This is a genomic window from Methylobacterium sp. 142-1Y, assembly GCF_057747795.1.
Genome location: NZ_JBYLEN010000002.1, coordinates 678,487 through 736,157 on the forward strand (window position 1 = coordinate 678,487; position 57,671 = coordinate 736,157).

The 57,671-nt window shown below is 69.7% G+C and carries 40 protein-coding genes (2 of these 40 only partly in view); 16 read left to right on the forward strand and 24 right to left on the reverse strand.

The genetic code is table 11. The features are described 5' to 3' along the window. The 4 genes from AC3AOF_RS33095 to AC3AOF_RS33110 form a co-directional block, all read left to right on the forward strand. On the forward strand, positions 1-914 hold the 3' portion of the coding sequence (locus AC3AOF_RS33095; RefSeq protein ID WP_488349243.1) for an amidohydrolase family protein. Its footprint begins 19 nt before the window's first position; the window shows 914 of its 933 coding nt (coding positions 20-933); its start codon lies off the left edge, out of view; the stop codon is at positions 912-914. Between the two features lie 61 nt (positions 915-975). Then, positions 976-2,280, forward strand: a complete 1,305-nt coding sequence (locus AC3AOF_RS33100) for an MFS transporter (protein ID WP_236993160.1) — start codon at positions 976-978, stop codon at positions 2,278-2,280. A gap of 75 nt (positions 2,281-2,355) precedes the next feature. Beyond that, positions 2,356-3,630 carry an MFS transporter gene (locus tag AC3AOF_RS33105; RefSeq protein ID WP_488349244.1) on the forward strand — a complete coding sequence of 425 codons (1,275 nt, stop codon included), beginning with the start codon at positions 2,356-2,358 and terminating at the stop codon, positions 3,628-3,630. Positions 3,631-3,641: 11 nt separating this feature from the next. Then, complete coding sequence (locus tag AC3AOF_RS33110) at positions 3,642-4,589, forward strand: amidohydrolase family protein (RefSeq protein WP_488349245.1); 948 nt, start codon at positions 3,642-3,644, stop codon at positions 4,587-4,589. Between the two features lie 50 nt (positions 4,590-4,639). Here the strand turns inward: AC3AOF_RS33110 and AC3AOF_RS33115 are convergent, their stop codons facing one another. From AC3AOF_RS33115 to AC3AOF_RS33140, 6 genes are all read right to left on the reverse strand, one after another. Beyond that, a complete protein-coding gene (locus AC3AOF_RS33115; protein WP_488349246.1) occupies positions 4,640-5,695 on the reverse strand; it encodes an HAD family hydrolase in 1,056 nt (351 codons plus the stop codon). Between the two features lie 235 nt (positions 5,696-5,930). After that, a complete protein-coding gene (betA, locus tag AC3AOF_RS33120) occupies positions 5,931-7,625 on the reverse strand; it encodes a choline dehydrogenase (RefSeq protein WP_488349247.1) in 1,695 nt (564 codons plus the stop codon). 52 nt (positions 7,626-7,677) lie between these two features. Beyond that, positions 7,678-9,162, reverse strand: coding sequence for a betaine-aldehyde dehydrogenase (gene betB / locus AC3AOF_RS33125; RefSeq protein WP_488349248.1), 1,485 nt, complete (start codon positions 9,160-9,162; stop codon positions 7,678-7,680). 36 nt (positions 9,163-9,198) lie between these two features. Continuing rightward, entirely contained in the window at positions 9,199-10,437 is a 1,239-nt protein-coding gene (choV, locus tag AC3AOF_RS33130; RefSeq protein WP_236993155.1) for a choline ABC transporter ATP-binding protein, read from the reverse strand. A 10-nt stretch (positions 10,438-10,447) separates the two neighbouring features. Then, on the reverse strand, positions 10,448-11,305 hold the full coding sequence (gene choW / locus AC3AOF_RS33135) for a choline ABC transporter permease subunit (RefSeq protein ID WP_236993154.1): 858 nt from the start codon (positions 11,303-11,305) through the stop codon (positions 10,448-10,450). A gap of 70 nt (positions 11,306-11,375) precedes the next feature. Next, a complete protein-coding gene (locus AC3AOF_RS33140; protein ID WP_442919390.1) occupies positions 11,376-12,326 on the reverse strand; it encodes a choline ABC transporter substrate-binding protein in 951 nt (316 codons plus the stop codon). 313 nt (positions 12,327-12,639) lie between these two features. On the opposite strand from AC3AOF_RS33140, the gene betI reads away from it, so the two are divergent. Continuing rightward, positions 12,640-14,670 carry a transcriptional regulator BetI gene (gene betI, locus AC3AOF_RS33145; RefSeq protein WP_488349249.1) on the forward strand — a complete coding sequence of 677 codons (2,031 nt, stop codon included), beginning with the start codon at positions 12,640-12,642 and terminating at the stop codon, positions 14,668-14,670. A 46-nt stretch (positions 14,671-14,716) separates the two neighbouring features. Here betI and AC3AOF_RS33150 read toward each other — a convergent pair whose 3' ends face one another. The 13 genes from AC3AOF_RS33150 to AC3AOF_RS33210 all read right to left on the reverse strand — a co-directional run bounded on the left by AC3AOF_RS33150 (position 14,717) and on the right by AC3AOF_RS33210 (position 28,049). Further along, positions 14,717-15,676 carry a TorF family putative porin gene (locus AC3AOF_RS33150; protein WP_236993152.1) on the reverse strand — a complete coding sequence of 320 codons (960 nt, stop codon included), beginning with the start codon at positions 15,674-15,676 and terminating at the stop codon, positions 14,717-14,719. A 1,064-nt stretch (positions 15,677-16,740) separates the two neighbouring features. Further along, entirely contained in the window at positions 16,741-17,496 is a 756-nt protein-coding gene (locus AC3AOF_RS33155; RefSeq protein WP_488349250.1) for a Phenylacetic acid catabolic protein, read from the reverse strand. Positions 17,497-17,515: 19 nt separating this feature from the next. Further along, positions 17,516-18,592 (reverse strand): 1,2-phenylacetyl-CoA epoxidase subunit PaaE, encoded by a 1,077-nt coding sequence (paaE, locus tag AC3AOF_RS33160; protein ID WP_236993149.1) that lies wholly within the window; start codon positions 18,590-18,592, stop codon positions 17,516-17,518. Positions 18,593-18,712: 120 nt separating this feature from the next. Then, positions 18,713-19,237 (reverse strand): 1,2-phenylacetyl-CoA epoxidase subunit PaaD, encoded by a 525-nt coding sequence (gene paaD, locus AC3AOF_RS33165; protein ID WP_236993148.1) that lies wholly within the window; start codon positions 19,235-19,237, stop codon positions 18,713-18,715. Positions 19,238-19,243: 6 nt separating this feature from the next. Further along, positions 19,244-20,098, reverse strand: a complete 855-nt coding sequence (gene paaC, locus AC3AOF_RS33170) for a 1,2-phenylacetyl-CoA epoxidase subunit PaaC (RefSeq protein ID WP_488349251.1) — start codon at positions 20,096-20,098, stop codon at positions 19,244-19,246. Further along, positions 20,098-20,382, reverse strand: a complete 285-nt coding sequence (gene paaB / locus AC3AOF_RS33175) for a 1,2-phenylacetyl-CoA epoxidase subunit PaaB (RefSeq protein WP_236993146.1) — start codon at positions 20,380-20,382, stop codon at positions 20,098-20,100. The genes paaC and paaB overlap by 1 nt, the downstream gene beginning before the upstream one ends. A gap of 61 nt (positions 20,383-20,443) precedes the next feature. Then, complete coding sequence (paaA, locus tag AC3AOF_RS33180) at positions 20,444-21,445, reverse strand: 1,2-phenylacetyl-CoA epoxidase subunit PaaA (RefSeq protein ID WP_488349252.1); 1,002 nt, start codon at positions 21,443-21,445, stop codon at positions 20,444-20,446. Between the two features lie 201 nt (positions 21,446-21,646). After that, positions 21,647-22,576 (reverse strand): PaaX family transcriptional regulator C-terminal domain-containing protein, encoded by a 930-nt coding sequence (locus AC3AOF_RS33185; protein ID WP_488349253.1) that lies wholly within the window; start codon positions 22,574-22,576, stop codon positions 21,647-21,649. A gap of 395 nt (positions 22,577-22,971) precedes the next feature. Next, positions 22,972-24,348 carry an amidohydrolase family protein gene (locus AC3AOF_RS33190; protein WP_488349254.1) on the reverse strand — a complete coding sequence of 459 codons (1,377 nt, stop codon included), beginning with the start codon at positions 24,346-24,348 and terminating at the stop codon, positions 22,972-22,974. Next, positions 24,345-25,223 (reverse strand): polysaccharide deacetylase family protein, encoded by an 879-nt coding sequence (locus AC3AOF_RS33195; protein ID WP_488349255.1) that lies wholly within the window; start codon positions 25,221-25,223, stop codon positions 24,345-24,347. Before AC3AOF_RS33195 ends, AC3AOF_RS33190 begins: the two co-directional genes overlap by 4 nt. Positions 25,224-25,562: 339 nt before the next feature. Then, positions 25,563-26,390, reverse strand: coding sequence for an ABC transporter substrate-binding protein (locus AC3AOF_RS33200; RefSeq protein ID WP_488349256.1), 828 nt, complete (start codon positions 26,388-26,390; stop codon positions 25,563-25,565). A 34-nt stretch (positions 26,391-26,424) separates the two neighbouring features. Then, entirely contained in the window at positions 26,425-27,195 is a 771-nt protein-coding gene (locus AC3AOF_RS33205) for an amino acid ABC transporter ATP-binding protein (protein WP_488349257.1), read from the reverse strand. Next, positions 27,192-28,049 (reverse strand): amino acid ABC transporter permease, encoded by an 858-nt coding sequence (locus tag AC3AOF_RS33210; protein WP_488349258.1) that lies wholly within the window; start codon positions 28,047-28,049, stop codon positions 27,192-27,194. The genes AC3AOF_RS33205 and AC3AOF_RS33210 overlap by 4 nt, the downstream gene beginning before the upstream one ends. A gap of 300 nt (positions 28,050-28,349) precedes the next feature. Between AC3AOF_RS33210 and AC3AOF_RS33215 the strand changes: the two genes are divergently transcribed. The 6 genes from AC3AOF_RS33215 to AC3AOF_RS33240 all read left to right on the forward strand — a co-directional run bounded on the left by AC3AOF_RS33215 (position 28,350) and on the right by AC3AOF_RS33240 (position 37,438). Further along, positions 28,350-29,240 (forward strand): LysR family transcriptional regulator, encoded by an 891-nt coding sequence (locus AC3AOF_RS33215; protein WP_236993139.1) that lies wholly within the window; start codon positions 28,350-28,352, stop codon positions 29,238-29,240. Between the two features lie 258 nt (positions 29,241-29,498). Then, a complete protein-coding gene (locus AC3AOF_RS33220; RefSeq protein WP_488349259.1) occupies positions 29,499-30,869 on the forward strand; it encodes a hypothetical protein in 1,371 nt (456 codons plus the stop codon). A 12-nt stretch (positions 30,870-30,881) separates the two neighbouring features. Beyond that, on the forward strand, positions 30,882-32,210 hold the full coding sequence (locus tag AC3AOF_RS33225; RefSeq protein ID WP_488349260.1) for a hypothetical protein: 1,329 nt from the start codon (positions 30,882-30,884) through the stop codon (positions 32,208-32,210). Between the two features lie 41 nt (positions 32,211-32,251). Beyond that, positions 32,252-34,333 (forward strand): hypothetical protein, encoded by a 2,082-nt coding sequence (locus AC3AOF_RS33230; protein WP_488349261.1) that lies wholly within the window; start codon positions 32,252-32,254, stop codon positions 34,331-34,333. Positions 34,334-34,427: 94 nt separating this feature from the next. Beyond that, complete coding sequence (locus AC3AOF_RS33235) at positions 34,428-36,563, forward strand: peptidoglycan-binding protein (protein ID WP_488349262.1); 2,136 nt, start codon at positions 34,428-34,430, stop codon at positions 36,561-36,563. A gap of 56 nt (positions 36,564-36,619) precedes the next feature. After that, on the forward strand, positions 36,620-37,438 hold the full coding sequence (locus tag AC3AOF_RS33240; RefSeq protein ID WP_488349263.1) for an amidohydrolase family protein: 819 nt from the start codon (positions 36,620-36,622) through the stop codon (positions 37,436-37,438). Here AC3AOF_RS33240 and AC3AOF_RS33245 read toward each other — a convergent pair. Then, on the reverse strand, positions 37,382-38,752 hold the full coding sequence (locus tag AC3AOF_RS33245; protein WP_488349264.1) for a sigma 54-interacting transcriptional regulator: 1,371 nt from the start codon (positions 38,750-38,752) through the stop codon (positions 37,382-37,384). The two genes, AC3AOF_RS33240 and AC3AOF_RS33245, sit on opposite strands and share 57 nt — an antisense overlap. Before the next feature lie 87 nt (positions 38,753-38,839). On the opposite strand from AC3AOF_RS33245, the gene AC3AOF_RS33250 reads away from it, so the two are divergent. From AC3AOF_RS33250 to AC3AOF_RS33260, 3 genes are all read left to right on the forward strand, one after another. Then, positions 38,840-39,244, forward strand: a complete 405-nt coding sequence (locus AC3AOF_RS33250) for a hypothetical protein (RefSeq protein ID WP_488349265.1) — start codon at positions 38,840-38,842, stop codon at positions 39,242-39,244. Between the two features lie 498 nt (positions 39,245-39,742). Further along, positions 39,743-40,852 carry a hypothetical protein gene (locus AC3AOF_RS33255; protein WP_488349266.1) on the forward strand — a complete coding sequence of 370 codons (1,110 nt, stop codon included), beginning with the start codon at positions 39,743-39,745 and terminating at the stop codon, positions 40,850-40,852. Between the two features lie 16 nt (positions 40,853-40,868). Next, positions 40,869-41,501, forward strand: coding sequence for a hypothetical protein (locus tag AC3AOF_RS33260; protein WP_488349267.1), 633 nt, complete (start codon positions 40,869-40,871; stop codon positions 41,499-41,501). 32 nt (positions 41,502-41,533) lie between these two features. On the opposite strand, the gene AC3AOF_RS33265 is transcribed toward AC3AOF_RS33260, so the two are convergent. From AC3AOF_RS33265 to AC3AOF_RS33280, 4 genes are all read right to left on the reverse strand, one after another. Continuing rightward, positions 41,534-42,670 (reverse strand): NAD(P)/FAD-dependent oxidoreductase, encoded by a 1,137-nt coding sequence (locus AC3AOF_RS33265; RefSeq protein WP_488349268.1) that lies wholly within the window; start codon positions 42,668-42,670, stop codon positions 41,534-41,536. Continuing rightward, positions 42,655-44,694 carry a LodA/GoxA family CTQ-dependent oxidase gene (locus AC3AOF_RS33270; RefSeq protein WP_488349269.1) on the reverse strand — a complete coding sequence of 680 codons (2,040 nt, stop codon included), beginning with the start codon at positions 44,692-44,694 and terminating at the stop codon, positions 42,655-42,657. Before AC3AOF_RS33270 ends, AC3AOF_RS33265 begins: the two co-directional genes overlap by 16 nt. 546 nt (positions 44,695-45,240) lie before the next feature. Beyond that, the gene (locus AC3AOF_RS33275; protein ID WP_488349270.1) at positions 45,241-51,327 is read right to left on the reverse strand and encodes an SIR2 family protein; all 6,087 of its coding nucleotides are present in this window, start codon (positions 51,325-51,327) and stop codon (positions 45,241-45,243) included. 205 nt (positions 51,328-51,532) lie between these two features. Beyond that, entirely contained in the window at positions 51,533-54,244 is a 2,712-nt protein-coding gene (locus AC3AOF_RS33280) for a RyR domain-containing protein (RefSeq protein ID WP_488349271.1), read from the reverse strand. Positions 54,245-54,923: 679 nt separating this feature from the next. On the opposite strand from AC3AOF_RS33280, the gene AC3AOF_RS33285 reads away from it, so the two are divergent. Further along, on the forward strand, positions 54,924-55,859 hold the full coding sequence (locus tag AC3AOF_RS33285) for a hypothetical protein (protein ID WP_236993121.1): 936 nt from the start codon (positions 54,924-54,926) through the stop codon (positions 55,857-55,859). Next, positions 55,856-57,671, forward strand: partial view of a hypothetical protein gene (locus AC3AOF_RS33290; RefSeq protein ID WP_488349272.1) — the 5' portion only. The gene runs 53 nt beyond the window's last position; 1,816 of the gene's 1,869 nt are visible here — the first part of the coding sequence; the start codon lies at positions 55,856-55,858; its stop codon lies beyond the right edge, outside the window. The genes AC3AOF_RS33285 and AC3AOF_RS33290 overlap by 4 nt, the downstream gene beginning before the upstream one ends.

Here is a 57,671-nt window from a genome sequence, read left to right on the forward strand (position 1 = left end):
TCCTGAACGAGATCCTGCCCGAGGGAATCGTCGACGCCCATCACCACCTCTGGGCCTTGCAGGACGGCCATTATCCCTGGCTCCAGGAGGGCTATGCCGGCGCGGCGTTCTTCCTCGGCCCCTACGAAGCCTTGCGCCGCGACTACGCGGTCGCCGACCTGCGGCGGGATTGCCGGCCGCTCCGCCTCGCCGCCACCGTCCATGTCGAGGCGGAGCGCGCCCGCGACGAGCAGGTGGCGGAGACCCGCTTTCTCGACGCCGTGCGGGCCCACGACGGCCTGCCGGGCGTCACGGTCGGCCACGTCTCGTTCCTCCAGCACGACCTCGATGCGGTGCTGGCCGCGCACCGCGAGAGCCCCGCTTTCCGGGGCGTCCGCTCGAAGCCGGTCACCGCCGCGGCACCCGGCCTGTCGGTCGCCGGCGAGGCGGGCTCGCTCCAGGACGAGGCCTGGCGCGCGGGCCTCGCGCGCCTTCCCGCGCACGGCCTGTCCTGGGATCTGCGGGTGCCGTTCTGGCACCTGACGGAGGCCGCCGCGGTCGTAGCCGGGCTGCCGGGCCTGTCGGTCGTGCTCAACCATTGCGGCCTGCCGCTCGACCGCTCCGAGGCCGGGCTGTCCGCCTGGCGCCGGGGCATGGAGGCCCTGGCGGCCTTGCCGCAGGTCAGCGTCAAGCTCTCCGAGTTCGGCCTGCGCGGCGGGCGCTTCGACGAGGCCAGCACCGTGCGGGTGGTCGCCGAGACGGTCGCGCTCTTCGGCGACGACCGCGTGATGTTCGCCAGCAACCTGCCGGTCAGCGGCCTCTCGGCCGACGTGCCCAGGATCGTCACGGCGGTGATGCGCGGCCTCGGCACCCGCGATCCGGAGCGGCTGCGCAAGGTGTTCTCGGAGACCGCCCGGCGCGTCTACCGGATGTGATCGACACGCGACGACCAACAACAACCCCGCAACGCCAGACAATTCGTGGGAGGAAACCGTCATGTCCACCATCGCCATGCCGGCCGCGAGCGCCGGCCTCTCGATCCGGGATTCGGCCTACAGGAAGGCGACGGCGCGCATCGTGCCCCTGCTGATCCTGGCCTTCCTCGCGGCCTATCTCGACCGGGTCAATGTCGGCTTCGCCAAGCTCCAGATGGCCTCCGACCTGCAATTCAGCGACGCGGTCTACGGCGCCGGCGCCGGCATCTTCTTTCTCGGCTACTTCCTGTTCGAGTTGCCGAGCAACCTGATCCTGCACCGGGTCGGCGCCCGCACCTGGCTCGCCCGGATCATGGTGACGTGGGGCCTGATCTCGGCCGCCACGATGCTGGTGCAGACCGCCTGGCAGTTCTACGCCGTGCGCTTCGCCCTCGGTCTCGCCGAGGCCGGCTTCATGCCCGGCGTGATCTATTACCTGAGCGCCTGGTTCCCGGCCGAGCGCCGCGGCCGGGTGGTGGGCCTGTTCTTCATCGGGCTCGGCGTCGCCGGGCTGATCGGCGGCCCGGTCTCGGGCCTGATCCTCGGACGGATGTCGGGTGTGCTCGGCTATGCCGGCTGGCAGTGGCTGTTCCTGCTCGAATCGCTGCCGAGCGTCGTCATCGGCATCGCCCTGCTGCTGCTGCTCGAGGACCGGGTCGAGCAGGCGCGCTGGCTCGACGCGCCGGAGAAGGCGGCGATCGCCGAGGACCTCGCCGCGGAGCGGGCGGCCAAGCCCGCGCTGACCCTGCGTGCCGCGTTGACCAACCGCTACCTGATCCTGATGACCGGGATCTTCTTCATCTGCAACCTGTGCCTCTACGGCCTGAACTTCTGGCTGCCGACGCTCATCACCAATATGGGCGTCAAGGACCCGGCGATGGTCGGATTGGTCTCGGCCCTGCCGAGCCTGTGCGCCATCGCCTCGATGGTGCTGGTCAGCCGCAGCTCCGACCGGTTCCGCGAGCGCCGCTGGCACCTCGCCGGGCTCTACCTGACGGGCGCGGTCGGCCTCGGGCTCTCGGTGCTGTGGCAGAGCCAGCCGGTCCTCGGCGTGTTCGCGCTCTGCATCGCCACCGCGGGCATCCTCGCCATCCCGCCGCTGTTCTGGAACCTGCCGACCGCCATGCTCTCGGGCGTCGCCGCGGCGGGCGGGCTCGCGGTGCTGAACTCGTTTGCCAACCTCTCGGGCTTCTTCGGCCCGGCCATCGTCGGCTGGACCTCGCAGGCGACCGGCAAGACCGAGCTCTCGATCCTGTTCCTCGCCGCGACCCTGGTGCTGGCCGCGGGCCTGATCTTCCTGATCCCGGCCCGGCTGGTGAACCGCTGAGCAGGGCGCCGCCGCAACCATCACCGCCCAAGGGGCTGGGAGAGCCCCGGGGCGGACCAATGGAGGAGACACCCCATGGACGCCACCATCGCCGGATCCGGCGCCGTCGCGAGCGCCGCCGCCACGCGGGTGCGCTGGCGCATCTTCGCGGTCGTGTTCGCGCTCGTCGTCATCAACCTGATCGACCGCACCGCCCTGTCGATCGCGATGCCGACCATCGCCCGCGAGTTCGACCTCTCGCCGACGATGCAGGGCGTGATCCTTTCGGCCTTCTTCTGGACCTACGCGCTGCTCCAGGTGCCGGGCGGCTGGCTCATCGACCGCTACGGCCCGCGCCGCCTGATGGCGGGCGCCACCCTCGCCTGGGGGCTGTTCCAGTCGCTGGCCGCCTTCGCGACCGGCGGGCTGTCGCTCCTCCTGACCCGGCTCGGCCTCGGCGCGGCGGAAGCGCCGCTGTTTCCCGCCGGCGCCAAGCTCAACGCGATCTGGCTGTCGCCGCAGGAGCGGGGCCGGGGCGCGGTGCTGATGGATTCGGGCTCGCCCCTCGGGGCCGCCTTCGGCGGCGTCATCATCTCGTTCCTGATCCTCGCCCTCGATTCCTGGCGCCTCGCCTTCCTGGCCGCCGGCCTCGGCACCATCGCCCTCGGGGCGCTGGCCTGGCGCATCCTGCGCGACGATCCCACGATGCATCCGCAGGTCAACGCCGCCGAACTCGCCGCCATCCGGGCCGTGCCGGAGGGCGGGCGCGCCTCGGAAGCTCCGTCCCGGATCACCGCCCGCTCGCTCGCCGGCCTGATGCTCGGCCGGATGGCCTGGGCGATGATCAATTTCGGCCTGCTCACCTGGGGCCCGAGCTACCTCGCCCAGGCCCGCGGCTTCGACCTCAAGCAGATGGGCGCGGCGACCTTCGTGATCTTCCTCGCCGGCATGTCGGGCTCGCTGTTTGCCGGCTTCACCGCCGACGCCCTGTTCGCCCGCGGCTGGTCGCGGGCTGCCGTCTACCGGGGCATGCTGGGCGTCTCCGGCCTCGCCGTCTTCGCGACCTTCGTCGCCCTGCCGCAGGTGGCCGATCCGGTCGGCGCGGTGGCGCTCCTCTCGGTGACGCTCTTCTTTCTCTACTGGGGCAGCCTCTACTGGAGCCTGCCGCCGCTGCTCGCGCCCAGGGACAAGGTCGGCCTCGTCGGCGGGATCATGAACTTCGCGGGCTCGGCCAGCGGCATCGCGGTGCCGATCCTCACCGGGCTGATCCTGCAGGCCACCGGCGCCTACCTGGCGGTGCTAATGTTCTTTGCCGCCTGCGCCCTCGTCTACGTCGCCGGCACGATGCTGATCGCTTACCCGAAAGCCTGAACGAGGCGCCGATGTCCCGCTACGACGGCCCGATCCTCGACGCGCACCAGCATTTCTGGGAGCCCGACCGCAACCCCCATCCCTGGCTGAAGCCCGGCGTGCGAATCCCGTTCCGCTACGGCGACTACGAGGCGATCAAGCGGCGCTACCTGCCGGACGAGTACCGCCGCGACGCCGGCCCGCACGACATCGTCGCCAGCGTCTATGTCGAGACCGAGTGGGACCCGGGCGACCCGCTCGGCGAGACCGCCTATGCCGCGGGGCTGTCCGCCGAATGGGGCCTCCCCAATGCGATCGTCGCGCAGGCCTGGCTCGACCGCGCCGACGTCGCCACGGTGCTGGCGGGACAGGCCGCCTGCCCGCTGGTGCGCAGCGTGCGCCACAAGCCGGGCGGCCCGGCCGCGCCCGACGAGGTCGGGACGTGCCGGACCCTGATGTCGGACGAGATCTGGCGCGCCGGCTACGCGCTCCTGTGCGGTCACGGCCTGTGCTTCGACCTGCAGACGCCGTGGTGGAACCTCGACGAGGCCGTCGAACTCGCCCGCGACTTCCCCGACACCACGATCATTCTCAACCATGCCGGCCTGCCGTCGCGCCGCGATCCCGATAGCCTCGGGCTCTGGCGCGATGCGATGGCCCGCTTCGCCGCCCGCCCGAACGTCGCCGTCAAGGCCTCGGGCCTCGGCCAGCCGGGCCGGGCCTGGACGCCGGAGCTGAACGGGCCGGTGGTGCGGACCCTGATCGATCTGTTCGGGGCGGACCGGGTGATGTTCGGCTCGAACTTCCCGGTCGACAGCCTGTGCGCGGATCTCGCCCCGATGATCGACGGCGTCAAGGCGATCGTCGCGGCCCTGCCCACGGCGGAGCAGGAAGCCTTCTTCCTTGGCACGGCGGGGCGGATCTACGGCGTCGTGCCGGAGGCTCGAGTCCCGTCGTCGCCGGCGCCCGTCCGGGCTTGAGCCGGCCCGGTCGAACGCGTCCCCCGCCCCTTCCGGAAGGCGTATCGACCCTACTGAATATCGTCCGGCTTGACCACGATCCAGTTCTTGTCCGCCGTTCCCGGCAGGCCGTTCTTGGCCTGATCCGCCGCCGCGGCCTTCTGCATCCCGTCGATCTCGGTGCGGTACTTGGCTTTCCGGTCGACCCAGACGCGCAGGCCGCCCTTCGTGGTATCGACACCGTGAAGCAGCATGTAGCCGTCGCTTTTCGGCGTGTCGCCCGCGACCAGGACGGCCTTCTTCCACGGCGCGATGTAGGTCAGGATCGCCGCGTACTTACCGGCGAACCAGGTCGCCGGCGTCCAGAGATACGGCGTGATCTCGAGCGGCATGTTGGCCTTCGGGTCGTAATGCCCCTCGGCGATCTGCTTGCGCGCCGTCGTCAGGGCGCCGGTGGCGCGGTCCTTGAGGAGCGTCGTGACGCCGATCACGTTCTGCGGCTTGACGTTGTAGCCGTAGCGCGGATCGGAGGCGACCATGCGCACCAGTTCCTCGTGCGCCGCGGTCATGACGTAGACCTCGATGCCGTTCTCCATCAGCTTGGCATACAGCTCCTGCATGCCGCGGAAGAGCTGGGGAGTCTTGACCTCGGTCTTCTTCAGGGTGTCGCCGTCATAATAGGTCGTCGGGATCGGCTTGGCCGAGCTCATCATCTCGTCGAGGTGGACCTTGAGCTGCGCCAGGGTGAACCCAGAGAATGACTGGGCGATCCAGGGGTAGCAGACCAGGTCGTCGATCTCGCACAGCCGGTTGTAGTAGCTGTACAGGCTCTCCTTCTGCCCGTCCTTGTCCTTGAACGGGACCAGCTTGAGCGAGGGATCGAGGTTTTCGCGCGTCAGCACGCCCTTCATCTCAAGGTACGGTAGAAGGGCCTCGGTCAGGTCGTTGCGGTAGGTCGTGTTGTCCATGTCGAACACCGCGTAGGCGCCTGAATTGGCATTCGCGGCGATCATCGCGTCGATCCGGCTGGCGGCCTCCTTGGGCCAGTGCGTCAGCTCGGCCGCGTCGGCCTGACCTGACAGGCCGAGAAAGGCGAGGCCGAGGAGCCAGCCGGACGAGCGCTTCATGGGTAAACCTCCTGGTGGGGGCTGCAAAAAGAGCCCGCCCCGCGGCGGTTGAGTGCGGGTCGGGTATCCTGGCGAGAATTCGGGACGGTCGCGCGACGAAACGAATTTGTCTGCGTGCTGATCAGTCGACGGCGCGAGCGGCGAACCGTTAAGCTAGAGGCATTACGCTCGTATGACACACGCGGTCCATGCGGACCTTACGCAAGCTGGCTCCGTGTCCGGTGCCGGCCGGCCTTCAGGCCGCCCGGGCGGGGAGGCGCCGGACCGGGGCATCGCCCGCCACGTGGTAGGGCGCGTCGCTGCGCGGCAGCGGAGCGCGGCCCCGGATCCGGTCGGCGATCTTCTCGGCCATCATGATGGTCGGCGCGTTGAGGTTGCCGGTGACGATCAGCGGCATGATCGAGGCGTCCACCACCCGTAAGGCCTCGAGACCGTGAACGCGGCCCTCCGCGTCGACCACCGCCATCGCGTCGGTGCCCATCTTGCACGAGCACGAGGGATGATAGGCGGTCTCGCCGTGGGCACGCACGAAGGCGTCGATCTCGGCATCGCTGCGCAGGGCCGGTCCCGGGCTGATCTCGCGGCCGCGATAGGGGTCGAGCGCCGGTTGCGCGATGATCTCGCGGGTGATGCGGATCGCGTCCCGGAACTCGCGCCAATCCTGCTCCGTCGACATGTAGTTGAACAGGATGCTCGGATGATCGTCGGGATCGCGGGAGGTGAGCCGCACCCGCCCGCGGCTCGGCGAGCGCATCGAGCCGACATGCGCCTGGAAGCCATGCGTCTCGACCGCGTTGCTGCCGTTGTAATTGATGGCGAGCGGCAGGAAATGGTACTGCAGGTTCGGCCAGCCGAAATCCTCGCTCGACCGGATGAAGCCCCCCGCCTCGAACTGGTTGCTGGCGCCGATGCCGGTGCCGGTAAACAGCCATTGCGCCCCGATCAGGGGCTGGTTGTAGACTTTCAGCGCCGGCGCCAGCGAGACCGGCTTCAGGCACTCGTACTGGACGTAGATCTCCAGGTGATCCTGGAGGTTCTCGCCCACCCCCGGAAGATCCTGCACGACCGGGATGTCGAGGCCGCGCAGGAGGTCGGCCGGGCCGACGCCCGAGCGTTGCAGGATCTGCGGCGAGGCGATCGCCCCGGAGCAGACCAGCACCTCGCGGCGCGCCCGCGCCGTCGTCGACCCGCCCTTGCGCCGATAGGCGACCGCGACCGCGCGGCGCCCCTCGAACAGGATCCGGTCGGTCAGCGCGTGGGTGACGATGGTGAGGTTCGGCCGTCCCCGCGCCTGGTCGAGATAGCCGCGGGCGGTGCTGGAGCGGCGCCCCGCCGGGGTCACGCTCCGGTCCATCGGCCCGAAGCCCTCCTGCTGCCGGCCGTTCAGGTCGGTGGTGCGGGGATAGCCCGCCTGCACCCCGGCCTCGACCATCGCCTCGAACAGGACGTTGCGGCCGGGCTTCGCCGTGGTGACGCTCAAGGGGCCGTCGCCGCCGTGATACGGGTCGGGCCCGATGTCGCGGCTCTCCGCCTTGCGGAAATAGGGCAGGCAATCGTGGTAGGACCACTCGGCGAGGCCGGGCAGCTGCGCCCAGCCGTCGTAGTCGAGGGCGTTGCCCCGGATGTAGCACATGCCGTTGATGAGCGAGGAGCCGCCGAGCCCCTTGCCGCGGCCGCATTCCATCCGGCGCCCGTTCATGTGCGGCTCGGGATCGGTGAGATAGGCCCAGTTGTAGCGCCGCCCCTGGAGCGGATAGGCGAGCGCCGCCGGCATCTGCGTGCGGAAGTCGAGCCGGTAATCCGGCCCGCCGGCTTCCAGCAGCAGCACGCTCGTGCCGGGATCCTCGGTGAGCCGGGTCGCGAGCACGTTGCCGGCGGATCCCGCTCCGACGATGATGAAGTCGTACTCGCTCACGCGCGTCTCGGGCATGGTGTCCGTGTCCGTTCTCGTGTCGGTCTCGTCTCGGTCGCCGCATCCGTTCTCAGAACAGCGGAGCGAACTCGCCCAATTCGACCTGGATCGACTTGGTGCGGGTGTAGCGGTCGAGGGCCTCGACGCCGTTCTCCCGGCCGATCCCCGATTGCTTGAACCCGCCCACCGGCATCTCGGGGGGCGATTCGCCCCAGGTGTTGATCCAGCAGATGCCGGCCTGGAGGCCGTGGACGATCCGGTGGGCCCGGACGAGGTCGCGGGTGACCACCCCGGCGGCGAGGCCGTAGCGGGTGGCGTTGGCGCGGGCGAGGGCTTGCGCCTCGTCGTCATAGGCGAGCAGCGTCATCACCGGCCCGAAGATCTCCTCGCGGACGATCCCCATGTCGTCCCGGCACGCCGTGAACACCGTCGGGGCGACGTAGGCCCCTGCCGCGAAGCGGCCGCCGACCGCCTCGCCGCCGGTCAGCAGCCGGGCGCCCTCCTCCACGCCGGAGCGGATGAAGGCCAGGACCTTGTCCCGGTGGGCGTGGCTCGCCAGCGGGCCGAAATTGGTGCTCTCGTCGAGCGGGTCGCCGAGGCGGATGCGCGCGACGCGCGCCAGCACCCGCTCCTCGAACGCCGCCATCAGGGCGCTGGGGACGAAGACCCGCGTGCCGTTGGTGCAGACTTGCCCTGAGCTGAAGAAGTTCGCCGCCACCGCGATGTCGGCGGCGCGGTCGAGGTCGGCGTCGTCGAGGACGAGGAGCGGCGACTTGCCGCCGAGCTCCATCGTCACCTCCTTGAGGGTCGAGCCCGCGGCCCCGGCCATGACCTTGGCCCCGGTCTCGGTGCCGCCGGTGAACGAGACCTTCGCCACCGCCGGATGCCCGGTGAGCCAGGCCCCGATCTCGCCGCCGAGCCCCGGCAGGACGCTGAACACGCCGTCGGGCAGGCCGGCCTCCGTGTAGATCTCGGCCAGGACCAGCGCGCTCAGCGGCGTCACCTCGCTCGGCTTGAACAGCATGGCGTTGCCCGCCGCCAGCGCCGGGGCCGACTTCCAGAGCGCGATCTGGATCGGGTAGTTCCAGGCGCCGATGCCCGCGACGATCCCGAGCGGCTCCCGGCGCGTATAGGCGAAGGAGGTCTCGCGCAGGGGGATCTGGCGTCCCTCGATGGTGGCGGCGAGACCGGCGTAATATTCGAGGACGTCGGCGCCGGTGGCGATGTCGATCGCGCGCGTCTCGGCGATCGGCTTGCCGGTGTCGAGGCTCTCGAGATGAGCCAGCGCGTCGTTGCGCTCCCGCAGCAGCGCGACGGCGCGCATCATCACCCGGCCGCGCTCGCGCGCCGGCAGGGCGGCCCAGACGGCCTGGCCCCGCGCGGCGGCGGCGATGGCCGCCTCGAGATCGTCGCGGGTGGCATGCTCGACCTCGGCCAGCACCGCCCCGGTCGCCGGGTTGATCGACCGGAAGGTGCGGCGGCCGGCCTCGGCGGCGGGGCGCCCGTCGATGAAGGGCCGGCGGATCGCCGGGATGAGCGGATCGGGCGTGGTCATGACGGCGTCCTCGCGTGACGGGGCGGGCGGGGGCGATCAGGTGTTCTGGAGCAGGCCGCGATAGATCTCGGTGTGGTCGCACAGGCCGGCGAGGCGGCCGAGCTCGTCCACGAAGACGATCGGGTAGGGCGAGCGCAGGCGCAGGTCGATCGCCGCCCGCAACGGCAGAGCCATCGGGGCGACGACGACCCGGCCGGCATCGCCGCAGGCCCCCGCCCGGTCGGCCTGCGCCAGGGTTTCCCGGCGATCCCCGATCTGCGCCATGACCGGGCGTTCGTCGGCGCCGAGATGGATCCGCACGGTGCCGCCCCGGTCGAGGAGCACCGTGTTGCCCTCCCGCCGCAGGGCCGAGACGGGGGTCATCACCGTGCCGCTGTCGAGCACTTCGAGCGGGTTCATGTGCTTGACGAACTCGGCCACGTAGGCGTTGGCCGGCTTGAGGACGATGTCGGTCGGGGTGCCGAACTGGACGACGTGGCCGCCTTCCATGATGGCGATGCGGTTGCCGAGCTTCAGCGCCTCGCCGAGGTCGTGGCTGACGAACACGATCGTCCGGTTGAGCTTGCGCTGGAGTTCCAGGAGGTCGTCCTGCAGCTTGTCGCGGATCAGCGGATCGAGGGCCGAGAACGGCTCGTCCATCAGCAGGATCTCGGCATCCGTCGCGAAGGCGCGGGCGAGGCCGACCCGCTGCTGCATGCCGCCGGACAATTCCTGGACCGCCTTGTCGGCCCAAGCTCCCAGCCCGACCATTTCGAGCTTCTCGTCGACGACCCGCCGCCGCTCCGCGACGGGCATGCCGCGCAACTCGAGGCCGAAGCCGACATTGTCGCGCACGCTGCGCCAGGGCAGCAGCCCGAATTGCTGGAACACCATCGAGACGGTGTTCAGCCGCACGTCCCGCAGGACGGAGGACCGGCACCGGGTCAGGTCCACCGCCTCGCCGCGGTGCTGGACGAGCACGCTGCCGCGCGCCACCCGGTTGAGGCCGTTGATCGCCCGCAGGACGGTGGACTTGCCCGAGCCGGACAGGCCCATCAGCACGCAGATCTCGCCCCGCTTCACGTCGAGGTTGACCTTGAAGGTCCCCATCAGGGTGTCGACCTGCCGGCGGATCTCCTCCCGGCTGGCGCCCTGGTCGGACAGGGCCAGGGCGGCCTTGACGTTGCGCCCGAACACGATGTCGACGTCGCGAAGCTCGACGGCGTTCTGCGCGGCGGCGGGGCTCGCCGGCACGGGGATGGCGGGGGCGAAGGATTTCACGTCGACGATGCTCATGGGACGGTCCTCACGGCGCTGTCCCCCGGCCGCGCGGCGCGGGCCGCTTGCACACGCGGTCGAGGATGATCGCCAGCACCACGATGGCGAGGCCCGCCTCGAAGCCCATGGCGATGTTGACGGTGTTGAGGGCCCGCACCACCGGCTTGCCGAGGCCGTCCGCGCCGACGAGCGCGGCGATCACCACCATCGACAGGCTCAGCATGATGCACTGGGTGACGCCAGCCAGGATGGTCGGCATCGCGCTCGGCAACTCGACCTTGACGAGCATCTGCCAGCGCGTCGCCCCGTAGGCCAGAGCCGCCTCCCGCAGGCTCGGGGGGACCGAGGCGATGCCGAGCTGGGTCAGGCGGATCGGCGCCGGGAGGGCGAAGATCACCGTGGAGATGATGCCCGGCACGGTTCCGAGCCCGAACAGCACCAGGGTCGGGATCAGGTAGACGAAGGTCGGGATCGTCTGCATCAGGTCGAGGAACGGGCGGATCGCCGCGTAGAACATCGGCCGGTGCGCCGCCAGGATCCCGACCGGCACGCCAATCAGCACGCAGGTCGCCGTCGACCAGATCACCAGCGACAGGGTCTCCATCGTGGCTTCCCAGTAGCCGAGATTCACCACGAGCAGCAGGGAGGCGACGATGAACAGGGCAAGCCCCACCGAGCGGTGGAGAAGGTAGGCGCCCGCCGCGAAGATCCCGATCAGGGCGAGCGCCGGCACCGCCAGGAGCCCGTCGGTGAGGCCCTGCACCATCGCGCCGAGCACGGTCGAGATCAGGTCGAAGACCGACTGGGCGTGACGGTTCAGGAAGTCGACGCCGTACTTGAGCCAGATCCCGAGCGAGATCTTGTGGGAGACGATCCAGTCGTACATGCACATCCCTCCGCCGGGCGACGTCGCGGGAGCGCCGCCGGCACGCGCCGGCAGCGCGGGGGTCGGAGCCTCACTTCACACCGAGCGAGGCCTCTTCGGCCGGCAGGCCGGGCTTGCCGTCGACGGTCTCGACGCCGGCCAGCCAGCGCTTCCACGCCTCGGGATTGGCCTTCAGCCACTTGTCCGCGGCCTTGTCGGGATCGAGCCCGTCGAACAGGATCGAGCCCATGACCACGTTCTCCATGTTGAGATCGAAGGTCAGGTTCTTGAAGAACCGGCCGAGATTCGGACACTCGGCCGCGTAGCCGGCGCGCAGGTTGGTGAAGATCTCGGCGCCGCCGTAATTCGGCCCGAAGGTGTCGTCGCCGCCCGACAGGTAGCGGATCGGGAACTTGGTGTTCATCGGGTGGGGCTCCCAGCCGAGGAACAGGATCGGCTCCTTGCGCTGGATCGCCCGGTCGACCTGGGCGAGCATGCCCTGCTCGCTCGATTCGACCAGGTCGAAATTGCCGAGGCCGTAGGTGTTGTCCTTGATGATCGTCAGGATCGTCCGGTTGCCGTCGTTGCCGGGCTCGATGCCGTAGATCTTGCCCTTGAGCTGGCGCCGGAACTTGGCGATGTCCGAAAAGCTCTTCAGGCCTTCGTTGTAGAGGTAGTCCGGCACCGCGAAGGTGTACTTCGCCCCGGTCAGGTTCGGGCCGATGACCTCGATCGCCTTCTTGTCGAGATAGGGCTTCCGGTCCGCCTCCATGGTGGGCATCCAGTTGCCGAGGAAGACGTCGATGGTCTTGGCGCCGAGCGAGGCGTAGGTGACCGGAACCGAGAGGGTCTGGGTCTTCGGGGTGTAGCCGAGGCCGACCAGGATGCGCGAGGCGAGCGCCGTCGTCGCGGTGATGTCGGTCCAGCCGACATCGGCGAACCGGACCGTCTTGCACGCGGCCGGGTCGGCCGCGGCCGCGGTCACGAAGGAGGACACCCCCAGCATGGCGCCGAGGACGGTTCCGGTCGCGAGACTGCGCATTGACACCCCCTTTGCAGCCGAGCCCCGTCTTCCCATATCGCGCCCGGTCCGTTGAACAGGCATTCAATACAACGTCAGCCAGCATGTCACGCATTATTTTTCGCCACTTGTGCTGCGATGCGGGCAGGGATGCGCTGCGATTGTGCGATGCAACGGACATAAGTACTTACAAATCAAGATGGCGTCTCGACGCGAGAGAGAGGGGTCGCGGTGACATGGCCGTTGCGCGCCGGACGGAATTGAATGATTGTTCAATCACGGGCCGGAGATCCGGCGGCACGAACGGACCGGACGTTCCGGCGCAAGGACGGCGATGACCCAGCCGAAGCCCCTCCAGACCAGCCCCCTTCACGCCAGCCCGATGCAGACACGCCCGCTGCAGGCCTTCGAAGCGGCGCGCCGCCGCCACCTCGTCGAGGCGACGATCGAGACGCTCGCGGAGGTCGGCTTCAAGGCCGCCTCGCTCAGCGAGATCGCCCGGCGGGCGAACGTCTCGGCGGGCCTGTTCGCGCATTACTTCGGCGACAAGGACGGGCTGCTCGAGGCGACTTTGCGCTTCATGGCGGGGCGCCTCGCCGGGGCGACCGCGGGCAAGCTCGCGGCGTCCCGGACCGGGCGCGAGCGGCTCTACGCCGTCTGCGACGCCGCCCTGGCCGACGAGGAGTTCGATCGGCGCACCAGCGCCGTGTGGCTCGCCTTCTGGGGCCAGATGGCCCATTCGCGGCGCTACCAGCGCGTGCAGGCGATCTACCAGCGGCGGATGATCACCAACCTGCGCCACGGCCTGCGCGGCCTGGTACCCGATGCGTGCGTCGCGCTCCATGCCACGATGATCGCCGCGATGATCGACGGCCTCTGGCTGCGCTCCCACGTGACGAACGCGACGCCCGGCGAGGCCGGGGCGGACGGGGCGGCGGCCCGCGCGGTGGTGCACGCCTTCATCGACGGCCTGCTCGCCGGATCGGGTCTTCCGGCCGCCCCGGATGCGAGGGACGGGATGCGGCCGATCCGCGTCGCGGCGCCCGGCGCGGCGCGGGGGGCTGTCCGGCATGTCAGCCCGGTCACCGGGGAGGAGATCGCCCGGTTCCTGCCGGCCGGCGAGGCGGAGATCCGCCTGGCCGTCCACGAGGCCCGGACCGGCCTCGCCGCCTGGCGCGAGACCGGCGGCCCGGGCCGGGCCCGGATCCTGGCCCGCTGCGCCGACCTCCTGCGGGCCGAGGGGCCGGACCTCGCGCGCCTGGAGACCCGCGAGACGGGGCGCCCGGTCCGGCAGACCGCCGGCCTCGACCTTCCGCGGGCGATCCGCCTGCTCGACCACGCCGCCTGTCTCGCCGATGGGGCGGGGGCCACGCTGGTGGAACTCGGTCGGGATCGGCTCGGCCGCCGGGTCCGGGAGCCGCTGGGTCTCGTCGCCGCCGCGGGACATTGGAGCAACGCGCTTCTCGGCCTGTGCGAGCAGGCTCCCGCCCTGGCCCACGGCAACGCGCTGGTCTACCTCGCCGATCCGGGCGCGACCCGGACGAGCGCGGCGCTGGCCTCGCTCTTTGGCAGGGCGGGCCTCCCGGACGGGGCGCTGACGATGCTGTGCGGCGACCGCGAGAGCGCGCGCCTCCTGCGGGGGGAGCCCGATCTGATCATCGAGCGGTGCGCCGTGACGGACGATCTCGACCTCGGCGCAGGTCTCGGGGACGCCAAGACCGCGACCATCGTGCTGCCGGGGGCCGATCTCCACCGGGCCGCCGCGGCCATCCTGCACGGCACCGGCTCCTGGCTGCGATCGACCTTCGCGGGCCAGACCCGCGTGCATGTCCATGCCGATGCGCGGGACGCCCTGCGCGAAGCGCTCGCCGCCGTCGCCGCCGCGATGCGCGTCGGCGATCCCCTCGATCCCGCGACCCAGGTCGGCCCGGCGCATTCCCCGGCCCACGCGGCCGGGCTGGACGAGGCCCGGCGGGACGCCCTTTCGGCGGGCGCGGAACTGGTCTTCGGGGGAGAGGGACCGCTCGTCCTCGATCATTGCCGGGACGCCATGGCCCTCGTGCGCGGGCACAGCTTCGCGCCGGTCGTGACCCTGGAGCCGTTCGACGATGAGGCCGCCCTCGTCCCGGCGCTCGGGAGCCCCACGCTCCGCGCCGGGATCTTCGCCGGAGATCCCGAGCGGGGCTGGCGGATGGCGCGGGCCCTCGGGGCCGCCTTCTGCGCCATCAACGCCGACGACGACCCGCGCGACGGGGCGGCGCCCGGGGGGGCATCCTCCACCTTCGCCGACTGGCCGGGCGGAGCGGATCGCAGCCTGTCGCGAATCGCCCGGATCGTCGGCCCGGGGCGTCCGCCCGGCACGTGACGCCAGGCGATCCAATCCCAGGCCAGGCTCGACTCGCGATGGGTGCCTACCGGGTCGCCGGCTTCTCCGCATCGCTCGTGCGGGCCGGGACCGACGGGCCGGTCGCGTCGTCCTTGGCGAAGATGCCGGGATCCTTGGACGTCACGTCGAAGGACAGGGTCGCGATGAAGGCCGCGCCGCACCAGTTGGACTGGAATGATCCGTTGGCGATGCCGCGCGGCTGCGCGGTGATCGTGCCGCACTGCGTCTTCGTCAGCGTCGTGTCGTGGTAGCGCAGGTCCAGGGTGACGTTCTTCACCGTGTAGGCGATGCCGACGTTGCCGTAGGTGTAGTTTGGCAGGTTGAAGCGCCCGAAGGAGGCGTTGGTCGTCCCGAGGAAGTAGTGCCCGACCTCCGACGACAGCATCAGCCCGCTCGGGAGGACGCCGAAGGTGCCCGCGGGAATGGAATACTTCATGATTCCCGAGACGTAGGTGCCCGGGGCGTGGGTGCCGAAATAGCTCGGCGAGGTGTAGACGTTGGCGCCCAGGGTGAGGGCGTCGTTCACCGCGTAGGCCGCCTTGGCGACGAACTCATAGTAATCGGCGTTGTTGGCGGTGTAGATCGTCCCGTCCGGCCCGCGCAGCGCGCGCTCGTTCGGGTAGTTGTAGAACAGATAGCCCAGATCGAAGCTCCAGGCGCCGAAGGTCGGCCGGATGCCGGCGGAGAAGTCCATCTCCATGAACGGGCGGTTCGGCAGCGTCACCGACTCGCCGGCGATGCCCGCATAGACGAGGCCGTCGAGCGCCTGCATCTCCAGGTAGCCCTGCACCCCGGGATTGCGGTTGGTCTGGGAAATGCCGCGTGAATTGTAATCCGTGACGGCCCGGAAGCCGAACGACGCGGACACGGCCTGCGGATCGACGACCGGCAGCACCGGGACCGGCACTGGCGCATCGGCGGCATGGCCGAGGGCCGGCGCCAGCCCCGTAAGCAGCAATGCAAGGTGCAGGCACCGAGAAGGCATGAACAACTCCTCTTGCGTGTAAGTTCTTGGCAAAGTTTTCTGCCAATTTGATGATTTTATCGAATGACAGACGGCATATGAAGATCCAGCCGACCCTTCATAGGCAGGCATTATCGCCGGTCCGTCGTCGCCGTCTCTGCGGAATGGAGCATCCGGACGGTCTGATTGTCACGCATTCAACGGTACGATCGTACGATCACATCGCGCCTGATGCTAAAATACGTCACTCACTTGGTCATGCAGTCTAGCATGGTCAAATATGTGGGCGAATTGATCATAAGCGTCTGATCGACAAAATAATAAAAAAAATATTCTTTTGAACGAAGCTTTATACTTATATATAATATTTATACTCTTTGTCTATTTCGGATTTTTGATGAAAATTCTTAATATAAGATCGGTATATATTATAAAATTGTCTACAATTGTCTATTGCTTTATAAAAATGCCGTTTTGGGTCTGTAAATTTTTTTGATTCTGTGATGCTTCGATAAATTTATATTTTGATATTATTTCATTTGAATTTGCAGATGAATTCGGGAAAATCCGATAGATTCGTTGCTTGCTGTCGTGGCGGTCTCGACCTCTTTGCTGCCGAGCACCGATTGCGGCCCGCCGCGTGGTGGAACGCGGCCACGACCGAGACGGGGTGGCGCGACGCCGTTGCCGTCATGGCCGCCTTCGGGCTCTTCGCCACCGCACTCGCGGCGCCCCGCACCGAGGCGGCCTCGAAGGGGGCTCGGCCGCCGGCCACGGCCATGACGAGGTTCGTCGACGAGCACCGGGGAGTTTGCACGACGCCGGGTGCCTGCCCGGAGGGGGAATCGAACCACCGGTCGGCAGCGTCGGCAGGCCCATGTCGGCGACCGACCCCAGCCGCCTGCCCCAAGGCAAGCAGCTTCCGTAAAACCCGGCGCGGCTCACATTATACCAACAGTCCAAGAGGTTGACGCGTCGGACTGTTGACCCATCTCGAATTTTCGACACCAAGCCAGAGGCTTGGCGAAAATCCGAGAACAGAACCAAAGGTCGTTTTCAACGACCGTTGGTATGACACGGCGCGATCAGCCCAGGCCGAATGTCGGCAGACGAGCGTCCATTTCCGCAGTCCAGGTTGCCAGGAGCTCCTGGTTCGTACGGTGGCGCAGGCCGAAGCGCCGGAGGGTGTCGAACCGGGTGGAATCCTCGCGGCCGAAGCTCGCGGCGACCCGGGGCCGCCAGAAGGCGACGCTGCGCCGCGCCGCCGCGCGCCCGTCCTCGGTGGCGACGATGCGGGTGAGGCCCTCCTCGCCGAGTTCGGCGTGCCGCGCCTCGCGCGGGGCGATCGCGCGAAAAACGTCCGCCAGCGGCGCATACGACACGCGCGAGAATTCCTGCAGCTGGATGCCGACGGCCCGGCCCATGAGCACGTTCATCACCACGGCGTCGATCCAGCCCTGCAGCGGGGAGTGGAACACCGAGAGCCGCATGTCCGAGCCTCGGCGCGACGCCCCGATCTCGGCGTCGCGCGTGAGGCGGGCCGCCCAGGGGTGATGGACGGCGTAGCGGGCGGTATCGGCCCCGAAGGTGCCCATCAGGTCGAGCACGCGCTCGGCGTGATCGGTCTTCTCGAGCACGATCCGCGAGGCCGCGATCCGCGCCTTGAGGCTGGGAGCGTCGTTGATCACCTCGGCGAACCCCGCCGAGCCGGCCAGCTCGCTGTCGACGAAGGTCGCCATCAGCCGCAGCAGCTCGCCGCGGTAGCGCGGGGGCGCATTGGACGGAGTGGTCAGGATGCCGCCCTGCGCCAGGTAATCGTCGATCGTCATCGTCTCCGACACCATCCCCTCCCCGCCGCCCCTATTGATCGTAGCTGACGACCAGCTTGTCCGTCGTCGGGTAGCACTGGCAGGTCAGGACGTAGCCCTGACGCACCTCGTAATCCTCCAGCGCGTGGTTGGTGATCATCTCGGCCTCGCCTTCCAGGACCTTGGCGCGGCAGGTCGAGCAGACGCCGGCCTTGCAGGCGTAAGGCGCATCCATGCTGTTGGCGAGCGCCGCATCGAGCAGACTCGCGCCCTGCTTCGGCATCTTAAAGGTGCGCGTCGCGCCGTCGAGCGTCACCGTCGCCTCGCATTGCGCGTCCGCGGCGGAGGCCGAGGTCGACACCGCTCGCGCCCTGGCCCGGCCCGGCTGGCCCGAGGCGAAGAGCTCGAACTTGATCTGCGCGTCCGTCAGGCCGTGCTCGCGCAAGGAGGCCGCGATGCCGAGCATCATCGGCTCCGGCCCGCAGATGAAGGCGGTGTCGACCGACCCGACATCGACCCAGAGGCGGAACAGCGCGGCGCATTTCTCCGCGTCGATGCGCCCGGTGAACAGGTCGATGTCCTGCGTCTCGCTCTCCAGGACGTGGACGATCGCCAGCCGGCCGAGATGGGTGCTCTTGAGGTCGTCCAGTTCCTCGCGGAACATGATCGAGGAAATCTGGCGGTTGGCGTAGACCAGCGTGAAGCGCGAGCGCGGCTCGCGGGCGAGCACCGTCTTGAGGATCGACAGCAGGGGCGTGATGCCGCTGCCGCCGGCAAATCCGAGATAATGCTTGGCGGCCTCCGGCTCGATCGGCGTGTGGAACGCCCCCATCGGCGGCATCGCCTCCAGCACATCGCCGGCTTTAAGCTCCTGGTTGGCCCAGGTCGAGAATGCGCCCCCCTCGACGCGCTTGATGCCGACCCGTAGCGCGCCCTCGTCCCGGCCGGCGCAGATCGAGTACGAGCGGCGCAGCTCGACGCCGTCGAAGGCGCGCCGGAAGGTCAGGTACTGGCCTTGCGTGAAGGCGAAAGCGTCGGCATCGCCGTCGCGGGGCTTCAGGGTGAGCACCACCGCGTCCCGGGTTTCACGCCGGATCTCCGCGACGTCGAGGGGATAGAAGCGTGCCATGACCGCCGGTCGTCCCAGGTTGGAGCATTCCGCGACGAAGTCGACACCGGTTCGTCGAAGAAAATGCGGCAAATAAAAGGCCCGGAGAGCTTCGCGAGTGCAATGCGATCGTGACGCTCTCTAGATGCACTTGAAGTAGTCGAACGGTTCGAGGCAGTCCGTGCAACGCCAGCTCGCCTTGCAGGGGGTCGAGCCGAACTGGCTGACCCGCTCGGTCCGGTTCGAGCCGCAACGCGGGCAGGCCACGGCAAGGTTCGAAGCCCCGGTGAGCCGGCCGATCCGCCCGAGCAGCCGGCCATCCGCCGCCGTCCCGTCGATCGGCGGGGCGATGCCGTAGGCCCGCAGCGTCTCGCGGGCGGCCTCCCCGATCCAGTCGCTGGTCCAGGGCGGCGTCAGCGAGCGCTCGATCCGCAGGCGCTCGATCCCGCGGGCGCGCAACGCCTCCTCGATGGCGAGGTTGATCACAGCCGTCGCGGGGCACCCCGAATAGGTCGGCGTCACCGTGACCACCAGGGTGTCGCCGTCCCAGGCGAGGTCGCGGACGATGCCGAGATCGACCACCGAGATCACCGGAATCTCGGGATCCGGCACCTCGGCGAGCCAGCCGCGGATCTCGTCGGGCGCGGGCCGGGCGTGAGCCTCCATGGCGCCCTACCAGGTCGCGCCGGGATAGGCGCGCTGCAGGAACTGCATCTCGGCCAGCATCCGTCCCAGATGCTCGGTGTGGATGCCCCGCCGGCCGCCTTTCTGAGCGAATGGGCTTGCCGGGACCGCGAGCGTCGCCTCGGCGAGGATCGGCAGCACCGTGGCGTCGAAGCCTGAGCGGAGGCTCGCCGGATCGGGCGCGATGCCGGCCTCCGTGAGGGCCGCGTCGGTGGCGTCGCTCAGGAAGAACTCGCCCGCATAGGGCCACAGCAGGTCGAGGGCGGCCTGCATCCGGCGGTGGCTCTCCTCGGTGCCGTCGCCGAGCCGCACGACCAGGTCGGCGGATTTCTCGAGGTGGTAATGCGCCTCCTTGATCGCCTTCCCGGCGATCTCGGCCACGCGCGGCTCCGACGACGAGGTCAGCGCCCGCAGCATCGCGACGTGCCAGGCATCGAACAGGAACTGGCGCATGATCGTCTGGCCGAAATCGCCGTTCGGCAGCTCGACCAGGAGGACGTTGCGAAAGTCCCAGACGTCGCGCAGGAAGGCGAGGTCGTCGGCGTTACGCCCCCTCCCCTCGATCTCGCCGGCCAGCCCGAGCCAGAACCGGGTCTGGCCGATCAGGTCGAGGGCGATGTTGGCGACCCCGATATCCTCCTCCAGCACCGGGCCGTGGCCGCACCATTCCGACAGGCGGTGCCCGAGCACGAGGGTAGTGTCGCCCATCCGGGTCAGGAACTCGAACAGGGCGGCGCGGGCGGGCGCGTCCTTCTCCGCATCGCGGACAGGCCGGCTCACGGCCGCGGCCGCCGCGGCCAGCGCAGCGGCATCCGGCGTCATCACGTCGGGCAGGGACGGCATCACATGTGCCCCACTTCGTCCGGGATGTCGTAGAAGGTCGGGTGCCGGTAGACCTTGCTGTTCGCCGGCTCGAACAGCGGGCCCTTGTCGCTCGGGCTCGAGGCCACGATGTCGCTCGACCGCACCGCCCAGATGCTCACGCCCTCGTTGCGGCGGGTATAGACGTCGCGGGCGTTCTTGATCGCAAGCTCCGCGTCGGGCGCGTGCAGGCTGCCGACATGGCGGTGGTTTAGCCCGTGCTGACCGCGGATGAAGATCTCCCATAACGGCCATTCGCTGGACATGCGCGATCCTCCCGGGATGCTTGTGTCTCGGGCAGGCCGGGGGCCGCCCATTGTTCCCCGATCACTCGGCGGCGACGGCCATGGCGGAGCGGCGCGCCGCCTTGTCCGCATGGGCCTTCAGCCCGTCGCGGAACCAGGCGCCGTCCTCCCAGGCCTTCACCCGCGCTCCCAGCCGCTCGCGGTTGCACGGCCCGTTGCCGGCGATGACGTCGAAAAACTCGCTCCAGTCGGGCTCGGAGAAGTCGTAGCCGCCCTTCTCCTCGTTCCAGCGCAAGTTCTCGTCCGGGACCGTCAGGCCGAGATGCTCGGCCTGCGGCACGGTCTGGTCGACGAATTTCTGGCGCAGCTCGTCGTTGGTGTTCATCTTGATCTTCCAGGCCATCGACTGGGCCGAATGGACCGAATCCTTGTCGGAGGGCCCGAACATCATCAGCGCCGGGTACCAGAACCGATTGAGGGCGTCCTGCGCCATGTGCTTCTGCGCTCGCGTGCCGCGCGCCATCGTCCTCATGAGGTCGTAGCCCTGGCGCTGGTGGAAGCTCTCCTCCTTGCAGATCCGGATCATCGCCCGGCTGTAGGGCCCGTAGGACGTCCGCTGCAGCGGCACCTGGTTCATGATCGCCGCGCCGTCGACCAGCCAGCCGACCGCGCCCATGTCGGCCCAGGTCAGGGTCGGGTAGTTGAAGATCGACGAATACTTCATCTTGCCGGCGTGGAGCCGTTCCATCAGCTCGTCGCGGCTGACGCCGAGGGTCTCGGCGGCGCAGTAGAGGTAGAGCCCGTGGCCGGCCTCGTCCTGGACCTTGGCGAGCAGGATCGCCTTGCGCTCCAGCGTCGGCGCCCGGGTGATCCAGTTGCCCTCCGGCAATTGCCCGACGATCTCCGAATGGGCATGCTGGCCGATCTGCCGGATCAGGGTCTTGCGGTAGCCCTCGGGCATCCACTCCTTCGGCTCGATCTTCTCGCCGCGGTCGATCCGTTCCTGGAACGTGCGCTCCTCGGCCGACATCTCGTCGAGCCCGCGGACACGGGTGCCGTCCGTCTTCACCAGCTGCGCATACATGCGACACCCTCCCGTCGGAACGCGGACCCCGCCCCCTGGCACCGCCACCCTTTTCTCATTCGGGCAGCGACCGTGACGGCCGGTCCGAGCATTTGCCCGATTGTCTACCATCGAAAGCATCACACTGCAACGCCATTTTTTGGATTTGATGTGATGTCTCGATCCGACGCCGCCCGCCCGCGGACGAGCCCCGGCGGTGGGTCAGGCCTCGTCGCGGATCCGGCTGAGGGAGGCCGTCCGGCCGACCGTCTCCGCCGTCTGCGCCGGCAGCCGCTCGTCGCCGGCCAGGAAGTGGTGCCCGACATGACGGTCGGCGGCGGGCGAGAGGCGCAGGTAGAGGTCGGCAAACAGCCGGCGGGCGCGGTGCCCGCTCCAGTCGGGCGGCAAGGTCGCGGCGGGCAGCCGCGCATCCCGGAGCGCCGCGTGACGATAGGCATGGACGAGCAGCAGCCGCAATTGCAGCGCTTCCTCGTCCGTCGGTCGGGCCCCGGCATCGAGCGCATCCGCGATTCCCGTGAAGGCCGCCAGGAAGGCGTCGTAGGCCGCCGCGAAGACGGCGAGGTCCCAATGCGCGGCGACGAGGTCCGCGAGCCTCGGGCTCGCCGCGGTGCCGGCCTCGAAGACCACGAGGGCGGGATCCGCCGGCCGGTGACGGGCCGGTCCGAGCAGCCAGTGCGGCCCGAGCCGGACGAACCCCGCCCGTTCCAGCGACGGCCCGGCCTCGCCGGCCTGGTCGAGCCCGAGCCAGACGAACAGCCACCCGGGCTCGGATTGCGGCGCGAACAGGGTCCGGGCGGCGGACAGGAACTCGCGCCGCGCCGCCTCGGTGAGCCGGTAGAAGCTGCGCCGGCCCTGGCGCTCGCCGTTGAGCTGCCCGGCCGCCACGAGCCGCGACACGGCGGTTCGCACCAGCGTCTCGCTGATGCCGACCATCCGGCCGATCTCGACGATGTTGCCCATCCACAGCCGGCCGCCGCGCGGCTCGACCACGTCGCCGTAGAGGGTCACGATGAAGCCGCCGGAGCGCAGCGGCAGCCTGTCCAGGAGGTGCGCGATCAAGCCGCGTGAGGTCGGGGCCTCTCCCCGGGCCTCGCCGTTGCGATCCGCCGAGGACCCGCGCGCGTCGCTCACGAAGGCCCCCCATCCTCGACCGAAGCGGAAACGAGCCCAGCGCCTTACGTCGAAACCCCCGGCCGCACAACCGGGCGGCCGGGCGGGCCATCACGCGCGTCGGCGCGTACTGCTCGACTCGTTCGACGAGACTCGACTCGTTCGACGAGAACAGACCAAGAGAACATTTTTCATTAAATACGTGAGATAAGGCGGAAAAAACTCTATCATCTCACCCCATCCTGAGGCGGCAGTCGATTGTAGATCGACCGACCTCGAAGGAGGGCCCCAGAAGTCACATGGCCATCTGGAGCCCTCCTTCGAGGATCACTCCGTTCGCACCTCAGGATGAGGTCAATGGGCAGGATTTCTATTATTTCTAATTCTTGAATATCATCTTGCTCTCAAGCAGGCCCTCACTCCTCCTCGAACGCCGCGCGGGCCTCCGGCAGGTCCCAGATCCGCGCGACCGCCGCCGCCCCCTCGCGGACGATGCGCGCCTCGTCGCCGTGGCGGTAGCGGCCCTCGTCGACGAGGATCCGGCCGTCGACCATCACCTGGGCGATGTCGGCGCGGTTGGCCAGCGCGATCAGGCCCCGCAGGGGATCGTGCAGCGGCTGGAGGTGCGGGTGCATCATGTCGACCACCGTCAGGTCGGCGGCGGCGCCGGGCGCGATCACCCCGAGGTCGGGGCGCCGGATCGCCGCGGCGGCTTCTCCGGTCACGGCGTCGATCAGGGTGGCGGAATCCGCGACCTCGGCCCGGCCGGCGGCGATCTTCGAGATCAGCGAGGCGGCGTTCAGCTCGCCGAGCAGATCCATGTTGTAGCCGTCGGTGCCGACCAGCGTGCGGATGCCATGGGCGGCGAAGCGACCGAGCGCGGCGGTGCGGCCGGCCCGGGCGAAGACCCGCGGGCAGTTCAGCACCGTGGCGCCCCGCGCCGCCATCAGGCGCAGGTCGTCGTCGGTACTGGCGATGCAATGGGCGGCGAGCAGGTCCGGCGCCAGGAGGCCCAGCCAGTCGAGGTACTCGGCGGGGCTGCGCCCGTCGTGGCGCGCACGAATCGTCGCGACCTCGTCGTCGCTCTGGGCGAGGTGGGTGGTGATCGGCACGCCGAGTTCCCGCGCCCGGGCGGCGCAGGCGCGCAGCAGGTCCGGGCCGCAGGTATCGGTGGCGTGCGGGCTCATGGCGAGCCGGATGCGGCCCTCTCCCCTGCCCTCCCAGCGGGCGTGGAGCGCGTTCCAGGCGGCGAGGTCGGCCTCGCCGTCGTCGCCGGCGTAAGTCACGCGGCCATCCGGCCCGGCCTTGGCGTCGGCGGTCGAGAACAGGTAGGGCGCGCCGTAGAAGCGCAAGCCCATCTCCTCGGCTGCCTCGAACATCTCAGGCAGGCCGTTGCGGAACGGCTCCATCACCGTGGTGGCGCCCCCCTTGAGGAGCTGCAGGATGCCGAGCTGGGCGATGCTCAGGCGCTCCTGCGGCGACAGCAGGGTGAGCGCGGTCTTCGAGAGCGGCAGCAGCACCGTGTAGACGATGCTCCTGCCGCCTTTTCGGCCTCGGCCGTCCTCGGTGTGGGAGCGGGCGATCGCCTCGCTGAAGCAGTGGTTGTGCAGGTTGAGGAGGCCCGGCAGCACGAAGCGGCCGGGCCGGTCGAAGGTCTCGTCGGCGGCCGGCCGGTCCGGCGTGACCGCGGCGATGCGGTTGCCTTCGACCAGGACCCAGCGGTCGCGCACGACATGGGGACGGCCGTCCCGGCGGGTCAGGACCCAGGCGCCGAAGATCGCGACCGTCGTCACGCCGCCCTCTCGTGCGTCAGGAAGTTCCCGGCGATCGCCTCGCCGGTGGTGATCCAGAGATCGGGGCAGCCTTGGGCGTAGGTCAGGAACTCGCGCAGCAGGCGCAGCCGCATCGGCCGGCCGCTGCATTGGGGATGCAGCACCGTCGTCACCATCGCACCCCAGTCGCGCACCTCGTCGAGCTCGTCCTTCCACAGCGACAGGACGTGCTCCTTGGGAAAGATCGAGCGCGGGCTGAACCGGGTCGAGAGCCCGTGCATCCAGTCGTCGTAGCTCGCCGTCACCGGTAATTCGATCGGGCCGGGCGTGCCGTCCCGCAGCACGTGGCGGTAGGGCCGGACGTCGTCGCGGAACGACGAGGTGTAGACGATGCCGTGCTTCACCAGGGTCCGGCGCAAGCCTTCCGTGAACTCGCCGTAGGGGGCGCGGTAGCCCGTCGGCACCACGCCGAGGCGCCGCTTCAGGGTCTCGAAGCCGCGCTCCACCTCCTCCTCCATGAAGGGCGCGCCCGGATCCGGCATCAGGTGGTGGTAGCCGTGATGGCCGATCTCGTGGCCGCCCTTCAGGATCGCCTCGGCCATCGCCGGATAGGCGTCGACCGCCCAGCCGGTGATGAAGAACGTGCCCTTGAGGCCGAGCTGGTCGAGGAGTTCGAGGAGCTTGGGCGTTCCGACCCGGGCCTCGTAGGCGCCGTAGCTCATGGTGACGAGGCGCTCGGCATGGCCCGCATCCTTGCTGGTCCAGGCGCTCTCGGCATCGACGTCGAAGGAGAGGAACATCGCCGACCGGTACGGGGCCGGCCAGGGGTAGTCCGGGGCCGGCGGGGCGAGGTTGGCGGGGGCGACCGGGATGCTGTCGAGGGCGGCGCGGTTCATGGGCGGTCTCGTGGGGGTGGCGTGTTTCAGAGCACCGGCGTCGAAAGGTTCGCGCTCTCCGGTGCGGCGGGGCTGTCCGGGCTTGGAGGCGCAGGCTTCTCCTCTCCCCGCGGGCGGGGAGAGGGCCGTGTCTCTGTTCAAGAGACACGGCAAGCGGAGGCGAAGCCGGAGCGAGGGTGAGGGGGTCTCGACGAGCGAGACTCCTCCGACACCACCCCCTCACCCTCGCCCTACGGGCTTGCCGCTCCCCCTGGACGGGGGATCAGCCCTCTCCCCGCCCGCGGGGAGAGGGGAAACCCGCGCTCTATCCTGTGGGAGACATTCGGTGATCGTGAGCGGCTACTTCGCCCCGTTGATCACCGCCTTGTCGACGCCGTTCGCCGTGAGCTTCCATTTCTCCAGGAGCGCCTTGTACGTCCCGTCGGCGATGAGCGCGTCGAGGGCGCCGGCCATCGCCTGCTGCAAGCCGGTCTCCTTCACCGGAATCGCGATACCGGTATATTGAGAGGCGATCGGCGTGCCGATGGCCATGTAGGTGTCGGGCTCGAGCCCCATCACGTAGGGCAGCGTCTCGTTACCCTGCACGGCGGCGTCGATGCGGCCCTGCTTGAGCTGGGTGCGGGCATCGGCCGAGCCTTCCGTGCCGACGAACACCACCGGATTGTCCTTGCAGTGCTGCTCGCTCCAGGCGGCGATCTCGCGCGGGAACGAGGTGCGCCGGCTCGCTCCGGCCTTCTTGCCGCAGAGCGAGGACATGTCCTTGAACTCGGCCTCGCGGGCCTTGCGAACGAAGAACTGCGGGCCGCTGCGCAGATAATCGACGAAGGTCGCGGTGTCGTGCCGGGTGGGTAAGTCGGTCATGCCCGACAGGATCGCGTCGACCCGGCCCGTGCTCAGCGCCGGCATCATCTGGTCGAAGCTCGTCTCCTGCCAGGCGAGCTTCACCCCGAGCTTCTTCGCCAGGGCGTCGCCGAGATCGACGTCGAAGCCGGTGAGCTGGCCGGTCTCGGGGCTCTTGAACTCCATCGGCGGGTAGTTCGGCACGATCGCGACCTTGAGCGTGCCGTTCTTGACCACGTCGGGCGGCAGGGCGGCCTTGGGGGCGTCCTGCGCCGCGGCCACAGTGGCGGACAGGCTCATGAGACCGATCGCGATCAGGCGCTTCACAAAAAATCTCCTCGTGAACTCGAAAAACGGACTCTCAGCCGATGACCGCCGAGAGGAAGCTGCGGGTGCGGGCTTCGCGGGGACCGCCCAGGACCTCCGCCGGCGTGCCCACCTCCACGATGCCGCCCTGGTCCATGTAGACCACGGTATCGGCGACCTCGCGGGCGAAGCCCAGCTCGTGGGTGACGACCATCATGGTCATGCCCGACCGGGCGAGCTCGCGCATCACCGCCAGCACCTCGCCGACGAGTTCGGGGTCGAGGGCCGAGGTCGGCTCGTCGAACAGCATCAGCCGCGGCTTCATGGCGAGCGCCCGGGCAATCGCCACGCGCTGCTGCTGCCCGCCTGACAGCTGGGAGGGATAGTTGCCCGCCTTGGCGGCGAGGCCGACGCGGGCGAGCAGCGCCACCGCCTCGTCCCGCACCTCCGCCGGCCGGCGGCCCTGGACCTGGATCGGCCCCTCGGTGACGTTCTCCAGCGCCGTCTTGTGCGGGAAGAGGTTGAAGCGCTGGAACACCATGCCGGTCCTGAGGCGCTGGCGCGCCACCTCGCGCTCGCTCAAGGCGTGGAGCCGGCCGCCGGATTCGCGCATGCCGAGCAAGTCGCCGTCGAGCCAGATGCCGCCGGCATCGATCCGGGTGAGCTGGTTGACGCAGCGCAGGAGCGTGGTCTTGCCCGAGCCCGAGGCGCCGATCAGGCACATCACCTCGCCGGCGCGGACATCGAGGGAGACGTCGTCGAGGGCCTTGAACGTGCCGAACGTCTTCGAGACGCGGCGGATGGCGACGAGGGGCGGCGCGCTCATCGGGCGATCCTCGCAGCACCGCGGGAGAACCGGCGCTCCAGCAGCATCTGCAGCGGCGTCAGGATCGAGACGACCAGCAGGTACCACAGGCCGGCGACGATCAAGAGTTCGATGACCCGGGAATTGGCGTAGTAGATGTTCTCGGCGGCGTGCAGCACCTCCGGATACTGGATCACGCTGGCGAGCGAGGTCGCCTTGACGAGGCCGATGAACTCGTTGCCGAGCGGCGGTAGCACCACCCGCATCGCCTGGGGCAGGATGATGCGATGAAGCGCCTTCAGCCGGCCCATGCCGATCGCCTGCGCCGCCTCGTACTGTCCGGCATCGACCGAGAGCAGGCCGGCGCGCATCACCTCCGAGGTATAGGCGCCCTGATTGAGCCCTAAGCCCAGCAGGGCGGCAAGGAACGGCGTCATCACCTCGACCGACTTGACCGTCCACAGGCCCGGGATCCCGATCACGGGGAAGACGAGGGCCAGGTTGAACCACAGGAGCAGCTGCAGGATCAGCGGCGTGCCGCGAAACAGCCAGGCATAACCGGCGGCCACGCCCTTCAGCACCGGGTTGGGCGAGAGCCGCATCACCGCGACGACGAGGCCGAGCGCGATGCCGAGGCCCATCGCCAGCACCGCCATCACCAGGGTGTTGACGATGCCGTGCAGGATCACCGGAACGGTGAGGAAGCGGCCGACGTAAGCCCACTCGATCTGGCCTTGCGCGAAGGCGCGCCCGATCAGCGCCAGGACCGCCAGGATCAGCGCGGCGGCGATCCAGCGGCCCCAATGGGTCCGCCGCGCGGTCGGCAGGCCGGTGAGGTCGGGAAAGCCCTCGGCGAGACTGCGTCCGCTCGTCATCGATCCTCCGTCGTCGCTTGCACGCTTCCAAGCCCTGCCTTGATCGAGCCCTGCCAGGATCATGCCGGCTCGATCACGCCGGCCCGGAAGGCCGGGACGCCGGTCCGGCGCGTTGGGCCTGTCCCATCCGGGCTGCCGCTTCGGTGACGGGACATCGTGACCTCTGAGTGGGCATTACGATTAATTTATAAGCATTAAACTATTCCGTCCGACCTTCGGAACCCAATCATGCATATTCCTTACGCCTCCACAATTGCAAGGCTTATGATAAATTCCGCGCAACTATAATGTGGAGTGATGATGAACCTGCGGCAGCTCGAGATCCTGCGGGCGGTGGTCCGGCATCGCACCACCCTGGCGGCGGCCGAGGAGCTGGCGGTGTCGCAGCCGGCGGTGAGCAACGCCCTCAAGGCGATGGAGGCGCAGGTCGGCTTCCCGCTGTTCGACCGCATCAACAACCGGCTGTTTCCCACCGCCGAGGCGATGACGCTCTACAAGGAGAGCGAGGCGATCTTCGCCCTCCACGCCAAGCTCGAAGGCCGCCTGCGCGACCTGCGCGAGAACCGGCACGGGCATCTCGCCCTCATGGCGACCCCGCCGCTGGCCTACGGCCTCCTGCCCCGCGCGCTCGCCGCCTTCGTGCGCGCCCGGCCGCAGACGCGGCTGTTCTTCGACGTGCGCCGCTACGAAGGCGTGATCGAGGGCGTGACCGGCCGGGTCGCGGAACTCGGCTTCGCACTCGGCCTGTCGAACCATGTCGGCCTCGCCCACGAGGTGGTGCACCGGGGCGAGATGGTCTGCGTCATGGCCCCCGACCATCCCTTGAGCCGCGAGGCCGCCGTCACGCCGGACGACCTCGCGCGCCACCCCTTCATCGGGCTGGAGCGCGGCACCCGCCTCGGCGAGGCGGTGCGGGACAGCTTTTCCCGCGCCGGGGTACCGTTCGGCGCGACCGTCGAGGTCCGCTACTGCAACACCGCCTGCGTGCTGGCCGGGGCGGGCGTCGGCGTCGCTGTGGTCGATCCGTTCTCGCCCTCGCAAGGGGGAGCGCACCCGGTGGTGGTGCGCCCGTTCGTGCCGCGAACGCCGGTGGAGGCCTTCATGCTGTGGTCGGAGGCCGAGCCGCTGTCGCGGCTGGCGCAGGCCTTCCTGGCCGAGGTGCGGGCGGCGGCGCGCGGGCCCTCATCCTGACGCTCGGCCCGCAGGTCCGGGCCGTCTCGCCGGCCACCTCCGATCGCGACTCATCCAGCAGATCGGGCTGCGTCCGGCTGGACCGGCCGGCGAAGGGCGCTTCGGTGACGGCTCCGATCGGCGAAGCAGACTTCACCCCGGACATCGCCCCTTTGCATAAAAACCCTTTTAAATTAGATATTTGACCAATGGCACAGCGCTTGCGCAATGCCTCTCGACCACCGCCGGTCCCGCGGCGGACGGTCGGGAGACTGGCCCATGGCAAGCCGCCTTCTCGCCTACGACCCGGAACTCGAGACCTTCGAGGGCGAGACCGCCGCTCCGCCGCCATCCGGCCACGGGCACTTGCGCGAGATGGCGCGGGCGACGGCGCTTCTGGAGCTGCGCGACGCACCGGCCCTCCACTCCTTCCTGCACGAGGCCGCCCGTGAGGCGGCCCGGGCGGAGAGGATGGCGGGTGCGCACGCGGCGCTCGCCGCCGCGATCCGGCAACTCGAAGCCACGCTCGTCGCCGCGTTGCGGGCGACGCCGCCGCACCGGCATCCCGGGCCGTTCGGCGCCACGCTGGGCAGCCACCTCGTCGCCATCGCAGGCTCCCGCCTCGGGCTGGAGATGGAAGGCCTGAGCCGCGAGGACCAGGAATTCCAGATCGCCCGGCGCCTCGTGCGCTTCGTCGCGGCGGCCTTGCGCCGCGCGGCGCGCGATGCCGGGCCCGATCCCGAGGCAGCCGCGCGCCGGGCGCTCGCCGCCGCGGCGGCGCGGCTCGCCCCAGGCCTGGTCCACTCCCTCACCCCTCCCCTTGCCTCCCCCCCGCCGGGGCTCCCGGGCCGCGCCCCGGCACCCGCGCGGACGATCGGCGTCCCGCCCGCACCACCCGGGCGCCCTTCCCTTTCCCACCGCCCGCCGCCGGCGAGGCGATCATCGCAGGAGGCTGACATGCACAACATCGACCGCAACATGCTGGAGTTCGGCCACGAAGGCGAGACCTTCGAATCCGAGCAGTTCGAGTGGCCGCAGGGAGAGACGGAGTACGGCCAGGCCGAAGGCTGGTTTGGCGAGTACCAAGGCGAAGGCGAAGGCGAGTGGGGCTACGAGGTCTTCTCCGAGCAGGAGATGATGGAGCTCGCCGGCGAGCTGCTCGAAGTCCAGAGCGAGGAGGAGCTCGACCAGTTCCTCGGCAAGCTCATCCGGAAGGCCGGCCAGGCGGTCGGCAGCGCCATCCGGTCCCCGATCGGCCGCGCCCTCGGCGGCGTGCTCAAGGGCGTGGCGAAGAAGGCCCTGCCGCTCGCCGGCACCGCGCTGGGTACCGCGGTCGGCGGCCCGCTCGGCGGCATGATCGGGCGGGGGCTTGCCAGCGCCGCCGGCTCGGCCCTCGGCCTCGAACAGGAGATGATGGCGCAGGAGGATCGGGAATTCGCCGGCGCGACGCAGTTCGTCAAGCTCGCCGGCCAGACCGTGCAGCAGGCGGTGGATGGCGGCGGCGACCCGCGCCAGGCCGCGCAGGCCGCGGCGCGCGAGGCGGCGCGCCGGCACGCACCGGGCCTTCTCGCGGCGCGGCGCAGCGCGGGCGGCGGCCAGTCCGGCCGCTGGATCCGGCGCGGCACCCGCATCGTCCTTCTCGGCGTTTAGGCGGGCACCGCCATGGCCTCCGCACCTCCCCTTGCGCCGCCCCTTGCCCCCTTGGCCCGCGCGATGCTGCGCCAGGAGGCCCGAGCCCTGCTCGGGCGCCTGGCGCGGATCAAGCCCTTCGCGCTCCAGGAGACGATGCTGCCGGCGGCGGCGTTGCTGCCCCGCGCGCAGAGCGCCGTCGAGCGGTTCCTCGTCGCGGGGCGGCGCGAGCTGCGCAGCCTGATCGAGGGCTACCTCGCCTGGATCGACGGGCCGGCGGGGGGCGCGGCGACGACCGAGGAGGCGCATCGGCGCTTCGTGATATTGCGGCTGCGCTTCAACGTCGTGCTGACGCAGTTCGACCTGTTCGCGGACGTCATCACCCAGCGCAGCGAGGCGGAGACCGGCGTGTGGCTCGGCGGCCTCGACGTCCTGGCGGGCGACGCCCTCGCCTTGCCGGGCGCCTACGAGGCGCCGCCGATCATCTGCTACCTCGACCGCGACGTCGGCGCCGCCATCCGGCGCGCCCGCACCCGCCTGCCCGGCGGGGGCGACAACCCGGTGGCGATCGTGCGCATGCCGCGCGAGCGCATGGTGGGCAGCGGCATCGCCTCGTCGCTGGTCCATGAGGTCGGCCACCAGGCCGCCGCGCTCCTCGATCTCGTGCCCTCGCTGCGGACGGCGCTGCAGCACAGGCAGCGGGGCGCCGAGGCCGAGCGCCTCGCCTGGGGAATGTGGGAGCGCTGGATCTCCGAGATCGTCGCCGACCTCTGGTCGGTGGCGCGGGTGGGGGTCGTGTCGACCATGGGCCTGATGGGGGTGGTGGCCCTGCCGCGTCCCTTCGTCTTCCGGCTCAACCTCGACGATCCGCATCCGATGCCTTGGCTGCGCGTCAAGCTCAGCGCGGCGATGGGCGAGGCGCTCTACCCCCACCCGCAATGGCGGCGCCTCGCCGCCCTGTGGGAGGGCTATTATCCGCGGGCGGGCGTGCCGCCCCAGATCGGCGCCGTGATCGCCGCGGCCGAGAGCACCATGCCGGCCTTCGTCGCGCTGCTCGCCGATCACCGCCCGCCCCGCCTGCGCGGCGCGTCCCTGCGCGAGGCGCTGGACCTCGGGCCGCGCCAGCCCGCGCGGCTCGCCGCACTCTGGCGGGCCTGGAACGCCGCGCCGGCGGGCCTCTACCGCGCCCGGCCGGCCCTCGTCCTCGCCGTGCTCGGCCAGGCCCGCGCCGACGGCCGGCTCGACCCCGAGGACGAGGCGGCGCTGATCGCCAAGCTGCTCACCTTCTGGACCTTGCGGGCGACCGTGAACACCGCGGCCCTGTGCGCCGAAACCGCCGTGCCGCCCGCCCGCGCCGCCTGACCCCGAGATGCTGCGACGAGATCCCGCGAGAGGAGATGACGATGGCCAAGCAGACGTCCACACCGAACTTCCGCTTCTTCTTCCGCAACGAGGAGGCACAGAACCAGCTCGTCGCACCGGGAGATACGCTGCCGGTCACCGTGGAGTTCACTCCGGCGGACAACGTCCCGTCCAGGGACTGGACGCTGACGCTCGAAGCGAAGACCGATCAGGACATCTCGATTTTTCCGTCGTCGAATGACACCAGGGATGACGGAAAAATCGTCTCAAGCACGATATTCCTGACGTTTCCGAAAACGAGCAACCCGACGCCGATCGAGATCATCGCCATCGCGACGCCGAGCGACGGCAATCCCATCAGCCGGTCTCGCCCGGTCTACCTGGTGAACGGCCTCTACGAGGCGCTGCAAGTGACGCAGATCGACGACGCGACGCGCGACGATCTCGGGCTTCCTGCCGGCGGCGCCTATGTCCGGCTTCGCCACCCCGGATTCGCCGGCGGGTTCAAGGCCTTCGATCTGCAGCCCGCATGGACCGATCCCAATCATCGACCCGTCGACCTGGTGAACCCGGCCGTCGAGACCGACGACTTCTTCATGCCGGCACCGGCAAAACCCGTGCAGGTCACGCTCTCCCTCACCAGGGAGGTCAAGATCCTCGGCGCCGGGAAGCGGGCCGAACCGCTCTACTTCCGGGGCGACAGCCTGTTCGCGGCCTCGGCGTGGATCGAGCCGCCGAGGGCGTCGCAGCCGCCCGACCCGGTCGTGCGGGTGGCGCTTCAGCGGACCGGCGCCGTGATGACCCGGGACGCGATCGTCAACAACGCGATCCGGGCCTCCGCCCAGGCGATGTCGAGCGGCCGGTACTTCCAGTTCATCGACCGCGTGTTCTGCGGCGAACACCCCCAACCGCCGCATCTCATGGAACTGCGCCAGCAGGCCCGTCATCCCCACGCCTTCGTCGGCGGGGTCAACGCCTACGAGATGCTGAAGACCGCCACGCAGGTCTTCCTGCTGACGCATTGCGGCGTCGCCCGCGATCCCGACGCGTTCCGCGACACGGCGGAGGAGGACGGCTCCCGGCTCGGCGAATATGTCTCCCCCGAGGAGCTGTCGTCGCGGATCACGAGCTACCTCGATCTGTCGAGCGGCCGCCTTCCCTACATCCAGCGGATCATCGACACGGCCTTCTCGGACCGCGAAGGGACCAGCCGCGGCCTCCTGTGCCACGGCCTCATCGCCGCGCGCATCGACGCGCCCTGCCTCGTCGAGCTGATCTGGTCGTACTGGCACGAGGAGGGCATGCTCGTGCAGACCCTCAACGCGATCAGCCGGCGCTTCCAGAACGTGCGGGCGCCGGGCGGGCGTGACCCGCTCGCGCATCTCGAGATCGATCCGCTGCGGCCCCTCAACGGCGTGCTGTGGGGCTACATCCAGGACGAGTGGAACCGCCTCTCGGTCCAGCGCCGGGCCTACGAGTACGACCACCAGTACGGGCTGCCGATCTACGGCCGCGCCGTGCCCGGCCTGCGCCCTGCCGACAGCCGCTCCAAGTTCCTGGAGGCGTTCCACAACCTCCTGCACCGCACCTACGTGTTCTACAAGGAGGACAGCGACACGACGGTGATCGCCGACGGCTATCCCCTGCTCAACTCGCTCAAGGAGGTGCACCTCCTCCTGGCCCAGGGCGCCCACAACCAGTTCGGCGACCTGCCCTGGACGGCCCGGGTCGAGATGCTGATGCAGCAATGGATCCTGGCGCGCCCGGAGATGCGCGACTTCCTCCAGAGCCGGCCGATGGTGCCCTATACCGAGCGCTGGATGCCCGCCGTCGACACGATGAAGACCCTCCAGGGCTGGTCCGACGTCACGGTGACGCATTTCCGCGATCTCGGCGTCTACGGCGAGCAGGTCCTGCTCTCGGTGCGCTGGAACGACTGGATCGGCATCAACGACGAGAACGCGGCCAAGAACTGGGCCCGCTACTGGCGCCCGGAGATCCAGAGCTACATCCACGCCTACCGCGCCGTGACGGGGGCGGATCTCAGCAACCCCGAGGGCGTCGACGTCACGCCGCCCTCCTGGCACCTGCGCAAGCGGCTCGCGCTCCAGCGCGCCCGCTGACCCGCCTCCGGCGGGTCCCTTTGCCCGCCGCCCGTTCCCTCCTGAATCCGGCTCGCCCGCAGGGGCTCGCAGCCGCACCGGACGAGGTTGCGCCATGGCCACCATCGATCAGTTCGAGACGATCCCCTTCCTGGGCGAGACGGAGAGCGAGGGCGAATGGCTGCCCGAGTTCCACGAGGAGGGCGAAGTCCGCCGCGTCCCGCCCCGGTCGCCGGCCTGGCGGGGGCCGAGCCCGCACCAGGCCCGCCGGCCGGCCGCCCTTGCAAAGCCGGCGCGAGCCCCGAGGGCGCCGGCTCTCCGGATGCGGGTCCCGCATCCCCCTGGCGGGCCGTCGCGAATCAAGCCGCCGACATTCCGGCCGCCCCTCATTCGCTCTCCCTGGCGGCCCTATCCGGGACCGGCCTGGATCGACGGCATCTCCCCCACCATCGTCGGAGGCGAGGGGCCGAGCGAGCTGGCGCGCTGGACGCAGAGCTGCCTCAACCGTGCTCTCGGCCTGTCCCTGCCGATCACCGGATTCCTGGATCCGGCGACCCGCGACGCGGTGCGCCGCTTCCAGGCGCGGGAGAATCTGCCGGTCGACGGGATCATGGGGCCGCCGACCCAAGCGGCGCTCGGGGCCGCCTGCGCCCGCGGACCCGGCGGCGCGCCGGCCGAGGGCGGCGGCGAGCCCCCGCCGGAGGGCGCAGGCGACACGTCCCCCGGCGACGCTCCGCCGGAGCAGGGCGAACTGACCCGCGGCGGCTGCGGCTGCGCGGCCTGCCGCGAGCGGGACAACGAGGGCGAGTTCGCCTTTGTCGGCGAGGGCGAGACCTTCGAGGCGATGCCCCTCGGCGAGGCCTTCGAGAACGAGCTGTTCGAAGGCGAGGTCTTCGAGGGCGAAGCGTTCGAGGGAGAGGCGTTCGAGGGCGAACTCTTCGAAGGGGAAGCATTCGAAGGCGAGGCTTGGCAAGGCGAGAACTGGCAAGGCGAGAACTGGCAAGGCGAGAACTGGCAAGGCGAGAACTGGCAGGGCGAGAACTGGCAAGGCGAGAACTGGCAGGGCGAGGCGCCCCGCACCCCCTCTCGCTCCGGCGCGTCGAAGCCCTGCGCGGTGATCAACGTCGATTGTCCGCCGCCCGGGCGGCCCGCCCTGGTGCTCGACCGCTTCCGCTTCGACGCCAGCGCCCTCGACCGTGCCCGGCACGGGCCGCCGATCCGGGCGCTCGCCGCGCGCATCCTCGCCTCGCAGCGCGCAGGGAGGCCGATCCGGTCGGTGACCATCGCCGGCCATACGGACGCGGCCGGGGACGACGACTACAATTTCGCCCTGGCGCGCCGCCGCGCCCAGGCGGTCGCCCAGGCCCTCTGCGCCGCCCTCGAAGCGGGACGGCGCGGCGCGACGCGCGGCTTCACCGTGCGCCTGACCTCCTGCGGCGAGCGCCAGACCAAGCCGACCCCCGACCAGAGCCGGCGCGTCGAGATCTTCCTGCCGGGCCATCATCCGGGACCGGGCCGGCGCAACCCGCCCGACACCACGACCTGCGGCGTGCCCCGCGGCGGCGTCCGGAGCGAGCTGGCGGCGGAGGGCGAGTCGTCCGGCGAGGTGCCCGTCCCGCCGCGCCGGCCGGGCACCGCCCCGGCGATCGCGCCGGCCCTGTGCTTCTTCCAGAATGCGAGCTTGGCCGCGCACCGCAACCACTTCCAGCATCAGGCCACGCGCTGGGCCGGCCGCATCCGGGCACAGGCGGCGCCCACGTCGCCGGGCTGCGCCAGGCGGGTCGGCGGCACGGCCTACGAGACCGGCGCCGACATCATCGGCACGATCCGGGCGGCCCGGGCCTGCCAGCGCAAGCGCGTCACGGCGATCCACATCTTCAGCCATAGCGGATCGAACGGCGTGTTCGGCTCCCGCTCGGGCGGGGCGGTGGGCCTCTACCGCGACGGTGTCGATGCGGCGGACCGGGCGCAGGGCGCCCGGCTCGTGACCGACATCCCGACGGACGCGCTCGCCGAGAACGTCGTGGTGGTCCTGCACGGCTGCAACACCGCTTCGGGCACGGACAACGTCGCGGGGGCGCTGTTCCGGCATCTCGCAGGCCATCTGCGCAATCCCCGGGTGTTCGGCCATCCCAACAGCGGCTGCGCCGGGCGGGACGACAGCTGGCGCGAGTTCTCGCGCGCCGCTCCCGGCGGGCGGGCCGTCCGCTCCATCGCGCCCGTCTACGAGGGCAAGGGCGGCTGCAGCTGAAGGAATGTCCATGGGGAGCGCTTGCGCCGCCCATGGACATTCCCAGGGAGTGGACCATGATCATCGACTGCCATTGCCACGCGGGCACGGGCGACGGCCTGACCGGACCCTGGGACACCACCGCCCCGATCACCCGCCACCTGCAGCGCGCGGCGGAGGCCGGCATCGACCGCACCGTCGTCTTCGCCGCCTTCCATTCCGATTACGCGAAGGCCAACGCCGAGGTCGCGCGCATCGTCGCGAGCCGGCCCGACCGGCTCCTCGGCTTCGCCTTCGTGCATGCGGCGCGCGACAGCGGCCGCATCCTCGACCTCGTGCGCGTCGCCGTGGAGCGCTACGGCTTCGTGGGCATCAAGGCCCACCGCTACGACGCGCGCCTGTCGCGCGAGATCTGCGAGGCGGCCCGCCGCTTCCGCATCCCGGTCCTGTACGATCCGGTCGGCGAGATCGCTGTGGCCGAGCTGGTGGCGGGTGCCTATCCGGACGTCGATTTCATCCTGCCCCATCTCGGCAGCTTCTCGGACGATTGGCGCGCCCAATCCGGGCTCATCGATCACCTGGTGCGCCACCCCAATATCCATGCCGACACCTCGGGCGTGCGCCGCTTCGACATCCTGGAGGAGGCGGTGAGGCGCGCCGGCGCACGGAAAATCCTGTTCGGGTCGGACGGGCCCTGGCTGCATCCGGGCCTGGAGCTCGCCAAGGTGCGGGCGCTCAAGCTCACGCCCGCAGACGAGGCCGCCGTCCTCGGCGGCAACCTGATGCGGCTTCTCGCCAAGCGGACGCAGCGCCGCACCGCGCCGCCGGTGCGCCACGTCTCACCCCCGCCCGCCGTCCGGCGCGATCCCTGGCTCCTCGCGGGTGCCGAGGGCTGAGCCGCGCCCCGGTGCCCCGGCACGCCAGGCCGCCCGACGGAGCTGCAGGGCGCGGTCGGTGACGCGCAAGCTGCGCGCCGCCGCCTGCAGGTTCCCGTTCTCCCGCTGCATGGCGATGCGCATGGCGGTGTCGGCGGCGACCCGGCTGATCGCCTTGAGGCCGATCCCGAGCGCCACGGCCTGCCCGATCGCGCCCTCGAACCCCGCCTCGCGCAAGGCGGCGGCGAATCCCGCCTCGCTCGCGCGCTCGTCCGGCGGCAGCGACCCCACGGTGATCGGTCCCGGGCCGACATGGCGGCTGCTGATCCGCGCCATGAGCTGGCGCAGGTCGCGCACGTTGCCCGGATAGGCGCGGGTCAGGAGGTGCTCGGTGACCGCGGGGTCGAAGCCGGTTCCGGCGAGCGCGGGCTGGAACTGGGCCAGGAAATGCCGGGCGAGCGGCAGGATGTCGTCCCGGCGCTCGCGCAAGGGGGGCACCCGGAACACCCAGCCGGCGATGCGGAAGTAGAGATCCTGGCGGAACTGGCCCGCCTCGATCCGCGCCGGCAGGTCGCGATGCGTCGCCGAGACCAGGCGGAAGCGGCTGTGGCGCCAGGTGTCGCTGCCGACGCGCTTGTAGGTGCCCTCCTGCGCGACGCGCAGGAGCTGGGCCTGGAGGGAGAGCGGCAGGTCTCCCACCTCGTCGAGGAACAGCGTTCCGCCTTGCGCCGTCGCGAAGGCGCCGTCCCGGCCGGCATGCGCGCCCGTGAAGGCGCCGCGCTCGTGGCCGAACAGCTCGCTGCCGGCGAGTTCCGGCACGATGGTGGTGCAGTCGACGACCGCGAGGGCGCCGCGCTCGGCGCTCTCGTTGAGGTCGTGGACGAGGCGGCCCACCAGCTCCTTGCCGGTTCCGCTCTCGCCGACGAGCAGCACCGGCGCCTGGGTGAAATGCGCCACCTCGACCACGCCGCGCAGCAGCCTGCGCCAGGCGGGGCTCGCCCCGATCGCGGCCCGGCGCACGGCGGGGGAGACCATCAGGGCGTCGACGCAGGCCCAGCGCTCCAGCCGCGCCCGGACGCGGATCGCGACCTCCGCCGCAGGCCCGGCGAGCACGTCCGCCGCGCCGGCCGCCAGGAGGCGCCACTGGGCCTCGCTGTCGAGCTTTCCACTGCGGCAGGACAGGGCGATGACCCGCCGCTCCCCGGCCTCGGCCATCCGCCGCACGGCGTCGAGGACGGCCTCGTCGATCGCCGTGAACCCCACGAGGGCGTCCGCATCGCGCGCGCCGGACCCGATCGCGGGCCTCACGCCCTGCGCCGCGAGCGCATCGAGCAACGCACACTGCTCCGCCCCCCGGACGGAACCGACGAATGCGATCGACGGACGACATTCCATGATGGGCCCCCATGGGTAGGGTGCGACGTGATCGATGCCCTGCCGAACTCCACCGAGATCCCGCTTGATGTGCACGACGGTCTCGACGCCGTCGTCGTCAACCCGGGGCTTGACCGAGCCGAGAACCCGGGATCCATCACCGCCGCCCCGGGACGGCGCGAACGGCGTGCCGCTTCATCCGGCACCGTCGGCGGCGATGGTCCCGGGTTCCGCTTTCGCGGCCCCGCGACGACGAGAGCGGATATCGATTCGGCCGGATCCGGCGAACGGACGCTCACCCTCGATCGGGTCGCCCGCCGGGACATTGAGATAAATCAAGATGAGCACGATCGATCGGCGCCCGGTCGCGAGCTGGACGACCGCACGCGGCGGCACCGGGGCGGACTGAGAGCACGATCGCGCCCCGCGGCGTCGCCCTTTTCCATCTTCTAGCGGTCTGTTAAGTCAGACTGGACAGGTATATTTTAATATCGACCATGAAATCAGAAAAAAATTCTTTAAGAACCGTTCGTTCGACATCTCACACGAAGCCATATAATGCGCGCCGATGCCCGGGAACCGCGACGTCTGCATCTTTCTGAGCCCGTATTGTCGATACCGGATAGCGAGACGCAACCGGAAGCCGTGAATTCATCGTTGACTTGCCGCAATGCGCAATGCTATTGAGAATGCGCGAGGACGCGCGCAAACATTTTGTATTTTCATAAATCCATTCCAATTGCCTGGATGACATCGATCCAAATCAAATAATCTATGAATAAATGATAGCCAATAATTAAGTCAAATATCAAAAAATTTCGCCGCGAGTCCAAGAATAATACGGGAGGAAAGATCATGGCTAAATCCTCGAGACGCTTCGTCGGATTTCAGCGCACGCGCTTCCGTCGGGCACCGACGCCCGCCCTCGCGGGTCCCGCCGCCTCGATCGGAGTGCGCGGGATCGAAATCTCGCAATGTATTCAGGATCTCGCCAACAGCGTCACGCTCGTTGCCGACAAGGCGACGATCGCCCGGCTCTATCTCGATGCCGCGACGGTCGCCAAGGCGGGCAACGTGACGGCCGAGCTGGCCTGGAGCCACGAGGGCGGCGCCGAGGCGTATCTGCCGGCCATGAATACGGTCCGGCTCGACCCGGCCAAGGATGGCGGCGTCCAGAACCAGCGTACGGACCTGAGCCAGAGCCTGAACTTCCGATTGCCGCCTCAGGCGATCGGTGCCGGACAATTGCAGCTGCGCCTGTCGCGGGTCTATACGCCGGCGGGCTCCGATCTCCCGGTCGGCGCGCCCGATACCTGCACCGTCAGCTTCACCGCGGCGCCGCCGCTGCGGATCCGGGTGATCGGCCTGCGCTACAAGATCGGCACGAAGACCGTGGCGCCCGATGCCGTGCACTTCAACTATCTTCGGTCCTATCTCGGCCGGGCCTATCCGGTCGCCGCGCTCGAATGGTCGCAGGTCGTGGTCGATGCGGACTTCGCCTCGCCCTTCGACGACAGCACGGTCGACCTCGCCAACGCGCAGATCGCGGCCCTGCGCAGCCGCGAGGTCAGCAACGGCGTCGACCCACGCACGCATTATTTCGGTCTCGTCTCCGACAACGGAGGGGATCACTTCATGCGCGGCAAGGCCTTCGCCATCCCGTCCTCGGCCCAGCCCGACACGGTCGCGAGCGGTCCTTGCGGCACGCCCGGCCCGGGGGGCTTTGCCGGAGATCATGATCTGTCCTACGCGGATTGGTACGGCGCGCATGAACTCGGCCACACCTTCGGCCGTTACCATCCGGGCTTCCCGAAGGACGCTCAGGACGCCAGCGACACCAGCTTTCCCTATGCCGATGGGTTCATCAGCACGCCGGACGGCCGGTTCGTCGGCCTCGATACGGGAGACCAGGCCCTGCCGGCACCGATGCAGGCGCTGCCGGGCAACGTGTACCACGACGTCATGACCTACGCCGACAACCAGTGGCTGTCAGCCTATACGTACCAGGCGATCCTGACCCGCCTGATCGCCGAGGACGCGCTCGTCCCGGCCGTCGCCTGAATGGGAGAGTGGTTCCATGAAACCCGAACTCAAGACCGGCGACTACGTCCACGTCGTCGCGACCGTCGACACCAAGGCGGCACAGGGCAAGATCCTCTACGTCAACCCGGCGACCTCGACCCTCGCCTCCGACGCCGAGCCCGATCCCGGCGTCGTGCTCGTCGTCCGCGACAGCACGGGCAAGACGCTCCACGAGCAGGCGGCCGTGGTGCGGCGCTCCTCGTGCGAGCATGGGCAGCCGAGCGACACGGGCCTGATCCAGGCCGATGTGCCCAAGATCAAGGACATGAGTTCGGTCGCGCTCTTCGTCGGGGACAAGGAAGTCAGCCGCTACGATGCCGGTGCCGCGCCGGCGGCGCCGCGGACGGCGACCCTCGGCCTGGGCCCGCCCGGGAGCCCCGACTCGACACGGCGGCCGCTCTCGGTCAAGGAACTCGACGGCATCGCGGCGACGCCCGGCGTGACCTATTCCGTCGACGTGAAGCCGGATACCGGCGCGCCCTGGACCACCATCGCCATCGGCCGCCCGACGCCGAAGGTGGAGTTCGACCGCAACCAGTTTCCCGGTGCCAGGTCGGCGACGGTGCGGGTCACGCGCACGACCGGCTTCGACGAATCCGTCATCGCGGAGGACAAGCTCGACTTGTAGACATCCGCTCGGAGACCTCCGCGCATGCCGCCTCAGGCGGCACGCCCCTCGCGGCCGGTCCGGCGGGCCCAGTAGGGCGCGTCGGGCCAGCGCCGCTCCGCGTCATGGGCGAGGCCGAGCCGCTGGCGGTAGGCGGCGCGGATCGTCGCGTGGCGGTCGACATAGGCCCGCAGCGTCGCCGCGTCTCCCGCCCCGGGGGCGAGCAAGGCCCGCGCCGCGAGCATCCCCCCGTGCAGGGCCGAGAACAGGCCCTGGCCCGAGATCGGATCGAAGGCGAGGGCGGCGTCGCCGCAGGCGATCCAGCGCTCGCCGCAGAGGCGGCTCGACCAGGCCGATCCGGCTTCGACGGCGCGAAGCCGGTCGGGAAAGGCGACGTCCGCCAGGGCCGGGCCGAGATGGCGCGTCGCCGCGAGGGCCTCGCGCCAGAGACGGGGTGATCGCAGCATCCGCCTCGCATCGGCGGCCTCGACCTGGCACGAGGCGAGCAGGCCGCCCGCGGGCAGGCGCGCCGCGTACCACCAGCCCTCCGGCCGTGCCTCCACCAGCGTCCGCGCGAGGTGGGTCGCGCCCTCGCCCGCTCCGATGCCGAACACCGCGATCTGCGCGTCGTCGCGCCGCCGCCGGGCGCCGAGGCGGCGGGCCAAGGCGGCCGACCGTCCGGTCGCATCGACGAGCCACGCCGCGCCGAGGACCGCGCCGTCATCGGTGCTCACGCGCCAGACCCCGTCCCGGCGCTCGACGGCGCGCAGGCGCGCGGGGTGCAGGACGGCGCCGGCCTCCCGCGCGGCGGCGCGGAGGTCGGCATCGAAGCGGGCGCGATCGAGCAGCCAGCCCGGCCCGTCGGGATCGCGCAGGAAGTCCGTCGCCTCGAGCGCGTCGGAGCCCCAGGCCGAGAGCGTCCCGGCCAGCGGCCGGTGGCCGCCGGCGGGACTCGGAAGCGGCAGGCCGCAGGCGGCGAGCAGGCGGCCCGCGGCTCCCGGCAACGCCTCGCCGATCGTCGGGCCGGATGCGGGACGGTCGAGCAGGAGCACCCGCCAGCCGCCCCGCGCGAGACCGTGCGCCGCGGTCGAGCCGGCCGGCCCCGCCCCGACGACGATCGCGTCCCATTCGCCCTCGTCCAAGGCGCCCTCGTCCAAGGCGACCCCGCCCCCGGTCACGAGCGCGGCCATATCGCCCCGCGGAATGCCTCCCGCTCCTCGGGCTCCCAATCGGCGATCTGGCCGCGGCCGGGCGAGGGCGGCGCGGCCCCGGCCGGCGCGAGCCCGGCCGCCCGGGGAGCGTCGAGGGGCGGATGCCGCTTCGTCTCGACCAGCATGGTGGCGGGGAAATCGGGGTCGTTCGCGATACCGTTCCGCGTCTCGACGATGCCGAGCTTGGCGAAGACCTCGACCATCTCGGTCATGCGCGGGACGGCCTGCCTCGGGAAGCCGCGGAACCAGTCCTGGCGGTTCCGATAGGCGGCGATCCGCTCCTCCCGCGGCCGGGACGCATCCATGACGATGTCGTAATCGGCTTGGGCGAGCACGTGGTTCGGCACGCGCGCGGGCCAGAAGGTCGGCAGGAAGGGGTCGTACTCATCCTCGTAGCCGGACAGGCAAGACACCGTGTCGGCCTGCCAGGGAACCGCCATCCAGCGGGTCAGGCCGCCGGGGCCCTGGGCCTGCAGGGGCCCGTCCGGACCGAGCGCGATCTCGGGCGTCAGCACGTCCCCGTAATCGGGCTCCGGAGCGGAGGCCGGCCGGTGGCGGATGCGGAACGGGGCCTCGTACAGGCTGGCATGGCGCATCGGCCAGGTCAGCTCGCAGCCGGGATGGAAGGCGTCGGCGAGGCAGAAATGCAGGGCGGCCCGGTCGAGCATGGCGGGCTGGGCGGCCAGCGGCACCTGCGCGAGGGTGCGGGGCGGCGCGACGGGCGCGACGTCGCTTTCGAAGTCGCCCGCGACCCAGCGTGTCAGGATCGTGGTCTGGAGCGGGCTGAGGGCGACGTCGTTGCGCGGGGTCTGCCGGCGCGGGAAATCGATCGCGTCGCCGTAGATCCAGGGCCAGAGCCGCGGCTCGTCGGCCTGCGTGTCGCTCGGCCGGAAGGCATTGAGGACCAGCCGGCGCAACTCGCCGTAGACGTCCTGCCCGCCCGGCCGGAGCGGCTTGGCGGCGAGCTTGGCGATGAGGGCGTCGTCGGAGAAGTCCCAAGGGGCGCCCTTGCCGAACAACTCGGCGAAGCCCTTGTTGACCCATTGCAGCCCGGTGAGGCGCCGCAGCAGCGGCAGCACGTCGTCGCGGAAGGACACGGTCGCGGGCTGCGGCAGCAGGCCGGCCTCGATGTAGGTTTCCACCAGCAGGTCGTAGAGGGTCCGCCAGCCGATCACGTCGGGCGCGTAGTTCGGCGGCGCGACCGCGACCCAGGCGCCGGTCGTCGGGACGGCGCGGCCGTCGACATGCACCTCGGCGGTGACCGGACCGTCGGCGATGTCGTCGAACCAGCCGTCGGCATTCGCGAAGCTGCCGCCGTCGCCGGGCGTGAAGATCGGCGCGCCGGAGGGCGAGGCCGAGCGCCCGCGGCCCCCGAGCACGAGCAGGCGGCCGGCCTCGTCGGTGCGCAGCTCGCCGAGGTCGACGGAGGTCGTCCCGAAGGTGCCGGTGTCGAAGGCGTGATCCGCACCGCCCGTCACGTCGATACCGGCGATCGAGCGCGGGCCGGGATCGATCACCAGGGCGCCGCGCTCCGGCACCGGCACCCCGGCATTGCGCCGCGGCGGCCTCAGGCCCGCGGCCTCCGGGATGTCGAGGGCCATGAGGAAGCGGTACCAGGCCGCCTTCGCGTTCGCGAGATGGACCGTCCAGCGGATCTCCGCGTCCTCCGCCGTCAGCTCGCGGACGACCTCGCCGGCCGCATTGTAGCCGTAGACGCGGAACCGCGCCGCCTGGCGCTTCAGGTCGCCGGCCCCGTCGCGGGAGAAGCACGGCGGCTGCGGCTCCGGCTCGACCACCTCGGGCCCGACGAACCAGCCGTCGCGGCTGTCGCCGATCCGGGCAATGCCGATCCCGGGATGGATCGCCGCGCGCACGATCGTCGTGTCTCGGGTCGTCGCGTCTTGCTCTCGCGGCGAACCGGCCGCCGCATCGGGCCGGCCGGCCCCGCCCGCGCCGCCGACGGTGCCGCCGTCCATTCCCGTCTCCGCGCTCGGTTCCATCATCGGACCTCCCGTCCCAAGAGAGCATTGTCGTCGAGCATTGTCGTGGAGCGTTGTCGTTCAGGGTGGCGCATCCTGCATGGAGCCGGGACGGACCTCCCGCCCATGGACGATGGCGAGGACGAGGAGATCGGCGCCGTGCCCGATCAGGAAAGCTTTGGAACCCCTTATGCCGAGCCATGGCGACGAACGGACGACGCGATGTTTGCTTGGCATCGATCACTTCACATCGATCGCGAAAATTCTGCCAGGATCCACTCAAGATCTACTATTGCTCAGCAGTGCGCAACTTCCTGTGAAGATGAACACAATTTCTCATGGTACGCAACAGGGAATGAGCTGTCGCCCCGAAACGACTTCGATCGTCGGGCCTTTCGTAGACGATCCGAGCTTGGACGGGACCGGCGAATCGCCGTGTCTCGGAAGCAGGCGCTCGCGACGCGTCCACGTCGCTCTCATCGGCAATGGTTGTCCGCCCCACATGAATTTCGATATTCAGGAGACGATCAGACAATACGGGCGCATCGATGCCGCGGCGATACTCCCGCATCAGGTCACGACCCCGCGGTGGTCCGAAATCATGAAGGCGGCGCTACGGTAATCGCACAGGTTGGCGAAGGTTTGCGCCAGGGCGAAAAGCGCGCCGGCAGCCACGGCATGCCCCCGCTTCTCGTAGATGCGGGCGAGGAGCGCCAGGCCTGACACCTGCCTCAGCTTCAGGTCGCACATCGTGGCGACCTGAAGGCAGCGGCTCGCCAGCGTCGTGGCGTGACGGGTCTCGCCGATGGCCAGCAGGAAGGTGGCGCGCGCGAAGGCGACCTCGCAGACCAGTCGGGGCATGCCCATCACCTCGGCGTAGTGCTCGATGTCGTCGAGATCTCGCTGGATGCCGTCGGCGCGCAGGGTCGTGGGCAACTGGCTGATGTCGATGCGGGCACGGGCGAGCCGGGCGAGCTGCCGGACATCCTCGTGGCCGCTGCGCTGGGCGTGGGCGATGGACTGGTCGACCGCCGCGTAGGCCTCCGCGGCGCCGGCGGCGCCGGAGGCCCGGTGGAGATCGGCGAGGTGGCGCGAGAAGATCGCCACGCCGCGGGCGTCGCCCCTGTCGCGCAGCGCATCGATCACGGCGCCGTACCGGGCCTTCGCGGTCGAGAAGTCTCCGTTGACGTGCGCGCAGACCCCTGTGTAGCCCTCCGCGATCAGCCGGATCGCCGGGTGCTCGTCGGTGCGCTGGACGATGAGGCCGAGCTGGTGCCGCGCGACCGCGATCCGCCCGCGTTCCAGGTCGACCACCGCCTTGTTGAGCCGCACGCGCGTGCGCAGCGGGCTGCGCTCGGCCTCCGGCTCGATCCGCGCCGCCGCCGCCAGGGCGCGGTCGAACAGCGCATTCGCGTCGTTGAGGCGGCCCTCGATCAGGCTCAGCAGGCCGCACTCGTTGTAGAGCCAGACGATCTCCTCGGCGTAGAACGGCATGGGGTCGGAGCGTCGGGTCTCCTCGCGGTGGTTCTCGCCCGAGTGGACCGGGGGGATGGGGTCGGGCGCAGCGCCGTCGCCCGCCCGGACGGAGGCGGGTTCGCCCGCGCCGGTTGCGCTGCGGGCCGGCGCGTAGCCCGACAGGTCGACCGCTTCCTTGATCAGCCAGCGGATCTGCAGGCGATGCTGTTCCATGTATCCCGATGTCGGGACCGGCGGGCCGGTCCGGTCGGTGAAGTCGTTGAACCGCGACACGACGCCGACGGAGTAGACCGAGCGGATCACCCCGTAGGCAGCCCGGAGCATGCGGGCCGGGAGCGTCCGGGCCGCGCGCGCGGCTCGGTCGCAGCCGCCCGGGGGCAGGCTCGCGGGATCCGGGTCCCGGGCCTCCTCGCGGGCCTTGCGGATCTCGTCTTGGGCCCTGCGGGCCTCCTCCCGGGCGTCGCGGGCCTTCCCTTGCGCGGCGTGGTAGGCGTTGGGCTGGTTGATGGTTGCGACGGCGTTCGGGAAGCCCGTCCAGGTCGAGACGAGCGTCTCGAGATCCGCCACCGCCTCGGCGCGTGGCCGGGGCAGGTCGTTCGGCAGGGTGCCGTAGACCGACAGCGAGTAGGGGTCGACATCCGGGAACTCGACCGAGGGTGCGTGGAGCTGGAGGTAGATCGACCGCTGCACCAGGCGGTGCAGCGCGTAGCGCCAGTCCCCCTCGGTCCCCGCCGGCCCAACCGTCGTCGTCGCCGGATCGGTCCCTGCGATCTCCTCCTGCCCGTCGACGATCACGAACGCGTCCGCGGAATCGACGACGGCCGGTCGCAGCCGGAAGACCAGGCATCGATGCACCAGGAGATCGAGGGCGGCCTTGACCAGGGCGATCTTGTGCCGCGACCATGCATCCGGGCTTGGATCCTTCGGGCTTGAATCCTTCGAGCTTGGATCCTTCGATCCATCCGGTTTGAAGCGCGCGAGCGCCTCCTCGATCTTCGGGGCCGCAGCCAGCACGTCGGCTTCGACCGGGTGATTGCAGACGCCGAGATGCCACAGGAGCAATTGCTGCAGCTCCCAGCCGCCGGGGCCGCGCAGCCGCGCCTCCAGGCGCGCGGCGTAGCCCTCGCTCGGTTCCTCGGCGCCGATGCAGGCCCTCAGGGCCGCCGCGATCCCGCAATGCGCGGGCAGCGGCATCGCCGCATCGTGCCGGCTGCGATAGAATCGCAGCACGTAGCCGATCGTCTGCTCGACACGCGGCTGCGGCGGCGTCCCGAGAAGCTGGCGCGCGGCATCCTGGAACCAGCCGACGATCCGGGCCGGCCGGAACCGGCCGCCGTCGCCATCCTGATCCCAGGCCGCCTCCGTGGCCGCGCAGCAGGCCAGGGACAATGCGAGGCGACTGTGACTGAACAGGTCGAACAGATGCTTGAAATCGCTATCGAGATCATCCTCTAACTTTTTGGCCCCCCTTTTGTTTTCGGCGGAAATTTCTTCTTCTTTGAATTTTGATAGCACGTAATCAGACACATTTGCGGGAGACCAATCATCTCCGGCAACGGCGTACTGCGCCAGGTAAATCATGAGCCGCGGAATGGTGCGCCTCATCTTTTGCGCGTTTTGCGCGGAGGTCGGATCTCCGTTTCTCTGTTCCGCCGTCCAGCTCTCGACACTCTCCATCATGGCCTGATGAACCCGTCGGCGGTCCCTGAAGCCAGGAACCATGATGGGGTTCGAGCGCGGCGGCGCCCGTCCCTCCGCCAGGCATCCGGGGTTCATGGCCAATGCCAGGGCCGTCAGGGGAAAGTAGGCGGCGATGATCAGCGATGCCCGCGCCCGGTGCAGGACGTGGAAGAACGCGGCGGGCCTCTCCGCGAACGCGTCGAACCGGGACGCGACCTTCCGGCGTGCCCGCCCCGACACCGTCGGGCCGCTGTCGATCAGCACCCTGTGCTCCACCACCGTCGCGTCCAGGGTGCGGCGGCCCCGCTCGCTGATCCCGGGGCGGACGAGGTGCTCCAGCGCGATCGGCTCGACGGCGCAGAACGGCCGCGGGTCGTCGTCGTTCTTCTGCCGGAACATCTTCGGGAACCCGCGCCCGCTGCAGACCAGCAGGAGGTCGATCGGCGCACGGGCGGACCGGCGCGACAGGAGAGCCTCCAGCAGGCGGGCGGCCTGGCCGTTCTTCGGCAGGCCGCCCTGGTTGAACAGGACGTGGAAGGCGTTGATGGCCACGAGCACGCGGCCCGAGGCATCGCGGTGGAACTCGTCGTACAGTTCCAGCACCCGGGTCAGGCGGCCGATGCGGTCGCGCGACAGGGAGCAACCCGCCTCGTGGATGCGCGCCGCCACCTCCGGCTTCTCCTCGAAGACGCGCTTGGCGCAGAAGTCGAGCACGTTGCAGAGCCGGTCGAAGGCCGACATGACCTCGGTCGAGAAGCTCAGGTTGATCATCAGCACGGCGTCGTATCGCGGCGCCTCTCCCCGGGGCCAGGATGCCCTCTGGAATTCCGCGAGCCGCCCGGGCGCCCGGAGTGCCTCGAAGAAGTGGCCCTTGCCGACCCCGCGCGTGCCGAGGAAGAGGAAGAGGCGGCGTCCCGCGGCGCGACGGTTCCGGCTCAGGGCCGAAGCCTCGTCGTCCCGGGCCGCCCGCAAGGCGCCGAACAGGGTTTCGAACATCTGCGAGGGACCGCCGGCGAAGAAGCGGTCGCTCTCCGGTGCGGGCTCGCGCCGATAGTCCGGCCGGGAGGCCGGGTGCTGCCGCAGGGCGACCGGGTGCCACTCGTAGAGCGACCACGCATGGCTCGTGCCCGCCGCGGACGGCGTGTAGGGGCCTCCCAGCAGACGCGGCGTCGGCAAGGCGTGCCACGCCTCCTTCCAATCCATCCAGCCGCGATGGAGCGCGTTGAGCTTGGCGCAGAGGCTGAGACTCACCAGCGCATCGGGAATCCCGTCGAGCGCCGCCGCGTAGGCGAGCGCGACGCGATGCAGCGCGTCGCGTGTCCGCGCGTCGTTGGTGGCCGCGTCGATACACCTCGCGGTTTCGCCGGGCAGCGCAGGTGCCAACGACGCGTTGCCGTCACCCGTCACACGCTTCAGGATCTCGCGCAGCGTCGTCCAGGCGGCGATCAGCACGTCCTGCTCGACGCGGGACGAGAGAGCGTCGTCCGCTGCGTGGCCGCAATCCGGGGCGGGCTGGGCGACGCCGTCGATCGCGATCACCCGATGGAACGACACGCCCTCTCCGAACGGGTCGACGAGAAGATCGAACCAGTGATTTATTTCGTCCTTGTTTTTTCCAGCCGCTGCCGATTGCAGGCTCGCGATGAAATTACGATATTGGTCGTCAAAATTTGAGCTCTTATTTATTTCGTCTTTCTTTTTATGTTTGATTTTTAATTTGATATTGATCGATTCATGGTCGATTTTTTCGTGATTTTCCACCTTCTTTCGGAGGATTTCTTGCAGTTTTTTCTCTCGCAACCTCCGTTTGCGGCGTTCTCTTTTCACCTCCAGCCATGCCGCCAAGGTGGTGAAGAACGGCTTGAGGCCGTGCGCCATGGAGATGGTCAGCTGGAGCCAGCGGACCGTGACCGGCTGCTTGCTGGGTGGCCGCTCGATCTCGGCGAAGCCGAAATGCACCGTGTGGGCGCCGTAGCGGCTGTAGATCGCGATGACCTCCTCGATCTGCCGGGCCTTGCTGTTCATCGCCGGCAACAGCGCGACCACCTGGCGATCGGTGCTGCTCGACCGCTCGGAGACGAACTGGCGCAGGGGACGCAGGATGTCGTCCTCGCCCATGCCGTTGCCGACGAACAACAGCGGGTTGGACCCGAAGCCGATGTCGAGGGCGTCCGCCACCACCTCGCCCTCCTTCCCGCGCCGGAGGTAGAGGTCGAGGTAGTCGCGCTCCGTGACGACCAGTTCGTCGCCCTCGGCGGCCCGTCCGTGGAGATGGATCAGGCTGAACGCGTTGGTCGCGTCGTCGACCGTGAAGTTGATCAGGTCGGCGGCCCGTTCCGTCCGGAACACCGTGTCGGCCGCGGTCGCGCCGAACGGATTGGTCGTCTCGTAGAGCGCCGGTTCCTGGCCCGGCGCAGCGGCGCCCTGGTCGCGTTCCCGCGTGAAGCCGCGATGGGCGATCAGCTGCTCGATGTCGAGGTCGAAGTTGGTGGTGATGAACCGGCGGATCCGGAGCTTGTCGGCGATGATCGCCAGCGGATCCCGCTCGGGCGGCACGGATTGCGTCCGCAACTCCGGTTCGCCTTTCTCGGACGCTTCTGCCCTCAGGCCGTCGATCACGGCCCGGGGCTTCGAATCGAAATCGGACTTCAGGCGTGCCAGCGCCGTGACCAGGAAGCGGTAGGTCGGCAGCCTCCCGGTCGCGGGCCGGCCGGCTGCCAACGTCCCGTAGAGACGCGCCGCCGCTTCGGGGAGCCTCAGATCGAACCGATCGTCCCCGCGCCGCAGGCTTTCCGCCCGCCCCTCGTCGCCGTCCCGGCTCACCTGCTCGATCGCGAGGTCGCGGTGCCAGTCCCGGTACGACGATCGCGGCCGCGCGGAGAGGCGGTCGCGCGTCGGCAGCCCGCGATCCGGCTGATCGTCATTCCAGAAGAAGCTCTCGATCGCGGCCTCCCGCGACTCGGCGGTGTCCCGCGACCGGGCCTTTGCGCCCAGGTCGTCCATCAGCTTCTCGATGAGGAGCGTCGCATGCCCGGTATCGTCGAAGAGCAGCTGCTTGACCTTCCGGCGGAACTTCTCGCGGCCCGCCGCCCCATCCTTGGCGATCTCGAGCTGCTCGCAGAACTGGAACGCGGCCGGATAGCGCCCGCTCTGCAGGTCGCTGCTGGCCGAGCGCTGCAGGATGTCGAGTTCCCGCAGGATCGTGCGCAGGCGCCCGGCCGCCTCCGTCTCGCCTGCCGTCCCGTTCGTGTCCCGTTCGGCCAGGCCGTGCTCGACCAGCGACCGGACCAGACCGCTCCAGCTCAGCCGACCGTAGCTCATCGAGACGCCCGAGCCGACGAAGGCCACCACCCTGCCGATGTTCAAGGCCCGGAACAGGATCATCTCGCCGTGCCGCGCGATCAGCTCGTGGTCCAGCGTCGATTGCAGGTAGTGGGGAACGTAAGGCCAGCGATCCAGCGCGTGCCAGGCGGAATCGTTCCTCGTCTTGCCCACCATCATGGCGCTCCATCGGCGACGACCGGCCGGACGAGATGCCGGGTCTACGTTGCCTCCCGCGCCTCGACCACCACCTTTTCGCATGGCAATCGGACGCTGCTCTTGGTCTTTGTTTTTGTTGTATTGTCTGAGACGACCCGATCTCAAGGTCGTCGCAGACAATGCTCCGGGCCGGCTCCTGCCGGGCAACCTCCACCCGGCCGGGGATTCAGAGCCACACGACGTGGAAGCCGGCCCGCACGATCCGGTCGCGGAAGCCGAGCACCATCATCCTGTCCCGTGCCTTGTAGTGCTCGGACAATTCCTGGTAGGGCTTGAGGCAGTCATGCGTCTTCAGGGTGTAGTCGCGCGTCGGCCCCCGGACCCAGCCATGGGCGCGGCGGTGGGCCATCCACCCGTCGTGCTCGGCCTCCGCCAGCCGCTCCATGTGATGCTCGACCTGGGCCTTGAACTCCTCGGCGCCCACGACGCGCTCGAGCCGTTCGCGCCCCCGCTTGGTCACGCCCATGCCGATCAGCGCCAGCACGTCGATGGTGCGCCGCGCCGCCGCGGCGTTGTCCTCCTGCACGGAGGCGGGCAGGTCGTCGAACGCGCATTGGATCTCGGGCGAGACCGCCCAGTTCCGCTCCGCGTCCCATCGCTCCCCCTCGCCGGCCTTCGCGATCTCGCTCGCCGCGCGGGCCAGATAGGCCTCGTGGATGTGGCGGGCCTGGCGGGTGACCGCGTCGGCGGCACGGAAGGCCGCGTTCCGCCCCAGGATCGCCTCGAACGCCGCGCGGTCGACCGACAGATCCAGGATCTCGGGCGGGGGCAGGGCGGAGCACCGGATCGGCTCCCCGGGTCGGCCCCTCAGCGCCTTGGCGAGCTTCTCCAGCGACCGGGAGCCGTGCCGGTAGCGGGGAGCCAGCAGCAGGGCCGTCAGCAGGTCCGCGTCAATGTCGAGGGTTGCGGTCGATGACGGGGCCAGGAAGTGGCGCAGGAGCTGGGCGCGCCGGAGGGGGAAGGTCCGGTCGTCCTCGTTATCCTCGCGCGGGTTCGGGCCCATCACGTCGAGAGTGGCATCGAGCCGGCTCACGAAGTCGGGGCCCTTGCGTGCCTTGAACGTCTTGTCCGTGTCGACGCTGCGGCCCTCGCTGAACAGCCGGAAGGACGGGCTCGTGCCGCCGGCGAAGACGAGCACGACCTTGCCGACCGCGTGGCTGCGATGGCCGTCCTGGAAGACGCCGTCCTGCATCGGCGCGATGAGGTGCTGCAGCCAGCGCAGCTCGTTGGCGTCGAACTCGTCCAGGAAGACCACCGGCGTGATCCCGCTCAGCACGAGGTCGCGGGCCTGGTGGAAGGGGCCGGCGAGGTCGGCGGCGTCCTCGATCTGGGACAGGTTGCAGGTGATCCACCCCCGCTCGCCGAGGATCTTCTTCGCGATCTCCTTCACGCCGAAGGATTTGCCGGCCCCCGGGGGACCGAAGATGCCGATGCAGAGCGGCCGGTCCGGCTTCGGATCGGCCTCGAACCGCGACATCAGCCGGCGGATGCCGCGCAAGGATTCGATCTCGCGCCAGTCCAACGCCGTCAGGTTGCCGAAGACCGCCCGGGGCTGCCCGGCGAGCGCCAGATCCGGGCCGTGCGTCACGAGGAGCCGCGCGAGGCCGAGCACGGAGGGCGGCTCTTCCTGCTCCGGCGGAGTCTGCGACGAGAGCAGGAGGCTCCAGCCCGGTGCGAAGCGCCCCGTGTCCGGCCAGGGCAGCACGACGTGGGCGAGCGTCGCGGCGGGCGCCCCCTGGCTCCCGTGCTTCGTCGTCTCCGTCGTCGTCAGCAGCTCCGCGAGGCGCTCGAAGGGAAAGCCGTCCGGCGTCAGGCCCGGCGTCACGGCCCCGTGCCCGGCGTGGACGAGGTCGCGCACCGCGTGCAATCCCGCCTCGACGTACCGGGCGAGCGGGTCGGACGCGGCCCCCTCGGCGGCGGCCGCGTCGGCCGCGGCCCACAGGGTCACCGCGGCCGCCATGCAGGTGAGCTGACCCGGCACCTCGCCCTCGCGCTCCGACGACCAGTCCCCTTCGATGCCCACCGGGTCGAACACGAGCGTCGCCGTCCTCCGCCCGTCGGGCGACCGCGCGATCACGAGGGCCGCGTCGGCGGAGAAGCACACGACCAGGTAGCGGCAGCGGGCCAGGGACACCAGGATCGGGTCCTGCGACAGCACGGCGTGCAGGTCGGAGAGCGTGCGCTCCCACGACAGCCCGCGGCTGATGGAGCTCTGCTGCTCCTGCCGCAGGTCGTCGGCCGACACGACGCAGATCAGGTCCTCGCGCAGCAGGCCGTCCGCGCTGCGGCCCGCCCGGTCGCCCCAGATCAGGTCCTGCCAGAGATTGTTGCGGGCAAGGGGCGCCACGGTCCTGAGCACGATCCAGCGGGGAGCCCCCTCGGAAAACCAGGAGCGCGGCTTCGCGTGGTTGCGAAACCCGAGATTCGCATCGTCGATCGCGACGACGGCGGGAGCCCGGGTCTTGACCACCTCGGCATCGGGCGGCCGGTCGTGGCCGCGATCGTCGCCGATGCCGGGTTCGTCGCCTCCCTTGAGGACGGCCTCGTGGCGCAGCCTGGCGCGCCAGACCCGCTCCTTGCTCCCGGTCGCGGTGGGTGTCGGCGCCCAGGCGCCGACGAGGCGCCGGGTCCTGCGCACCGACCCCGTCGGGCGCGGGGTCTCCGCGGCGTCCACCTCGTAACCGAGGCTTCGATCGGGCTGCCGAACGGCAGCCAGCAGAAGCTTTCGGAGCCCTTCGGCGCCGCCCGGTTCCTCGACGCACTCGGCGGCGCGCGCCCCGACGAGCCCCTGGCCCGACCACGCCGTCTCGTAGAGATGCTGCGTGTCGACGATGTCCCCCGCGACGAGAATCCTCGTCGCCTCGCCAGATCCGGCCATGTGGCATCCTGGAGATCAATGCTGCGCAGACGTGCTCGCACGGCACATCAGTCCACTAATAAATATCATCAAATTTGCCGGCGCAAGATAATTTTTTGAACGTCTAATATAATCTTCTTTTAATATAACAAAATATTCATCCGTTACTTTTTACATTACGATGACTTGGAAGTGATAAAACAAACATCTCTTTGTTATATTTCAAAAAAAGACAAGTAATTCAATCATGCATGGACCGAATTGAAAATATGATTGGTCCACGAATATTGGCGAGGCGGCGCTGCCGCGGCGGTTGAGCGCGCCTCCGGCGCCCGGACGAGCCAGGGTCGCGCCCTTCAGGCCCGGATGCGACCCGGCCGGCGGCACGGCTGGCATTGCCGCCCGGCTCTCGGCCGTTGCGCAAATCGTCGGCGCCATAGATGGGTGCCATTGCCGCTTGCCGGACACTAGAACGCCGCGTAACATGCATCTAGAAATTCATTCTATTTTTTCACTGGTGAAAATTCGAGTTTTTATTCATAAATATCACACATAAAAAACATGTTCACGCCATGCGGGAGGACGAAACATGATATCGTTCGATAATATAAAATCTAGAAATTCTCGGATTCGACGGTATTTGCGTAATATATTACGCATTCATACGATCATATCGGCTGTAGCGCTGGCCTCGACCTCGTTGCCGTCGCACGCATCCGAGGCGGAGGATGCCGCCAGCCGGCACGTCTATGCCACCGGGGGCGTCCACAACGACAAGGATTGCGACCCGCCGGAAAGCTGCGTGTACCGACGCGGTGCGGGGGAGCCCACCGATCCCGCCTATCCGGCCTGGTGGACGAGCGGCTGGACCATGTACCGCGTGTTCAACAATTTCGACGCCTTCCCGCCGCCCTACGCCAACCCGCCGGCCGGCCTGACGCCCGGCGATTACGAAGTCTCCTACGGCACCAGCTACTACGACTCGACCTACGTCCCGGCCGACAAGGACGGGACCGGCGCGATGATGGAATATTACGACAAGCGCTGCCTGCCCATCTTCCCGTTCGACAACAAGTTTTCCTGCGCGTTCGTCTCGCTCGGCAACAAGGCGTACTTCCTGCGCTACGCCGACCGGCCGCCGGAAACGCCGCAATGCTGCCAGTTCTCGCTCAAGAACCACCCGCCGCGGGTCGATTTCATCAAGCACCTGCCCTACAACGCCGCCGAGAGCCGGCATGTCGGCGATTCGCTGCAGGCTTATTCGTACCGGGTCGGGGGTAAGCTCAACATCCTGTTCGGCTACGCCTTCGACAAGGCGGCGACGCCGGACGCGGTCGACACCGCGGCAGCGCCGTATCGCCACCCGCAATCCTTCTACTTCTCGGGCGTGCCGACCGATCCGCCGAACGCGCCGATCGTGAGCCAGAACTACACGAACTTCCGCATGCAGCGTCCCGACCCCGAAGCCACCTGGGCCCAGGTCGCGCGGATGTGCCCGGCGCAGCCCGAATGGTGCTGCCTGTTCTCGACCGATTGCCCCGGCCGCAAGCTGACGCAATCGACCCGGCCGCCCCAATGGACCGATTTCACCACGCCGCCGCGGATGCCGGCCTCGCCGGAGGAGAAGAAGCCGTGAGCTACCTCGATCTCCCACGCTTGAGCTTCTACGGACGCATCCAGATCGACGTATCGACGATCAACAACGTCGTCCAGAACTACGACATCGCGTCCTTTACCGAACAGGACCAGACGATGGCGGGGGGCGGCGGCTGGAATCCGGAAGGGACCGGCGTCTTCCGGCTCGTCGGGTGCCGGATCACCGGGGCGGTGCTGCCGGGGGGCCGGGCCGTCGGCCCGGGCGGGGATCCGGTGATCGGCATGGCGCTCGGCAACGCGAACGACCGGGTGCCGGGCAAGCTCGTCGATCTCGATCCCCAGCAGCAGATGTGCTCCGAGATCTGGGGCCTGCAGCTGCGCCTCGCCGATGCGGCTGACGGCGACGTCTTCGTCGGCGACTACGCCCCGGCGTCCTTCTTCGATCTCTGGCCCCGGCAGCTGCACAAGGACCTGCCGAGCGACCAGGTGCTCGCCGCCGCCTACCGGTCGGTCCTGACCGGCCTGCGCTGGGGCGATACGCACGGCTCGCCCGTGCTCACGGCACTCCGCGCACGCTCCGAGGCGGACCGGCTCGCCGTCACCATGAACCTGTTCGGCTACGGCCGCGACCCCGCCAGCCCGCGCTACACCTACGCGACGGTGGCGGGCGCCATCGGCCCCGCCCTCGCGGGCGAACCCCGGCACTTCGTCATGGGGCGCCATCTCGTCCCACCGCCATCGGGCGGAAAAGTCGGCCAGTTCGCCGCCACGGTCGACGAGGGCCGCAAGGAGGTGACGGCGGATTTCGGCAATTGCCTGCCGATCACCGATGCGGAGGGCGAACCGGCCGATCTCGGCCCGCTCTACCTGGCGGTTCCGCAGGCGCAGACCGACACGGTCGTGCAGGAGATCGACGCGGCCGGGATCACCCTCCTCGGCGAGGTCGGGTACCGGACGCCCGGCTGGTACCGGGACGGGGCCGGCATCCAGGCCTTCGCGCCGGAGCCCTGGCCCGCCGCGATCGGCGAGCGGCCCCTGCTGCTCGTGAGGCCGAAGGCCGGCGGCGGCTTCGCCGTGCTGGCGCAGGAGACCCAGGGCGGCCTCTACGTCCAGGCCGACGTCCCGGTGGTGCGGCTCGAGCCCGGGGCGACGCGGGAGGTCGCGCTCTACGCCAGCCGCTACGGGCGCCCGCTCGCCACGACGATCACGCTCGCCGACACGATCGGGACCCTCGGCATGACGGGAGACGGAACGGGCCAGGCTCCGACGGTCGCGAACCCGCCGAACCAGGTCACGTTCCGCGAGCCGGTCGAGTCCGGTGCGGACGGGCGGGCGGTGCTGCACCTGACGGGCGGACACCTCACACCCGCCTCCCCGCGCGGCTACATCGACGGCCAGCTCTACGGGATCGGCTACGCCCTGCCCGGCACGCCCGCCGCCAATGCCGCCGACCCGTTCAACTTCATCAGCGTGCTGCTCTTCAGCCCGGTCGCGATGCCGGCCGCACCGACCTGGTTCCGCGACGTCCAGCCGATCATGCAGCAATACGCCAACCTCTACCCGATCATGAGCAAGCGGCTGTTCCGGATCGACGATTACGACACGGTGGTGGACAACCTGCGCCTGCTCGAATTCGCCTTCTCCCTGCCGACCCCCGACCCGAACCACATGCCGGTGACCCGCGACCTGTCGGACGGCGCGCGGGCGCTGATCCTCGCCTGGATGCGCCGGCCCGGCCCGGACGGGAAGCCGCTCAAGGGCAGCCCGGGCACGGCGCCGAACCGGTCCGAACCCCTGGCGGTCCTGCCGCCGGTCGCCCTCGACCTGCATCCGATCCAGGCCCGGGGCAAGA

Excerpts from the sequence above, each read along its gene's own strand:
- AC3AOF_RS33100 (WP_236993160.1), top strand. The coding sequence starts at position 976 with ATGTCCACCATCGCCATGCCGGCCGCGAGCGCCGGCCTCTCGATCCGG.
- AC3AOF_RS33105 (WP_488349244.1), top strand. The coding sequence starts at position 2,356 with ATGGACGCCACCATCGCCGGATCCGGCGCCGTCGCGAGCGCCGCCGCC.
- AC3AOF_RS33110 (WP_488349245.1), top strand. The coding sequence starts at position 3,642 with ATGTCCCGCTACGACGGCCCGATCCTCGACGCGCACCAGCATTTCTGG.
- AC3AOF_RS33115 (WP_488349246.1), bottom strand. The coding sequence starts at position 5,695 with ATGAAGCGCTCGTCCGGCTGGCTCCTCGGCCTCGCCTTTCTCGGCCTG.
- betA (WP_488349247.1), bottom strand. The coding sequence starts at position 7,625 with ATGCCCGAGACGCGCGTGAGCGAGTACGACTTCATCATCGTCGGAGCG.
- betB (WP_488349248.1), bottom strand. The coding sequence starts at position 9,162 with ATGACCACGCCCGATCCGCTCATCCCGGCGATCCGCCGGCCCTTCATC.
- choV (WP_236993155.1), bottom strand. The coding sequence starts at position 10,437 with ATGAGCATCGTCGACGTGAAATCCTTCGCCCCCGCCATCCCCGTGCCG.
- choW (WP_236993154.1), bottom strand. The coding sequence starts at position 11,305 with ATGTACGACTGGATCGTCTCCCACAAGATCTCGCTCGGGATCTGGCTC.
- AC3AOF_RS33140 (WP_442919390.1), bottom strand. The coding sequence starts at position 12,326 with ATGCGCAGTCTCGCGACCGGAACCGTCCTCGGCGCCATGCTGGGGGTG.
- betI (WP_488349249.1), top strand. The coding sequence starts at position 12,640 with ATGACCCAGCCGAAGCCCCTCCAGACCAGCCCCCTTCACGCCAGCCCG.
- AC3AOF_RS33150 (WP_236993152.1), bottom strand. The coding sequence starts at position 15,676 with ATGCCTTCTCGGTGCCTGCACCTTGCATTGCTGCTTACGGGGCTGGCG.
- paaE (WP_236993149.1), bottom strand. The coding sequence starts at position 18,592 with ATGGCACGCTTCTATCCCCTCGACGTCGCGGAGATCCGGCGTGAAACC.
- paaD (WP_236993148.1), bottom strand. The coding sequence starts at position 19,237 with ATGGAGGCTCACGCCCGGCCCGCGCCCGACGAGATCCGCGGCTGGCTC.
- paaC (WP_488349251.1), bottom strand. The coding sequence starts at position 20,098 with ATGCCGTCCCTGCCCGACGTGATGACGCCGGATGCCGCTGCGCTGGCC.
- paaB (WP_236993146.1), bottom strand. The coding sequence starts at position 20,382 with ATGTCCAGCGAATGGCCGTTATGGGAGATCTTCATCCGCGGTCAGCAC.
- paaA (WP_488349252.1), bottom strand. The coding sequence starts at position 21,445 with ATGTATGCGCAGCTGGTGAAGACGGACGGCACCCGTGTCCGCGGGCTC.
- AC3AOF_RS33195 (WP_488349255.1), bottom strand. The coding sequence starts at position 25,223 with ATGAACCGCGCCGCCCTCGACAGCATCCCGGTCGCCCCCGCCAACCTC.
- AC3AOF_RS33205 (WP_488349257.1), bottom strand. The coding sequence starts at position 27,195 with ATGAGCGCGCCGCCCCTCGTCGCCATCCGCCGCGTCTCGAAGACGTTC.
- AC3AOF_RS33210 (WP_488349258.1), bottom strand. The coding sequence starts at position 28,049 with ATGACGAGCGGACGCAGTCTCGCCGAGGGCTTTCCCGACCTCACCGGC.
- AC3AOF_RS33215 (WP_236993139.1), top strand. The coding sequence starts at position 28,350 with ATGAACCTGCGGCAGCTCGAGATCCTGCGGGCGGTGGTCCGGCATCGC.
- AC3AOF_RS33220 (WP_488349259.1), top strand. The coding sequence starts at position 29,499 with ATGGCAAGCCGCCTTCTCGCCTACGACCCGGAACTCGAGACCTTCGAG.
- AC3AOF_RS33225 (WP_488349260.1), top strand. The coding sequence starts at position 30,882 with ATGGCCTCCGCACCTCCCCTTGCGCCGCCCCTTGCCCCCTTGGCCCGC.
- AC3AOF_RS33230 (WP_488349261.1), top strand. The coding sequence starts at position 32,252 with ATGGCCAAGCAGACGTCCACACCGAACTTCCGCTTCTTCTTCCGCAAC.
- AC3AOF_RS33235 (WP_488349262.1), top strand. The coding sequence starts at position 34,428 with ATGGCCACCATCGATCAGTTCGAGACGATCCCCTTCCTGGGCGAGACG.
- AC3AOF_RS33240 (WP_488349263.1), top strand. The coding sequence starts at position 36,620 with ATGATCATCGACTGCCATTGCCACGCGGGCACGGGCGACGGCCTGACC.
- AC3AOF_RS33260 (WP_488349267.1), top strand. The coding sequence starts at position 40,869 with ATGAAACCCGAACTCAAGACCGGCGACTACGTCCACGTCGTCGCGACC.
- AC3AOF_RS33265 (WP_488349268.1), bottom strand. The coding sequence starts at position 42,670 with ATGGCCGCGCTCGTGACCGGGGGCGGGGTCGCCTTGGACGAGGGCGCC.
- AC3AOF_RS33270 (WP_488349269.1), bottom strand. The coding sequence starts at position 44,694 with ATGATGGAACCGAGCGCGGAGACGGGAATGGACGGCGGCACCGTCGGC.
- AC3AOF_RS33275 (WP_488349270.1), bottom strand. The coding sequence starts at position 51,327 with ATGATGGTGGGCAAGACGAGGAACGATTCCGCCTGGCACGCGCTGGAT.
- AC3AOF_RS33280 (WP_488349271.1), bottom strand. The coding sequence starts at position 54,244 with ATGGCCGGATCTGGCGAGGCGACGAGGATTCTCGTCGCGGGGGACATC.